The 57,671-nt window shown below is 44.5% G+C and carries 39 protein-coding genes (2 of these 39 cut by a window edge); 5 read left to right on the top strand and 34 right to left on the bottom strand.

The features are described from left to right. From J4N23_RS10275 to rhaT, 18 genes are all read right to left on the bottom strand, one after another. Positions 1–16 carry the 5' portion of a RagB/SusD family nutrient uptake outer membrane protein gene (locus J4N23_RS10275; protein WP_207427011.1) on the bottom strand. It extends 1,685 nt beyond the left edge of the window, so the window shows 16 of its 1,701 coding nt (coding positions 1–16); its start codon is at positions 14–16; its stop codon lies beyond the left edge, outside the window. A 22-nt stretch (positions 17–38) separates the two neighbouring features. Continuing rightward, positions 39–3,269 (bottom strand): SusC/RagA family TonB-linked outer membrane protein, encoded by a 3,231-nt coding sequence (locus tag J4N23_RS10270; protein WP_207427007.1) that lies wholly within the window; start codon positions 3,267–3,269, stop codon positions 39–41. 25 nt (positions 3,270–3,294) lie between these two features. Next, a complete protein-coding gene (locus J4N23_RS10265) occupies positions 3,295–4,767 on the bottom strand; it encodes a fasciclin domain-containing protein (RefSeq protein WP_207427000.1) in 1,473 nt (490 codons plus the stop codon). Between the two features lie 68 nt (positions 4,768–4,835). Continuing rightward, positions 4,836–6,566, bottom strand: coding sequence for a fasciclin domain-containing protein (locus J4N23_RS10260; RefSeq protein ID WP_207426999.1), 1,731 nt, complete (start codon positions 6,564–6,566; stop codon positions 4,836–4,838). Positions 6,567–6,577: 11 nt separating this feature from the next. Beyond that, complete coding sequence (locus J4N23_RS10255; protein WP_207426995.1) at positions 6,578–8,071, bottom strand: RagB/SusD family nutrient uptake outer membrane protein; 1,494 nt, start codon at positions 8,069–8,071, stop codon at positions 6,578–6,580. A gap of 12 nt (positions 8,072–8,083) precedes the next feature. Beyond that, complete coding sequence (locus J4N23_RS10250; RefSeq protein WP_242689173.1) at positions 8,084–11,332, bottom strand: SusC/RagA family TonB-linked outer membrane protein; 3,249 nt, start codon at positions 11,330–11,332, stop codon at positions 8,084–8,086. A gap of 64 nt (positions 11,333–11,396) precedes the next feature. Further along, positions 11,397–13,601: a fasciclin domain-containing protein gene (locus J4N23_RS10245; RefSeq protein WP_207426991.1), complete on the bottom strand. Its 2,205-nt coding sequence runs from the start codon at positions 13,599–13,601 to the stop codon at positions 11,397–11,399. 476 nt (positions 13,602–14,077) lie between these two features. Further along, on the bottom strand, positions 14,078–16,246 hold the full coding sequence (locus J4N23_RS10240) for a RagB/SusD family nutrient uptake outer membrane protein (protein ID WP_207426988.1): 2,169 nt from the start codon (positions 16,244–16,246) through the stop codon (positions 14,078–14,080). A 24-nt stretch (positions 16,247–16,270) separates the two neighbouring features. Further along, a complete protein-coding gene (locus J4N23_RS10235) occupies positions 16,271–19,849 on the bottom strand; it encodes a TonB-dependent receptor (protein WP_207426985.1) in 3,579 nt (1,192 codons plus the stop codon). A gap of 183 nt (positions 19,850–20,032) precedes the next feature. Next, positions 20,033–21,031 (bottom strand): FecR family protein, encoded by a 999-nt coding sequence (locus tag J4N23_RS10230; RefSeq protein ID WP_207426984.1) that lies wholly within the window; start codon positions 21,029–21,031, stop codon positions 20,033–20,035. 91 nt (positions 21,032–21,122) lie between these two features. Beyond that, positions 21,123–21,710 carry an RNA polymerase sigma-70 factor gene (locus tag J4N23_RS10225; protein WP_207426983.1) on the bottom strand — a complete coding sequence of 196 codons (588 nt, stop codon included), beginning with the start codon at positions 21,708–21,710 and terminating at the stop codon, positions 21,123–21,125. Between the two features lie 128 nt (positions 21,711–21,838). After that, positions 21,839–22,417, bottom strand: coding sequence for an LUD domain-containing protein (locus J4N23_RS10220; protein ID WP_207426979.1), 579 nt, complete (start codon positions 22,415–22,417; stop codon positions 21,839–21,841). Positions 22,418–22,493: 76 nt separating this feature from the next. Beyond that, complete coding sequence (locus J4N23_RS10215) at positions 22,494–23,882, bottom strand: lactate utilization protein B (RefSeq protein ID WP_207426977.1); 1,389 nt, start codon at positions 23,880–23,882, stop codon at positions 22,494–22,496. 18 nt (positions 23,883–23,900) lie between these two features. Next, positions 23,901–24,641: a (Fe-S)-binding protein gene (locus J4N23_RS10210; protein WP_207426976.1), complete on the bottom strand. Its 741-nt coding sequence runs from the start codon at positions 24,639–24,641 to the stop codon at positions 23,901–23,903. After that, a complete protein-coding gene (locus J4N23_RS10205) occupies positions 24,638–26,026 on the bottom strand; it encodes an FGGY-family carbohydrate kinase (RefSeq protein WP_207426975.1) in 1,389 nt (462 codons plus the stop codon). Before J4N23_RS10205 ends, J4N23_RS10210 begins: the two co-directional genes overlap by 4 nt. 83 nt (positions 26,027–26,109) lie before the next feature. Continuing rightward, the gene (locus J4N23_RS10200) at positions 26,110–27,384 is read right to left on the bottom strand and encodes a TIM barrel protein (protein ID WP_207426974.1); all 1,275 of its coding nucleotides are present in this window, start codon (positions 27,382–27,384) and stop codon (positions 26,110–26,112) included. Positions 27,385–27,468: 84 nt separating this feature from the next. Then, on the bottom strand, positions 27,469–29,583 hold the full coding sequence (locus J4N23_RS10195; RefSeq protein ID WP_207426972.1) for a bifunctional aldolase/short-chain dehydrogenase: 2,115 nt from the start codon (positions 29,581–29,583) through the stop codon (positions 27,469–27,471). Between the two features lie 71 nt (positions 29,584–29,654). Then, positions 29,655–30,737, bottom strand: a complete 1,083-nt coding sequence (gene rhaT / locus J4N23_RS10190) for an L-rhamnose/proton symporter RhaT (RefSeq protein ID WP_207426970.1) — start codon at positions 30,735–30,737, stop codon at positions 29,655–29,657. A 443-nt stretch (positions 30,738–31,180) separates the two neighbouring features. Between rhaT and J4N23_RS10185 the strand changes: the two genes are divergently transcribed. Both J4N23_RS10185 and J4N23_RS10180 read left to right on the top strand, forming a co-directional pair. Continuing rightward, the gene (locus J4N23_RS10185; protein WP_207426969.1) at positions 31,181–31,960 is read left to right on the top strand and encodes a hypothetical protein; all 780 of its coding nucleotides are present in this window, start codon (positions 31,181–31,183) and stop codon (positions 31,958–31,960) included. A 1-nt stretch (position 31,961) separates the two neighbouring features. Continuing rightward, positions 31,962–33,662 (top strand): IPT/TIG domain-containing protein, encoded by a 1,701-nt coding sequence (locus tag J4N23_RS10180; protein WP_207426967.1) that lies wholly within the window; start codon positions 31,962–31,964, stop codon positions 33,660–33,662. A 56-nt stretch (positions 33,663–33,718) separates the two neighbouring features. Here J4N23_RS10180 and J4N23_RS10175 read toward each other — a convergent pair whose 3' ends face one another. The 7 genes from J4N23_RS10175 to J4N23_RS10145 all read right to left on the bottom strand — a co-directional run bounded on the left by J4N23_RS10175 (position 33,719) and on the right by J4N23_RS10145 (position 41,831). Beyond that, positions 33,719–34,264, bottom strand: coding sequence for a DUF3347 domain-containing protein (locus J4N23_RS10175; protein WP_207426965.1), 546 nt, complete (start codon positions 34,262–34,264; stop codon positions 33,719–33,721). Positions 34,265–34,285: 21 nt separating this feature from the next. Next, positions 34,286–35,494 carry an efflux RND transporter periplasmic adaptor subunit gene (locus tag J4N23_RS10170; protein ID WP_207426963.1) on the bottom strand — a complete coding sequence of 403 codons (1,209 nt, stop codon included), beginning with the start codon at positions 35,492–35,494 and terminating at the stop codon, positions 34,286–34,288. Beyond that, complete coding sequence (locus J4N23_RS10165; RefSeq protein WP_207426961.1) at positions 35,491–36,834, bottom strand: efflux RND transporter periplasmic adaptor subunit; 1,344 nt, start codon at positions 36,832–36,834, stop codon at positions 35,491–35,493. Before J4N23_RS10165 ends, J4N23_RS10170 begins: the two co-directional genes overlap by 4 nt. Next, on the bottom strand, positions 36,812–38,089 hold the full coding sequence (locus J4N23_RS10160; protein WP_242689172.1) for a TolC family protein: 1,278 nt from the start codon (positions 38,087–38,089) through the stop codon (positions 36,812–36,814). Before J4N23_RS10160 ends, J4N23_RS10165 begins: the two co-directional genes overlap by 23 nt. After that, on the bottom strand, positions 38,073–40,022 hold the full coding sequence (locus J4N23_RS21095) for an efflux RND transporter permease subunit (RefSeq protein ID WP_207426957.1): 1,950 nt from the start codon (positions 40,020–40,022) through the stop codon (positions 38,073–38,075). Before J4N23_RS21095 ends, J4N23_RS10160 begins: the two co-directional genes overlap by 17 nt. After that, positions 40,012–41,316 carry an efflux RND transporter permease subunit gene (locus J4N23_RS21090; protein ID WP_207426955.1) on the bottom strand — a complete coding sequence of 435 codons (1,305 nt, stop codon included), beginning with the start codon at positions 41,314–41,316 and terminating at the stop codon, positions 40,012–40,014. Before J4N23_RS21090 ends, J4N23_RS21095 begins: the two co-directional genes overlap by 11 nt. An 86-nt stretch (positions 41,317–41,402) precedes the next feature. After that, the gene (locus J4N23_RS10145) at positions 41,403–41,831 is read right to left on the bottom strand and encodes a hypothetical protein (protein ID WP_207426954.1); all 429 of its coding nucleotides are present in this window, start codon (positions 41,829–41,831) and stop codon (positions 41,403–41,405) included. 115 nt (positions 41,832–41,946) lie between these two features. Between J4N23_RS10145 and J4N23_RS10140 the strand changes: the two genes are divergently transcribed. Further along, positions 41,947–42,765, top strand: coding sequence for a TlpA disulfide reductase family protein (locus J4N23_RS10140; protein ID WP_207426952.1), 819 nt, complete (start codon positions 41,947–41,949; stop codon positions 42,763–42,765). A 41-nt stretch (positions 42,766–42,806) separates the two neighbouring features. Here J4N23_RS10140 and J4N23_RS10135 read toward each other — a convergent pair whose 3' ends face one another. Continuing rightward, positions 42,807–43,439 carry a hypothetical protein gene (locus J4N23_RS10135; protein ID WP_207426950.1) on the bottom strand — a complete coding sequence of 211 codons (633 nt, stop codon included), beginning with the start codon at positions 43,437–43,439 and terminating at the stop codon, positions 42,807–42,809. 91 nt (positions 43,440–43,530) lie between these two features. Here J4N23_RS10135 and J4N23_RS10130 point away from each other — a divergent pair, with 91 nt between their 5' ends. After that, a complete protein-coding gene (locus J4N23_RS10130) occupies positions 43,531–44,652 on the top strand; it encodes a lipase family protein (protein WP_207426948.1) in 1,122 nt (373 codons plus the stop codon). A 5-nt stretch (positions 44,653–44,657) separates the two neighbouring features. On the opposite strand, the gene J4N23_RS10125 is transcribed toward J4N23_RS10130, so the two are convergent. The 4 genes from J4N23_RS10125 to J4N23_RS10110 all read right to left on the bottom strand — a co-directional run bounded on the left by J4N23_RS10125 (position 44,658) and on the right by J4N23_RS10110 (position 47,876). Further along, positions 44,658–45,371, bottom strand: coding sequence for a carboxypeptidase-like regulatory domain-containing protein (locus J4N23_RS10125; RefSeq protein WP_207426946.1), 714 nt, complete (start codon positions 45,369–45,371; stop codon positions 44,658–44,660). A 75-nt stretch (positions 45,372–45,446) separates the two neighbouring features. Continuing rightward, on the bottom strand, positions 45,447–46,130 hold the full coding sequence (locus tag J4N23_RS10120; RefSeq protein ID WP_242689171.1) for a fibrobacter succinogenes major paralogous domain-containing protein: 684 nt from the start codon (positions 46,128–46,130) through the stop codon (positions 45,447–45,449). Positions 46,131–46,153: 23 nt separating this feature from the next. Further along, a complete protein-coding gene (locus J4N23_RS10115; protein ID WP_207426942.1) occupies positions 46,154–46,723 on the bottom strand; it encodes a hypothetical protein in 570 nt (189 codons plus the stop codon). Between the two features lie 103 nt (positions 46,724–46,826). Next, on the bottom strand, positions 46,827–47,876 hold the full coding sequence (locus tag J4N23_RS10110; protein WP_207426940.1) for a right-handed parallel beta-helix repeat-containing protein: 1,050 nt from the start codon (positions 47,874–47,876) through the stop codon (positions 46,827–46,829). 591 nt (positions 47,877–48,467) lie between these two features. On the opposite strand from J4N23_RS10110, the gene J4N23_RS10105 reads away from it, so the two are divergent. Further along, the gene (locus tag J4N23_RS10105) at positions 48,468–48,866 is read left to right on the top strand and encodes a DoxX family protein (protein ID WP_207426938.1); all 399 of its coding nucleotides are present in this window, start codon (positions 48,468–48,470) and stop codon (positions 48,864–48,866) included. Positions 48,867–48,868: 2 nt separating this feature from the next. Here the strand turns inward: J4N23_RS10105 and J4N23_RS10100 are convergent, their stop codons facing one another. The 4 genes from J4N23_RS10100 to J4N23_RS10085 form a co-directional block, all read right to left on the bottom strand. Next, entirely contained in the window at positions 48,869–49,081 is a 213-nt protein-coding gene (locus J4N23_RS10100) for a hypothetical protein (protein ID WP_207426936.1), read from the bottom strand. 46 nt (positions 49,082–49,127) lie between these two features. Then, positions 49,128–54,608, bottom strand: a complete 5,481-nt coding sequence (locus J4N23_RS10095; RefSeq protein ID WP_207426934.1) for a T9SS type A sorting domain-containing protein — start codon at positions 54,606–54,608, stop codon at positions 49,128–49,130. Positions 54,609–55,099: 491 nt separating this feature from the next. Continuing rightward, on the bottom strand, positions 55,100–56,752 hold the full coding sequence (glgP, locus tag J4N23_RS10090) for an alpha-glucan family phosphorylase (protein WP_207426933.1): 1,653 nt from the start codon (positions 56,750–56,752) through the stop codon (positions 55,100–55,102). A 157-nt stretch (positions 56,753–56,909) separates the two neighbouring features. Next, positions 56,910–57,671: the 3' portion of an isopenicillin N synthase family oxygenase gene (locus J4N23_RS10085; protein ID WP_207426932.1), read on the bottom strand. Its footprint extends 201 nt past the window's final position; 762 of the gene's 963 nt are visible here — the last part of the coding sequence; its start codon lies beyond the right edge, outside the window — the gene reads right to left on this strand; its stop codon occupies positions 56,910–56,912.

Raw genomic sequence — 57,671 nt, 5'->3', positions numbered from 1 at the left:
AGTATTTTCTTTTCATCTGTGAAACTTTTCCTGGCTAATTATAATCCAATTTTAACTCCAAGTTGGGTAGTTCTAAACTGAGGCTCTAGTCCCACATCCACGCCCTGGCCGATAATACTGCTAGTTGCGCTAAATTCCGGATCATACCCTAGATATTTAGTTAAAGTAAATAGGTTGTTAGCCGTCAGGTACACCGTTGCGTACTTAAACACTTTCTGATTTGAGGGCAAATTATAGGAAACCGAGGCGGTCCTTAAGCGTAGGTAACTACCCTTTTCTATCCATCGATCAGAGAAACGAGAATTTGCGGAAGGATCACCCCAGGCTGCCCGGGGCATATCTGTCTCTTGCCCGTCTACCCTCCACCGATTAACCACGCTTGCTATCTGGTTCTGAGGCCCAGCCATTGATTCTAGTCGTGCCCTCATTCCGTTATAAATATCGTTTCCAAGACTAAACGAAAAAGCCGCATCAAAAGACCATCTCTTGTACGAAACGCGATTGCTGAACATTCCCGTTACGTCCGGGTTGGGATTTCCGATAACTTGCATATCGTTCTCATCTATCACCTGGATTCCAGCCAGCTTATCCGCCTCTGTGTCCACTGCATTCACAAATCGTACATCTCCACCTTTGAAAGGTACAAGTGTTCCATCAGGCAAACGATTTAGTAAACCGGAACTCGCCGCTTCGGACTCTGATCTAAAAATCCCATTGGATTGATAGCCATAGAACAGGTTGGCCGCCCTTCCTACTTCGGACAGGATGGTTGCTCCCCCAAAGGAAGATATCATTCTGCCATCAGGGATAGAGGTGATTTTGTTTTTATAGGTCAGCAAATTCAATCCCAAATCCCATTTCACCTTCTTGTTAAGAAGTCTGCTATTTATCTCAAATTCAAGCCCATTCGTTCGCATGCCTCCGTTATTGGTAAGGGCAAAGTTGAACCCACTTACTGTTGTTACTGGCTCGTAGATAAGCATGTCTCTGGTATTGTTGCTAAATACGTCTGCACTAATGCTTAGTCTTTCGTTAAAGAATGCTAAGTCTACGCCCCCATTTAGCTTCTCAACAGTCTCCCATTTAATTGATGAGTTTCCGATATTTCCACGAACAAGCCCCTGCAGTCCTAGTAAACTTTGAGTAACATAATATTGGCGGGAGGTATAATTGCCAATGTCGTCATTACCCACCAAGCCATAACTTGCACGGAGTTTGAATACGTCAACGGATTTAGCCCCGGCCATAAAATCTTCTGAAGAAACGAGCCAACTTGCTCCAAGAGAAGGAAGAACAGCAAAGGGATTTCCAGCGATCTTCAGAGCATCCGCTTCTTTTCCAAAACGAGAAGAGCCGTCGACCGCCAAATTGAAGGATAGGAAATACTTATTGCGCAACTTGTAGTCCGCATTCAAATACATATTCAACCACTTTGACCTACCCAGGTCTCCGACCAAGCGGCGTAGGCTTGCGGTTCCCTCGCCTACACTGACAAACTCATCAGTAGCAGAATTGAATCCAAATCCTGCATCCGACTCGGTATTAGTAGATATAAAACGGGCACCCACATTCGTATTTAACTCATTTACGCTGTTAAACACCTTATTGTAGGAGAGACGCGTATCATTATAAATCGAGAATAATCGCTGGACATTCGCACCAGAACTGTTACGAAGTACAGCAGTTTGACCGACTACCGGCGCAACGCCTCTCTCCGGGATAAAGAAATTTTCTCTTACTTTATCATATGTAATCCCGAATAGAGTAGAAACGTTGATACTTTTAGAAGCGAGGTAAGTAAATCCCGACGATCCGAAAAATCTATAATTCCGATTTACTGCCATCATCTCGTCGGTTATACTGGCCGGATTACTGATATTAAAAATATCGTAGTTCGCGAGGTTTGGAGATTCAGCTCCTAAGTCTGAAACATCCTGACGAGGTAAAATAGGGGCTTTTATAAGACCTAGATAAAGAGGATTTGTCCTGAAAGAAAGTCCCTGATCCCTCAAATTTTGCTCATTGGAAGTAAAGGAAAGGTTCGCTGTTCCTTTCAATTTACTTGATAAATTAAGATTTGCGTTGAAGCGCGTATGATATCTATCAAGGCTCGTATTCGTGATTAACCCTTTATTATTCAGATACCCTACCGACAATCCATAAGTAGCGATATTATCCCCGCCGGTGACTTTCAAATAGTAGTTTTGATTGTACCCATCATTCATCACCTGATCTTGCCAGTTCGTATTGTAATGATACCGGTAGTAGTTAGGATTTATCGCTGGATCTGCGTTATCGTTCATGAACGGAAGAGCACTTATTTGGTTATCTGTTAAACCAGTTGTCTTTAATACGTCGGATAGATAAATTCGGTATTGCCCTGAGTTCATTACAGGTAACTGGTTTACTCTCGAGTTAAGTCCGCCGTATGCTGCAAAATCGATATTTGTCGCCTCTACCTTGGCTCTGCCTGTTGTAATAAGAATTACCCCATTCGCGCCTTTTGTACCATACATCGAAGCACCATCCTTAACAACCGTTATATTATCGACATCTTTCAACTCCAAATGTGCAAGAGGATTGACATTATGGTTTCCAATGATGGAAGAACCATAGTCGCTGATGTCATAGATCATCCCATCAACGACAATAAGAGGCTGATTAGTGGCATTTATGGAATTAAATCCACGAAGAAATAAATTTGCTCCTATTCCTGGGGTCCCAGACCTCCTGATAGCGTTCAGACCGCCCACCCGTCCTTGCAGATACGAGTCTGTGCTTTCCGAAATCCGTCTCCAGTTGTCCTCGTTATTAATGGTTGCGATAGAAAAAGCAGTTTGATTCTTGGTTTTGTTAGCGTAGGGAAGCGATGCTGCGTCATATAAGGATACAAAAGTATCTTCGTGCAAGGCTGCGTTAATTTCCTTACGCCCCTTTATAGGCAGGTGCTTTGTCTGGTAACCCTGCGCCTTCACAACAATAACCGCATCTTTAGATGGAATAGAAATGGTGAAGCGTCCATCATCACTCGTAAAGCCTGCAGAGTACCCTTCAACGCTTACCGCAATTCCGGACAAAGGTTTACCTGTCGACGCATCTCGAATTGTACCGGAAACAGTCGGCCCTTTCCTTACGGGAGTTGTGACAGCTGAGATAGTATCGACTGAAGTTGAGGACGTATCAGTCTCCTGCGCTTGCAATGAAAGAGCCAAGGACGAACAGATGCCCAAAACTACTGTCGTTTTAATTGCTTTAGTAAATAATTGCATATGTGGAATATGTAAAGTCGAAATATTAGTTAAAAACCGGTACAAGCTTGATGTAATCTAAAGTCAGGGGATTCGTTCCGCTGCTGGTTAAAAACACATCTAAAGGAAACCCTCGCGTTCCAACAGCATGAGAACCGCTGAAGTAGTAATACCGGTCGGCTTGATATTCTCCCAGAACCACCTCGTTGTAATTATTCAGTTCAACCAACTTCGTAAAGGTAATCGGTGTTGGCGTTTTGAATGCAAGCTGCATATTGAAGGTGCCGGTTTGAAAATCGTTCACCGCAACCCACACTACCTTGTACTTGATATTCTTATTGATCGTAATCGGATACTTGATCCAGAAATTATTGACTCCATGCCCATTCACAAAGAGATGTCTATAGACTTTCTTCGTCAGTTGGTTGGTCCTTGTCCGAATCTCCAGGTTTTTCGGAGTCTGCATATTCATCTGAATGGTTGATGTGCTTCCGTTTAACTCTCCTTCTATTTTGATTGGCTTAAATTTATGATCCAGTCTGTAATCAATTTTGTTCATTACATATACGACTCCGTTACTCACTTTATGGGTAGAAACAATTGCTGATTTTTCCAGATGAATTTTGACACTGTCTGCTGAATAAATTGAGTCAGGGAAATTGCCGTTTAAGTACTTTCCTCTAAACACCAGATCTTTTGCGACATGCCAGCTGGTTATGCTGTCTGTGCTGTCGGCCGTGCTAACCTCGAAATACTTGCTCAGTTTAGCTTTTTCTGCATTAAAAGCATCATCGGTCAAAACGACGTAGGTAAACTCTTCATCCTCATTGCCAATATTAGCGACCCTCGAGAAAAACTGATTTACGCTAACAATACCGGTTCCTGGCTTATAGATAGGATCGCCGTTAGGAGCATAGCCTTCCACAACAGCCAGACTAGAATTGAAAATCTTAAAAGCTAAGCGCTTAAAAAATGCTTTTTGCACTGTTGATACCGATGCGTTGTTAATAAACTCCCAGGCGTTCTCTCTTACTTGCAGTGGTTGGCCAATTACATGGAGGACCCCATTCCCTACCAGCTGGTTTGCTTTTGCTATTCCTATATCATCAACAGTAGACGCGGTAAAAACAAAATTCTTGCCGTTAAGATTCTTAACATTAACAGAAGGGCTGGAGGCAGTAGTGAAATATGCTTGATTGGCTATATGGCTTCTCACAAAAGCTTTCAACTTTACATCATCGTTTACAATCCCCGCATCTAAATCTTTCAATGCATCATTGCTCGGCGCCCAAACTGTAAAACTTTTTGACGCTGCCAACGTATCGTCCAGCCCCGCCTTTACAACCAGCTCAGCGAAGGTTGTCAAATCTGGATTAGCATTAATCTGCTTCATCAAATCCTCCGCTAGCACGGGATTGCTCAAGGCTACGTGTTCTTCCCACTTGTCCTTACATGAAAACAGACTGAAGACGGTAAGGGCCAGGAATAGAAATGGTATTTTCTTTTGTAATAAAATCATTTTAAATCGAATAGTTCTTCATCAAAATTTATTGATGCTCCCCGCTCTGCTGGGGGAGCATATTATCTTTACTGCATCGGCTCCCCATTTGGCCCTAGTTTACGGCCATCCATATGGAACTTCGGATACAACTGATTTTCAGAAACAGGAATAAATTGAATCATATCTAAATGGTTCGTGTTCTGTGTTCCATTAATGGTGGTAAACTTAACCCAGTGTCTGTCAGTAGTTTTGATTTCGATAGTACCAACTAACCTACCCGAGTGATTGCTACTTGCTACCGCCGTATAGGCCTTCCAGCCTTGCCCTTCTAACTCAGCTTCTGTCCCAGAGGGCCGGCCCTGAACAAAGTTCATTAAACGAGGCAGTGGTACGCCATCAATGGAGACTTCGTTAAGATTTTGGGAGTTGTTAGCTGACTGAGCACGAGAACGGTAGTTGATCCAAACCTTATAGGTACCTTTAATGATCATTGGGCTTCGTAGCTCAATCCACGGGTTCCTGTTCGGTCCTCCGAGAGGGATTGTCAAAAAGTCTCCCCACCACGCGGCACCATATAATGAACCGCTCGTTCCATATTCATAGCCAATACCGGTCACTCCAGGACTACGCAAATCGTTTAGTTCAGTAAATCCGCGGGGCGCGAAGCTATCATTGTAAGCTGGAGCACCTGTACCTAAACTTCTCTGTCTCAATACTCCCGGTATTTTCGCCAGGTCACTACATTCTGCAGCAACGTCCCAGTCTACTCGCTGTGGTTTTCTGACTTTAATTACAAAATGCCCCTGTGAATCATGCAAAACCCCATTCCTCGCAGATAGATCGCTCGACTGACGGTTAATTTCCACTCCGGGTTCATGCACCCCGTTAAACACCGCATCATTTAATAAAACCCGCTGACCGAGTAAGCTAGATGTTACTATTTCCAAAGGTGCCAGGGTCGCATGAGAAGATACCGATACGATATCGGCAAGATATTTAGCCTCTTTAAGGATATGATATTTCACGAACAAGTTTAAACTATCAGCTGGATTTGCTGGATTTCCGGTGTGCGAATAGCGGGCTTTCAAAGCATCAAAGCTGTTGAATCCCTTGCTTGCCAACGTTTGATTCGATTCTGCTACTACTGTAAGCCATTGGGTCTCCACATCGGTGTTTGTTGCAGGAATTTTATTTAATGACTCGAAAAGCCCTGTTGCTTTTAGCGCCTGAGTGAAAATGCTGTAGTTAGGGTTACTTTCAAGCATTTGTGCCAACGTTTGTGAGGCAGGCTGAAGCACATTATCTATAACGTGAATTACCCCGTTCCCAACCAGCACATTAGGCTTAACAACATTAGCTTGTCTGTTTACTGTTATCCTCGTAACGTTATTCGAGTTCTGAGCACCGGTAGTAAGATATTGCCCGTACATTGTCAGGCGCGGCAATTTACCATCGGTGAACTTCGGTGTAGAAATAGTATCCTCCAGTAAGTGGAACTTCACGATGTTTTTGAGCTCCTCAACATCAAGCTCCTCCACGGAATTTTTGCCCTTCGCTTTCAGAAATGCCTCGACCCCTGCGTTATTAGGCGCAAAAATTGTATATGAGCCATAAGCCTGAAGGAAGCCGGAAGTCCCGGTAATGTCAAGGATTTTCTTGAACTCAGAAAACTCTTCAGGATACTTCTCAAAATATCCTGTGATATTTACGTCTTCAGTAGTGTTATAAACTATTGGTTCCTCTTTGCATCCTCCTAAAAGGACCAGCAGCAATACCACCAAAAAGAGTGACGAGTTTGTGAAATTAATTTTTTTCATACCTATCGATTTTATTTTATGTAGAAAGGATTCTGAACTAAATTCTTATCAGTGTTCAACTCATAGTCATTAATCGGCAGATAGTGACTATTGAAATCCCGGAACTTGTTGAGGATAGTTTGTTGCCTGTCAGCAGGGGCAGACTCAACAACCATATCAAGTAAAATGCTTAAGTTCTTATAGTTCTCCCGCTTAGCATGTCTAAGAATATCGAACCAGCGTTTACCTTCAAATGCAAATTCTCTTGCCCGTTCTGCAAGGATATAATTTGATACGTCGAGAGCAGATGTTGGATCAGGATCCTGAGAAGACGTTACCAGCGCATGTGCTCTGGTTCTGATCGTGTTAACGATATCCAGCGCCTCCTGGCCCCTATTTGTCCATGCAAGTGCTTCAGCCTTCATCAATAAAATATCTGCGTATCGGTACACAATCCAGTGGGCGTAGGACTGATTGAGCGTTCTTGCATCATCGCCAGTCCAGCCGACATACTTCCAAATAGCACCGTCTGATGCTCTTACAGAACCCATGTCTCCCCGAATGTCTTTGTTGTTTGCATCACCAAAATCAATCGTATACATATCATTCAACACTTTATCTGCTGCAATAAATCTTCTGTTGGCATCAATAAAGAGTGGGAAGAAGCTATTAAGCTTCTGATTATCAAATTGCAATTCAAAAATCCCTTCCTCGGAATTTCCCTCCAAATAAAGGTCTCCAAACCAACTAGCCTGAGTAGTACCAGGAACTAAACGGTATTTACCTGATGCAATAATTTTGTTGCACGCTGTCAAACAGTCCTCATACTTCTCATTCCAGAGGTAAACGTCGGCTTGAATCGCATTTACAGTATATTTTGTAATGCGCCCCTTGTCCTGCTTCGAGAAAGGATTGTTAGGCTCGTAAGTAGACACTGCATTCGCTTCCGCGAAAGTAAGATCGGCTATAATTTGATTATAGACTTCTTCTTTTGTGTTTTTGGGAAGTTGCTCGAGAGTGGCATCACTAGAAGTAGGTGTGAGCTTCAGAGGTACTTCCCCCCAAATCCGAAGCAGGTAAAAATACATCAGACCCCGAACTGCATGCGCTTCTGCCAGGTAGGCATTGCGCTGCTCAGTAGTTAATGTTGGGTCCTCTACCTGAGGTGCAAATTCAATTACTGTGTTACAGTAGTTAATCGTCTTATAAATAGGTCTCCAGCTTGTTAATGGGTTACTTGATAAAATCTCGTTAGTCATCAAGTTAGACTCGTTGAACTGTATGATGAAGCCGGGTGCAACCATATCAGCACGAAGCTCACCCCAAATAAATAGATTATTAACAAGAGGATCTGTTAGCATGGAAGAGTAGATTCCGACAACCGCAGATTGAATATCCTCTTTCGTTTTCCAGAACTCCTGTCTGATGATACCGTCCTGAGGTGCCAACTCCAACCACTTGTTACACGAGGTACCTAAAAGAAGAGTACTTGTCAGCAGAATTGTATGTATAAATTTCTTAAGCATATTTAAGTTCTATTAAAATCCAACAGTAACACCCATCAAAATAGTTCTCCCCGGAGGGGTTAAGGAATTGTCTTCCGGATATTTAAAAGGATCGTTGTTTCCTCTAATTGATACGTCAGGATCCTGCCCTGTATAATTTGTCCAGGTATAGAGGTTTTCTGCCGTCACGTAGAAGCTGGAGCTCTTCACTTTTAGCTTACTGAGAAGCTGCTTGGTGAAATTATACCTCAGAGTCACAGATCTAAGGCGGACGAAAGACGCATCTTCCACATATCTGTCAGATCCCAACCAGTTGAAACCAGACCGATATAATGCCCTTGGGATGATTGTTTCATCTCCTGGATTTCTCCACCTGCTTAGAACCTCCGTGCTTTGATTATTGAAGTCCCACATATTAGTAGTCTTCATCCTCGTTGCGTTCACGAGGTCATAATCATATCGGTAACTAAAGAACATGTTCAACTTCCAATTACCCTTGTAAGTAAAGGTCGGACCAAATCCGCCTGTAAACTTCGGAATACCGTTACCCAGGTATACCATATCCATGTAGTTGATATTTCCATCGTTGTTAATATCCTCATACATCGCATCTCCCGGCTGGAACGTATAATCCGTCAAGGGGTAGTTAAATCGCATATACACAATCTGATTGTTTGGACCGATGATTTGGTTTCCGTTTTTGTCACGGGCGATAGTAGCATCCTGGTCCTTGTACACGCCTTTAAATTTGAAGCCATAATAGGACCCAAACGGATTACCTATCTGTAGGTAAGTTTTGTATTTCCCATTTTCATTGATACGGGCGGCGTTTTCTTTGGGATAGAACTCGGAAACAGAACGAACTACGTTGATGTTTCTGGCAATATTCAGATCGAATCCGACTGTGAGGTTACGAGTCTTAACAGGGATGGTATTCAATGATACCTCCCACCCTTGGTTGTCAATCGTACCAACGTTCATTGTCACCTTGTCAAACCCGGTGAAAGAGGATATTTGCAGATCATCATACAGCAAGTCCCTGGTGCTATTTTTATAAACCTCCGCATCCAGTTTAACGCGGTTCTTAAACATCCACAAGTTCAAACCCAGGTTTTTTCCAACGAGTGTCTCCCAACGCAGATTTGTAAGTTCCATGTTAGAAGGGAAAACGCCGGACATACCCAGATAATTGAAGTCGTAGTTCTGATACAAATTATAGAACAAGTAATCTTTCCCGGGAGCCTTTCCTGCATGTCCATAACTTGCTCGCAAACTTAAATCATCGAGGAAGTTTTCGAACCGCCTCATGAAGGGCTCGCCTGAAATCCTCCAACGGGTAGATATTGAAGGGAAAAGTCCGTATCTGTTAGCAGGTCCGAATCTCGAGTTTCCGTCTAACCGCAGACCCGCATTTATGAGATAGCGATCCAAGTATCCGTATTGTCCGTTCACAAGCACCCCAATTTCCCGTCTCTGGAATACAGTTGAAGTAAGCCGTGACTCAGGATTAGTTAGACGAGAGGGGATTGAAGGGTCTTGTAAGAAGGACGAAGCGGTGTTAGAAGACCGTGCAAACTGACCGTAATTCTTGTTATCGTTTGTCTGAATAGAGAGCAACGAAGACAACGTGTGTTTTTCAGATAGTCTGGGAGTGAAAACAAAATTTAATTTGCTACTAACCGTAAAGGCGTCTCCATCGCTGTCGGTTGCCCTGTTAACAAACGGCTCGGTAGTTAATCTTCCGGTAGCTACCTGGGGTAGAAAAGTTTTCGACTTAGTATTGTTGATATCGAATTGAAGATCAAAAGTGGATGTAATCCAGCTAGGTAAAATATCATACTGTAAGAAGAAATGCGGTACAATCCGTTCACCAATTAGCCTACTGCTTCCTTCCCTGGCCATTGCCAACGGGTTAAATGTACCCGTTACTTTGTCTTTGTCATCAAAGCCGAATCTCCCTTGAATGTTCTGTAGGGGGGAGAAATAGTTTGGGGTCTGATTTCCATACTCATCATACTCGTATACTGCCATATTTGGCATCTTATTATACGCGACTTCCCGAATTTTGTCTGTGTAGTTCAGCGTGTTGTTAACGTGGGTATAAGAGATATCCGTTCTGAAGCGAATTCGACTTGATACGTTATAGTCAAGGTTAATTTTGGAGGAAATACGACTCAGATCGGTTCCAATCGTAGTTCCTAGTTGGTTTACATAACCGACAGAAGCATAATATCTGGCTTTTTCACCCCCCCCAGTCATTGACACGTTGTGATCCTGCATGTGTCCGATCCTGGTGATTTGATCAATCCAGTCAGTGTTATTGCTATAGTTATGATACCAGTACGGATCGTTTGGATCGTATTGAAACTCCTTATTCTGTTGGATGTTCAATGGAAGTCCGTCTCTATTAGCATACATCTCTGGAACTAGCATGGAAAACTGGTTGCCCGAAAGCATCGGGATGGCATTTGGTTGGCGAGACAAGGATCCTTTGAAATTATAGGTCACCTGAGGTTTGCCTATCGCCCCACGCTTTGTATTGATAATTAAAACACCATTTGCTGCTCTGGCTCCCCAAACTGCAGTTGATGCAGCGTCCTTCAACACGGTGATGTCTCTGATATCTGTTGGGGCGATGTTCAATAACTGGGCATACCCCTGCTCGTCAGCAGTTCCAAAGTTGAAGTCTTCCGGTATTTGAGTTTCGTAAGGCATTCCATCGAGGACGATCAAGGGATCTGACGAGCCGTTGATGGAAGCAGTACCACGAATACGGATAGACATACCTGCTCCAGGATCTCCGGAAGAAGTTCCAAAGTCTACACCGGGCAGACGGCCCTGTAGAGCCTGGTCAATTGACTGAGCGCCTAACTCCTCCAAATCCTTCGCCTGTACAGTTGCTGTGGCTACTGTAGAATTTCTTGCATCAATATTAAGCCCGGTTCCATTGTTAACCGGCCGCCTCGCAGTAATTGCTACCTCCGTAAGTTCATTTGCACTCGGAGCCAATTGAATGTTGAGGGTTGTTCTTCCCCCTATTGCCTGTCTAAAAGTTTTGTAACCTATAAAAGAAACAGCAATACTGTTATTAGGGTTAGAAACACGTAGAGCAAAGTTTCCGTCAATATCAGTTGATACCCCCGCTACTGTCCGTCCATCTTTATCCAATTCTACAACAGATGCGCCAATAATGGGCTGCTTATCACCGCGATCTGTTACCTTTCCTCTAACTGTAATTCGTTCTGCTGTCGTCTGCGCCCATCCTGTCGTAAACAGTATCATAAGGCCTACTAAGCATGATAGGATTTTTGAACCTATTATTTTCATATTTCGCTATTGTGAATGACTAAAATTTTAGAACCTTATCAATCGAATGAATAACAGTCTTATTTGATAACACATTACTCTTATTGATATCAGCATTTAGATTGGCCCGGTTAGTTGCTGGATCAACTGCTCCAACTAACTCCATGCTATTTATTCCATTATTGACGGTTATGAAAACGGGATCCCCGCTTCCATTTTTAAGCAGCGTTTCGAAGGCACCAAACTTCTTACCGTCCGGAACCACAGTATTTTTGTTGATAATGTGATACTGAATGAACCGCTCTATTTTTTCCGAGTCAGCAGAAGCGTTGGCTGGTGTAAAATTTGGTTGTCCCGTAGACGTATTGCCCGGAAGTATACCTGCCTTCACTGCGTTAACAATGGCAGCATTCGTAGGAACAAAGATTGTATGAAAAGCCCCAGTGTTAGCACCTAGGATGGATCCACCTGTGGCTGGCGCTACTGCTGGTATCCACATTGTACGGTGGTTTTTTAAGTAGCTAAAGAAGTGCCCATAAGTATTTGGATCTATCCTGGCAAGAGAATCCAGGTGGTGCCCTATTGTCTTCTCGCTGAAAGTCAATATACCGTCGGTGTAGTACACCTTTCCATTGTGTGCAGTTTCCTGAGAAGTAACATTTACGGCCTTATTAATTTCCTCATTTCCGCTAGCCCACAGCTTATTGTCTTTAAATTTCACATACTCACCATTCCAGGCCTCCACCATACCGAAGCCGCCAAGATTGTTCATTTCTCCGTTCGGCGTTAGGAACACGGAATTTTGCAACAATCGCATAAACCTATTCCTCGAGCTTTCGTCAATGGTTGCCGTTCCGCCCGGGCGGGTAAAAGACCATTGATTTCTGTCCGTGTTGAAGTCATACCCCTCTTTATTTAGATTTTGGTTTGACATCATAACTAGCGTGTAATTTGAGGTTGGGTTCAGAATAGAGAAACGAAGTTCAGCGTCCAAGCCCCGGGTCATGAGCGTATAGTTAGGATTAAGAAAAGCCTTTCCATAAACGGATCTGAAGACGTTAGCATCCTGAACCTTATCTATTCCATAAAAAATACCATTACTAACCACCTTTTTATCAACAATATTAGTCGCTGAGAAAGTGGGTGGCTCTTGTTGAACGTTTAATGCATTGTTAAGACGACCTTTCCAGATGGTGGATCCCCACATGTGTGCGTTCAAAAAACTGGAAATAACAGAAGGAGGAGCGGCTTCAAAAGTACCGTAGTGCTTTAGTATCTCCGCGACGTAAGCATCAACGACATTATTAGTAGGTATGGCTATGGTAAATCCTTCTATCTGAGAATCAGTGTTTCCAACTGCATAGTTTTCATTATTGATTGCAAAAGCAACACCCGAATACATTTTATAGAACACTGAGTCAGCAGAGCCTGTTAACACCTGATTTCTCCTCGTAATGTCAGCGCTGTATACGTACCGTACCATGTGCTTCTCAAACAACTCCCTAAACTTGCTGTATTCGGGCTTTGATGCCAGATAACTTTCTAAGCTGGGAAGAGGCAATAGCACTTTATCAACCGTGTGAATTATTCCGTTTTCCGCAACGATATCCTGCTCCAACACTTTGGCATCAATGACATTAAAGCCTGTGAAAGTAGTGTTAGGGAAAAAGTAGTTATACTCTGTTGCGCCATTTAGGTTTTTAGCAGTAAAATATTCGTCAGTAAAGTAAGGAATATGCTTGTTGTTGTTATCGTTGGCTACTGGCGTAATTCCGTTACGGTTAGCCGCTATATACTTTCTTTTCCCGTTCGACTTTACCCAATCATAGTAAGCGGTTTCGCGCTTATAGGCCATATTAGGCAAGACTCCTGCGGGCGACTGATAGTTCGGCAACTGGGCTCTGCGATTTGCATTATAAACTAAAGAATACTTCACAATCTTCGCGGCCGTAGAATCAGGGATATCGGCTACTCCGGATATGTTGCTCTCCTGAAAAAACTTCGTAAAAGCATCGTCCGTTGGGGCAAACATAGTCCAGTATCCACCAGTACTCAAAATTTCCTTGTACCCTGCCTTATCAACCAGTGCGAGAAAATTAGTAAAGTTACCCCGACTTTGAAGCTGTTGATATATCGGATCAGCTAATCCTGGCGGTCTATCAAAAATTTCGTCCTTTTTACTGCAAGCAGAAAGCAAAAGAACAGCGGATAAAAAGTACAATAAACTTTGTATCGATCTCTTCATATATAAATTATTGTTATTAAATACGAACCTGTTGGAAGGGCGGCTAGCTATCTACGTTTGGTTTGGAAAGATGGAACAGATGCTATTGCTAAATAGTGTGGACGTTCCAGAAGTAGTAAATGTAAAGCTTTCCTCATATAGTCTAGTTAATCGGTTAAAATGTCCTACCGCCTTCCTCAAGCGCTAGGTTAATTGGTTATCGAATACTAAACTACTTCGAAGTAAATTGCAATGCAACCTGTGGTATCCTGCCTTTTGCGGGATTAAAAGGGATAGTGTGCTAACAACACTAAAGAAAAAGAAAAGGAAAAGGAGCTTTTTATTAAAAGTTAGATGAGAAAAGAAAAAGTAAGTGCGATTTTTTTTAAGGACCGGTCCTTTTTGTTACCAGTATAGCAACCATGGAGATTTAGATTTTTATTGCACTTTTTTACAAAAAGTTAGGGCTGATTTTTTCAGCCCTAACCTAAAGCTTTTTAATAACCCGGATTCTGGTACGCGTCCCTGGCGGCCACGTCCAAGGGCTTTCCAGTCTCATCGGTTAATTGAACGAGATAAGCGTTCGGCCAAGGACGGAAGGTGTGGTATTTTTGATACTGTCCTTTCCCGTTTCCATTTTGTCCGTTCCCATTAACTGTGTTAAAGGCGACAGGCCAAAGACCAGTCTTATCCGAGGCCATTTGATTTAAATATACTACGCGCTCGTATAATATTCCTGCATTATGCAAATCTTCCCATTGCAAACCTTCGGACAAGAATTCTCTAGCCTTTTCGTTATAAATGAAGTGAATAAACATGTCTTGTTTGCTGGTGACGGTTGGAATATAGCCCTCGCCGTTCGCCTCAGGAGTTCCAGGAGTAAAATGATTTTCACTTACCTGAATCTTGCTGTAGGAGCTTGCTGTGGCGGCAAATGGAGCGGTTCGTTCTTGTGGTGCTAAAGTTGAAGCCTGCGGCTCCCACTGAACCAGCACATTCGGCCGATTTTCCCCAGGCTTATACGCGGCTCTTTGCCGAAGGACATTGATGTCTGCAATGGCTTGAGAATATTGTCCCTTCCGTCCGTATGCTTCCGCTCGAACCAGATAAGTTTCGGCCAGACGCATTAGAATTACGTCGCGAGTGCCACTCTCACTGTTGAAATTTGCCTCATCTGAACTACCGCCACGAAGTGGATCTATATATTTCTTTGATGACAAGTAAGGGGCTACCCGGCTAGTTGCTAGGCCCATTGGAGATTGGTCAATGAACAGGCGGTAGTAGTAGCGGCCAGTAGTGGCAGATCGAATCCAGCGAACCATGAACTGGAAAGGCATGCTCATTACCATAGCAGAATCCAGCGCCTCTTCCTTTTGATTTTCCAGATAAATGAGCGCTCTGGTACCATTGAGAATTCTCTTACTTCCAGCAGTAACAGCTGGCTCTCCTGCTGGTTTATTTGCATTCCACCATGCCGCAGCAGCAGCGCTCCAGGTATACGAAGTGCTCGTGCTGTTTGGCATATTACTTACATACTCATACTGGAAAGTTTTGTAGTATCTTGAATCATTAACCTTATCTCTGAAATTATCGTACCCCCAATCTGTAGGCTTATAAGTGCCAAATGGTCGGCCATAGGCCATTGCCCGGGTAACACCGGTCTGGTTGGTATAATCGCCGGTATGATAGTTAACTGATCTGTTCTGGAAGCGTCCATTAAGAGCTGTATTTACGTCAAACTGCGCCGACCACAAAACCTCTTTGTGAGGATTCGTTTCTGATACTTTTGGATCAAATAATGTCCAGTAATCAGGCGCCAAGCCAGAAGGGCCGCCCATTCCATTAATTACCTCAGTGCTAATAGTAATTACCGAGTCTAAGTCTGTTGATACATTTCCTTTAAAAAGCATCTTCAGATGAGTTTCAGCACTGTTTTGAAAAGTAGCAGCTTGGGCACGATTTAAATACACTTTAGCAAGAAAATGGCCAGCAGCATATTTATTCGCACGCCCACCTCGATCTGCGGCTGCGGGTACAGGAAGGTTCTCGTAAGCGTACCTCAAATCCGTAATTATTTGTCTATAAATAGCCGAAAGGGGCGCTTTTGGATAGTGATAAACTCCATTATCCTCTCTTGTTGGAGTTAATAATAAAGGAACGTCGCCAAGCTGATTAGAGATAAGGTAGTAGGCCCAGGATCTTAGAAACAAGACTTCCGCACGCCGACTCTTGCGATAGGTCTCATCTGTACCAAAACGACCAGGTCGAATATTATCAATGATATCTAAGGCGATATTACAGTTATTGATATGAGGATAGGCACCCATTGGAGCGTTTGATGCATTTGCTGCTCCTATATAATTGTTGACGTTTGCGGCTATTCCTGTCAACTCCGACCCATATTCCGCTGCTCCAATTCGTGCAAAATTGGTATTGGTGTGCATATAGGAATCCGTTTCTGGCTCAATCAGTTTTGACCCGTTGCCATCCCATTCATGCTTAACCCTAGCGTAAACATACAATCCGTTTATCAAAGAGTTCAACCCGTTTTCGTCATTATAGTATGCCTGTGTCAAATTAGATATCTGCTTTTCCTCCAAAAAGTCTTTACAAGAAGCAAAGCTGCCTACAATAATGAGAGCTATAATTTTTATATAATTCTTCATGTCATTCATTTTTTATCAGTTAACCTATAATCCAGCACGTAATCCAAACACAATACTTTGTGGGAGAATAGTGTTGTTGTTGGTTCCCCCTAACGGACTTCCGTTACTTGATATCCGATCCCAGTTAGTTTCGTCGTCTGGATTTATTCCATAACTAACTACTTCCCCTCCAAATAAGAAAGGATTCAGGACCTGAACATTTAGCTGAACATTTTTGAAAGAGTATCTACTCAGCAATTTACCAGGCAAGTCATAGGTCAGCGAAATATTTCTTACAGCAACAAAAGACCCGTCATTATACTGCATTGCACGAGCATCAGACGAATTAAGCGGACCAACCAGTGGCATAGGCCACCTTCCGTTTGGATTAGACCACGACCACATGTCATTTTCCACCCGGCCATTAGGAAACGTTCCGCCGTAAGAGTTTGGATATCCTCCAAAATAAGTCTGTCCAACCCGGGCGTAGATGAAAGAACTTAAACCGAAGTTTTTATACCTAAAGGAGTTTGTCAAACCGCCAGTCCACTTGGGAACCGTCGAGCCCAACACTACTTGATCAGCGCCATCAAACTTATAGTCACCATTTTGATCAACCAGCTTTATGGTGCCGGGATAGTAATTCAGATTACCTGTTGTTTTGAACTTTGCCATTTCAGCCAAATCTTCGGGGGTATTCTGCCAAAGCCTATCGTATTTATAGTAGTAAAAAGAGCCCTGAGGATGACCGATGAAGAGGTTTGAAGCGATCATATCTTCTTTTCCATTCAACAACTCTACGACCTCCTCTTTATTTCTGGTAAAATTAAAGTCAGTACTCCAGCTGAAGTCTTTCTTATCAATATTTACGGAAGAAAGAGTTACCTCGATCCCCCGGTTTCGGGTTCTACCCACGTTCTCGAACTTTGCAACATAACCAGAAACGGGGTTAAGAGGACGCTCCATCAATAAGTCGTACGTTCTAGCATCATAGAGCTCTACCGACCCAGACAAGCGAGACCTTAGTACCGAAAAGTCAAGTCCTAAATTCCAAGCAGCCGTCTTCTCCCAGCCCAGTAAAGGATTCGATACCATTTGCGGCAAGTAACCGATAGCAGGAGTGTTTCCGATGACATATGGGTTCCTACTTAAAGGCCCGGAAGTAGTATAAGGAGGAACAGAAGAGTTACCTGTTACCCCGTATCCAAGCCGCGGCTTAAGTTCGTTGATCCAGGTAATTCCTTGTAAAAACTCTTCCTCTTTCAGTTTCCATGCAAGGGCAAAGGAAGGGAAAAAGTCCCATTTGTGTCCCGGTGCAAGAACAGAGGATCCATCAAAACGACCTGAGGCTGTAAGCAGATACTTGTTCATCAAAGTATAATTCAAACGGCCCATATAAGAGAACAGGGTATTCTCTGTATAGCTGCTTCCGTAACCATCTGGTCGACCCACGGTGTTGGATGATAAATCATACCACAAGCTAAGAGGAATGGTTGTTCCTGAAACGTTTGTTCCTATCCCTTCTCTGCTTGATTTTTGTGCAGATTGCAGCAAGGTTACTCCAATTGTATGATCTTTACCAAATGTCTTATCGACATACAACAAGTTCTCCGCCACCCAGGAGAAATTTTCATCCCGGTTCTGACCGGCTGTATTAGGCCTGTTAGTTAGATGGTTTGTTGCATCTGGACCGGTCCATGCGCCGGTTCTAAAGCTTCGATACTGCGCTCCAAAATTTAATCGATATTTCAACCAAGGTGTGAATTTCACCTCAGAGAACATATTCGCCATAACGGAAGCTGATCGTCTGTCATTCCTGGACTGATCAATGTCAATCAAGGGGTTCCACAAGTTCAGATTCCCCCCAGCATTTCTGATCCATGCGCCATTTGCATCCCTCGGCAAAGCATAAGGGAATTGCTCTAGAGCTCTTGAATACAGGTCTTTCGATCCGGTGTTGCTCGTATTTGGCCCAAAAATACCATAAGCCTGATCTGAATACGAACCAATAATCGAAGTACCTAGTGTAAGCCACTTATTGGCAGTTATATCTCCATTGATACTTAGATTGTATCTTTTAAAATCTTGATCCCTTTGAACTCCTTTTTGATTATTATACCCGAAGGACAAATACATCCGGGAAATGTCAGTTCCGGAAGACAGTGATAGCTGGTGATTTTGAGTTAAGCCTTGCCTAACAGCATCATTAGCCCAATCGTAAGAGCGAATATTACTAGAATTATAGATTGGAACTTGTGCTGGCCAGCCCATAGCTTGCTCTTCTGCTGTTGTTGGTCTCATTTTCGGCGTGACTCCGTACTGTTCCCACTCATATCCACTCCAAACAGACTGTTGAGCAACCAGATCCTGCGCCAGCCCCATTCTTTGATTATCCAGGAACGGATCAGGATACCAGCTTGCAGCAGGCTTTGTCAAATCAGCATTATTGGGAATATTGGTATTATACTGCCGTCCATTTATAAGTCCTTCGCGCCATCTGTCAATATATTGCCCTCCGTCCATCCAGTCGGTTAAAGATTTGTAAGAGTCAAGCGAGACAGTGGTATTGTAATTAACCGAAACCCGGCCTTTCGAACCCTTTTTCGTTGAGATTAGTACCACACCGTTTGCTCCACGAGAACCATAAATAGCTGTGGCAGAGGCATCCTTTAAAATCTCAATAGACGCGATATCGTTAGGATTGATGTCGTTAATTGAAAAAGAAGTAACACCTAACGCAGAGACGATCGGAATGCCGTCTACAACATATAAAGGATCATTAGAGGCTCGTAGCGATCGACTTCCTCTAATCCGAATGGCTGGCGTTTCGCCAGGTTTCATGTTAGTACTAACATTGATACCAGCCGCCTTCCCCTGCATTGCCTGAAGTACGTTGGTTACCGGTCGTTCTTGAATCGTCTCAGCAGAAATACTTGTTAAAGAACCTGTTACATCACTTTTTTTCTGCGTTCCATACCCCACCACTACTACTTCCTGAAGAGAACGAACATCCTCAGCAAGACGAACATTGATCGAAGTCCGTCCGTTTATGGCCACTTCCTGAGATACGAATCCCAAGTAGGAAAATACGAGAGTCGCATTGCTTTGCGCATCCAGTAGCCGGATACTATAGTTACCTTCTACATCTGTACTTGTGCCTTGAGAACCTCCTTTAACTTTAACACTTACGCCAGGCAATGGCTCTCCTCTACTGTCCGTGACCCTCCCTGTAACAATCAGATCCGCTCTAGCTATATCCAACCCGCTATTGCTTAGAATAATTTTGTCATTTACCAACTCATAAGAGATACCTCTGCTAAGGAGGAGATTGTCTAGGACATCCGCCAGCTTCGTTTCTACAGCCTTCAATGAAACTGACTGCGTGACATCTACCACATTTTTACTGTAGACAAACTTTACGTCAGCAGCCTTCTCTAATTCCTTCAACACATTTTGCAAGCTTGAACTTGAGTAATCCACGCTTACTTTATTGTTAAGCACTCCCTGTGCTTTACCTGGTGCAGCATACGAAATCCCTGTTAATACAAGGAGAACTATCAGCTGACTTAAAGTAATTCTCATAATATAACGCCAGTCAATTGAGAGTTGTAAATAAAAATCCATACTTTTATTTGTTTTATTTGCTAAAAATGAGACAATAAAAACCTCCGCTAAGCAGTCAGGCTTTAGTTAGTGGTTTTGAGTTAAGGAGTGCCCCCACACTTCTTAGCTCTTTTTCTGAGATCGTTTTTGCTTCTTACTTTATATCATATTCCATTTTTAGGTTAAAAAATATATTGGTATCGTTTACTTTTCATTTCTTGATAAAAGTATTTTATCCCCTTTCACTTCATAGGTCAATCCTAGTGACTTTCCAAGGATATCTAAGATCGACGGGAGGTTCACGTCTGTAAAATCTGCCCTAAGGCTATAGCTTCGAATAGTTGGATCCACAACCTCCAGGCTGATATTAAAACGTTCGCTTATTGTATTCAATACCCTTGAAACAGGCACATTGTCGAAGGTCAAACTGCTTTTCTTCCACATATCCAAGCTCCTGTCCTCCAACTTCTCCTTTTTAATTACTTTCGCCTCTGCAGTATAAACAGCTTTTTCTGCTGGCACCAGAACCACACTTTCGCGTCTTTGAGATACCTCGTCAAACCTGGCTACTGCTACCTTTCCTGTTAGCACCGAAACTTCCGAAGACGCGCTGCCTTCTCGGGATTTAACGTTAAAACTCGTCCCTAGCACCTTCACCTCAATATCCTCTGTATGAACTACAAAAGGCCTTTCAGGATTCCTTGTGACGTCAAAGAAAGCATCTCCTTTCATGCTTATCTCCCTAAGTCTTCCTCTAAATTGCTTATTATAGGATATCGACGACGCCGGTTGAAGCCAGATCGTAGTTCCATCTGGTAGCACATGCTTTTTGATTTTTACGGAATGATTTGATACTATACGTAAAAGAGATTGACTTGCTTGCTTTGCAGGAAGTTTGACGGGCATGCCCGCGTATTTCACCATCGTCAATACCAAGAGTAAAATAGCAGCAATACTTGCGGCATACGCCATAAGTTTCTTAATTATAACCGACTCAAAATCAGAGCCGTTAACTACCCTTTCCTTTATAGCTATTAACATTCGTTCCTTCAGTAGGTTTTGCGCTTCTTCCGAAAGTTGTGCCATCGGATCCGGCTCATCTTCGAACGAATTATACCACGATTGCAATTTCTGCTCTTCTTCCGGAGAACATTTTCCCTGCAGATACTTTTCAATCAATTCTTTAGGTATAATTTGTTCCATTTTAGGCTGATACGGTAATCGGTATTAGTATAGTATGGCGAGAATGCTCTCACCCCTATTAGTATTAAAAAAATTTAAAGCGGTATAATGATCAGAAAAGATCGATTGAGGAAACCAGGAGAACTGACATTATATCCTTCACGCTCAGCCTCAAAGTCCTTAATGCCTTGGTCATGTGATTTTCAACAGTTTTTTCAGAGATACCGAGCAGGTGACTAATCTCTTTGTTGTTTTTATTTTGCTTTCTACTAAGTTCGTAGACGGCCCGGCATTTCTCCGGCAAAACCTCAACGCCCTGCCGCAAAAGTCGGTTTAATTCGTTGAACGCGACAGTTTCTTCCGTAGAATTGTCATGTTTAGTAGTTGCCACCTGTAGAGTATCTTGGTAGGATTTGCGAATTCCCTCTTTATGGAAATGGCTGAAGATGAGGTAGCGGACTGCTGTGTAGACATAGTTGCTAAAACCCGTATGAACCACTAACGTGCTCCTTTTTAGCCATAAGCTCGTAAAAAAATCCTGAACAATCTCTTCGCAAACTTCCTTCTCTTTCAAACGCTTATAAGCACTTGCATACAACTTAGACCAATACCTATTATAGAGCTCTTCGAAGGCAGAAACGTGCCCTTCCTTAAGCATTTCCAAAAGATTCTCGTCAGAAAGTTTCTTCAGGTCATTCATAATAATTGGTGTGTTACACTCGTCAAGATTTCAAACTCTCACGTCGAGAGCATCCGACTTCTGTAACAAATTGGTTAAGGTAAACTTAGCGGTTTAGATTGCCCGGCGCAACCCGTGCTGTCCTGCTTCTATACAATAAACACAGACAAGCTGCGCGGGCCATGGGCGCCCAACACAAGGGACTGCTCAATATCGGCCGTTTTGGAGGGACCGGCAATGAAAGCTGCATAGCCGTAATCGCGCTCGCCGATGTATTCGTATGCCTGGTGCATGGTGGGTAGGATTTTTTCCCGCTCAACAAGGATGGCCAGATGCTGACAAATAAAGGGAACTACGCGCTGCCCCAGGTGCTGTTCTGCTACCCAAAGGGCACTATTCTCTGCTACGCCCAATTCTGCTTTTAGTATCGCTAGCTCTACGTCTTCTAAAGCATGTGGATCCAGCTGTAAAATATCTGTTTCTGCGAAATCCGCAAAGTCGGCCAGTGTAGTAACCTTCCGTTTTGACATATCAAAATGATCAGCCAGAATTGATTTGATCTGACTAACGCTTTCCACCTCGTATACCTTTGCCCCGATTCCGGACGCAACTTCCGTATATTTTTGAATAAGATCGGCGTGTGACACCGGAATAACCACTTCTGGTAATGGTCTTAAATCCGGTTGATTTGCCTTAACAGCTGCTAGAATTTTATCGCGACTTGTCATCTACACTAAAAGGAGTTAAATACCCCCGTCTTTAGAATTATTAATCAAATGAATTACGTGCGTTTTCTCAGGAACGCTATTTCCGATTCTTACTATACCACTCTCTAAACGATTCTTGAGGGGGAGCAGGCATTTCTCTCTCCTTGAACCATGGATTGAGCTTGTTGTTCACTGCAAAAGGGAACAAACGCATAAGCGACCTACCCGCTTTACCGGCAAAGGCAAAGAACCTGGGCATACTGAACGTAAAAGCCATTGCTTTCATTCCCACCGCCTTAACGGGGCTAACATGCCCCTCTTTCACCAACACCTGACGCCACTTATACAACTGATCATGAATATCGATCTTGACAGGACAAACATTCGAACAGGAACCGCATAACGTTGAAGCAAACGGAAGATCCGCGTATTTCTTCATGTCGAGATTGGGAGCGAGGATAGAGCCGATAGGGCCTGCAATTGCATTATGATAGCTATGCCCTCCGCTTCTTCTGTAAACGGGACATGTGTTCATGCAGGCGCCGCAGCGAATACATTTCAATGAATTCCGAAAATCTTCGCGTCCCAACTGGGTAGTACGGCCGTTATCAACTAAGACAATGTGCATCTCCTGTCCCGGACGAGGCTTTTTGAAGTGGCTGGAGTAAGTCGTAATAGGCTGCCCCGTTGCACTTCTAGCCAGTAAGCGCAAAAAGAAACTCAGGTGTTTTCTTTCAGGAATGATCTTCTCTATTCCCATACAAGCGATATGAACATCTGCTAAATGTGATCCCATATCTGCATTGCCTTCGTTGGTGCACACTACAAATTCCCCGGTTTCTGCTACTGCGAAATTCACTCCTGTTAAAGATACTTTCCGGGTTAGGAAGGTATCACGCAGATGTTGCCGCGCTGCTTCCGTTAGTACCTGGGGATTTGATTCGCCTGCTTCAGTCCCAAGGTGAACATGAAACAGATCTCCAATCTCTTCCTTTTTCTTATGAATACACGGAAGCACGATATGACTTGGCGGCTCCTCTGCAAGCTGAACAATACGCTCCCCAAGGTCTGAATCAATTACCCCTACTCCGTTTTGCTGTAAATACTCATTCAAATGGCACTCCTCAGTCAGCATCGACTTACTCTTAACCATCTGCGTAATCTTATGCTTTTTTAGGATAGAGAGCACAATTTCATTGTGTTCTTTCGCGTCGGCAGCCCAATGAACCTGAACTCCGTTGGCGATGGCTTTCTCCTCAAATTGCTGCAGGTAATTGTGCAGATTAGAGAGTACATTGTGTTTAATCCCTGAGGCGGTCTCTCTAAGAAGCTCCCATTCAGGCAGCGAGTGAGCTGCCCTATCGCGCTTGGTTCTGACAAACCACAAGGTTTCATCGTGCCAGTTTACACGTGGCTCATCGCGGTTGAAAATATCTGATAAGTCCGCATGGTCTAATGTTCCAGCGGTCTTTGCATTTGATCCCATAGTCTTGTACTCCCTGTTTTATCCCTCGAAAGAGTTTAAAATTTCGGCTATATGAAGCACTTTAACCTTACTTTTTTGCCTGTTTAGGATTCCCTCCATGTGCATTAAGCACGAGAGATCTGCTCCCGTAATATATTCTGCACCATTCTGCACATGATCAGACACCCGATCCTTTCCCATCTTGGCCGATACCGCCTCCTCTGCAACACAAAAGGTTCCTCCAAAGCCGCAACATTCGTCTTTCCGTGTTAATTCCACCAATTCAATGCCTTCTACATAACTAAGCAACTGCTCCGGTTTTGAAAATTTAGGGGCTACCAACTCACTCATTTGCGATAGCTTCAGTCCGCGAAGACCGTGACAGCTCTGGTGAACTCCAACTTTATGAGGGAAGCGGGCTCTGAGGCTGCTAACCTTCAGTACATCTGTCAAAAACTCAACAAGTTCATAGGTCCTGGCCCGCAACCTCTCAGCTGCTGCCGGATTTTTGGTAGAATGAAGATGCTCTTTCAGATGCAGTGCACAGCTCCCGGACGGCACTACAACGTAGTCGTACTTTTCGAAGCTTTTCACGAAAAGCTCGTCGATATCATGTGTTAAATGAGAGAAACCTGAATTAGCCATTGGCTGACCACAGCAGGTTTGCTTTGGCGGAAATTCTACTTGAACACCCAATTTTTCAAGAAGCTCCAAAGTCGCGATTCCCGCTTTTGGATAAAATTGATCTACATAACAGGGTATAAACAACCCGACTTTCATACTGTTAACTCCTGTGACGCTGAATAAAATTTTAGTTCGATAATATTTGTGGGAAGCGCATTCCGGTTCCACGATTTATGAATAGACAATGCAGCCCCCAATGAAGTTGCCTGAGCAACTGAAGCTGCGAAAACTTCTTTTCCAGGAAACGCTGCAGCCAGCAATTGCATGTAGATAACGTTATTACTAAAACCACCATCCACGAAAATTCTTTTAACAGAATCATTCAAAACAAGTTTTGTTGATTCCGTCTGAAGAGCCACCAAATCGATCACCAATTGATGATAAGCTTCCTCAATGGTCGCAAACTGACTAAGATCACGGCCGGCAAACGCGGAAGTAGCGAGACTCTCAGAATCAAGCGAACGCTTTACTACCTCATTCCTTGCCTGCAGACCTGCTGTCATCACCGGGTTGTACTTTACTTTTTTGTAAAAGTCCAGCGGCTTTTTAAAATGCTCAGCAATGCGCTTCGACTGTTGTTCATGTTCATTGCCCGCGAAGAGTCTGGAGGCTTTTACAGGGCGCCCTTTATAACTGATATAACACAGGCAGTCGCTTTTCAGTTCCGACTCAGTTAGTGGCTCGGCGTTGAACGGATTTAAGGTAACACACCAGGTACCTGTAGAAAGCAACGTAAAAGGCTCCTGAAAACTGGTGAGGAAAGGGATTAAAGCTGCCGAACTATCGTGCAAACCAATCCCAACAAAACGCCTGGCTCCTTCTACCTCCGTTTCAATCGCCGCATCCGACGGATGAACGGGCGCCAGCTTTTCGGCGATACCCTCCTGCTTCACCCAGTCATGGTAGTCATTTTTGGTAAAATCCCAAAGGTTAGTGTGACAACCGATGCTGGTGATATCTGAATAAGCTTTCCCGGTAATCAGAAAGCTCAAATATTGAGGGAGATGAAGAGCGTACTTGATTTTCCTGAAAACCTCCGGCTTCTCGTATTTCAAACGATACAGCTGCATCCCCGAATTCAAGTTCCCGAGAACAGGAGAAGCGGTCTGTGTAGAAACTTCCAGCTCTCCTCCGTAATCACTGTAAAACTTCTCTTTCAGCGATTCTGAAAAAGGCTTCAAGTAGTTGTACAAAGGCGTAAGCGGCTTGCCCTCCTCATCCAGGTGCACGAAACTGGCTCCATAGGCTGAGAAGTTGATCCCCTTTATATCGAACTTCTCCAGCTTTGTGATCTCCTGCAAGCTATCCTGCACCCAGGCAGAAAGAAGCTCCAGATTTTCACAAGGATCTCCGTCTTCATCTGTTGTCTCTTCAAACCTTGCTGTTCTTTCAACAACTATCTTGTAATTCTCGTCGAAAAAGAATAGCTTTTTATTGGTTTTCCCAATATCAAATACTGCAATTACCGGTATCTTCCCCATTTTAGTATTGTTGATGTCCGAGTAGAATTCAGAGGGACGGCCATAGAAACCTTTCCTCTGAATTGCACTGCGAACGTCGATTCTTATAATCCAGTTGCTACTGTCTTTAATCCTCTTTCACCAATCAGCTGCTCGCGAACTTTCAGGTCGCGGAACAATTGTACAGGATTGATGGCCGCGCCAGAGCGTCGTCTTGCTTCTGCCACCAATGCTCTTACATCTGTGCGGAAGGCGTTTTGTATAATTTCCTGCGCCTTTACTACATCATTGTTGTCGCGAGCTTCTTCTAATGCCACGCGATCCACAGATAATGCCTGAGCGTAAGCAATCATAATCGCTTCTACCGACTGCAATAGGTCTTCGAGAGGATCTTTGACGTTGTGAGAAGCATCGATCATCCAACCCAAACCAGTAGCGTGGTCAATTCCTTTTGCATCCAAACCATCAACCAACTCGTTAAAGATCAGGAACAACTGATAAGGCTTCACGCTACCTACGGTTAAATCGTCGTCTGAGTATTTAGAATCATTGAAGTGGAAACCGCCTAATTTTCCTTCGTTGATTAACAAGGCAACAATTTGCTCAATATTAGCATTTGGAAGGTGGTGACCTAAGTCAACCAGGGTAGTAGCTTTAGGGCCTAATTTGTTCGCCAAAAGAAGTGATTGTCCCCAGTCGCCAATGGTAGTAGAGTAGAAGTTTGGCTCAAACGGCTTATATTCTACAAGCACTTTCCAGTTTTCAGGTAATGCTGCGTAAATCTCCTGTAAGCTTTCTAAAGTATTATTAAACGCTTTGCGGAAATTTAGCTGACCCGGAAAGCTGGAACCATCCGCTAACCAAACTGTCAGCGCATCTGATCCTAATTCCACACCATGTCTGATCACCTCAATATTGTGCTCGATTGCTTGCTTTCTTACAGCTTTATCTACATGATGTAAGGACCCGAACTTATAGCTAAGCTGCTGATTAGGCTGATCCTGGAATGTATTTGAATTAACTGCATCAAAACGAATTCCGTTTTGCGCTGCTAAGGCTTTAATCGCCGAAGGGTTGGAGGGGATATCCCAGGGAATATGCAGCGATATGGCTCCGCTCGATTGGTTCAACTGATGTAGTAAAGCGATATCCTCAATCTTCTCCTCTAATCCACGCGGCTCACCTCCACCTGAAAATCTTCCAAAACGCGTTCCGCCTGTACCCAGGGCCCAGCTCGGGATAGCGATTTGAAACTTTATCAGTTTCTCTATGATTTGCTCTGTTTCTGAAATCTCCTGAGCAGTGTATTCTAATTTTCTTTCATGTTTCTGAACCAAACTGCTGTTGTGTTCATCAATCTGATACCTCTCGATCTTCATGTGTTTACTGGTTATATTTTTTGAGGAGAAGTCTGAAGTGCAAGGGCAGATTTCTTCCACTCTTACACCTCAGACATCAAATTATTATCTTACAAAAGCCATCGCAACTCCACCATCAACGTTTAATACGTTTCCGGTTGATTTATGCAGAAGACCTCCTACAAAGGCGAAACAAGCGTTAGCAATATCATCAGGTAAGATGATTTCACCTAACAAAGTACGCTTAGCGTAGTACGCTGGTAATTCTGCAACCGTAATTCCATAAGCTTTGGCACGACCTTCGGCCCAACCACCAGCCCAGATATTACTGTCGCTGATTACTGCATCTGGGTTTACCACGTTTACACGAATTCTGTCCGCACCCAGCTCAGCAGCATTCAATCTGCTTAAGTGTAGTTGAGCGGCCTTCGCACTTCCGTAACCAGCGTTGTTTGGTCCTGAAACCAATGCGTTTTTGCTTACGATATTGATAACGTCGCCACCAATTGCCTGCTTACGCATGATTTCAACTGCAGCCTGCGTTACGAAGAACTGACCTTTTACTAATACATCATATAGAAGATCCCAGTCTTTCTCCGTGTGATCCTGAATAGTTTTAGAAATAGAAAGACCAGCGTTGTTGATGACGATGTCTACACCACCAAATGCCAATGCCGCCACTTCTAATGCTTCCTGAATTTGATCCGCTTTCGTTACATCTAAAACGGCAGTAGCATATGAATCTTTTCCGAATTTACCTTTAAACTCTTCGCCGGCACCTTGTAAACGCTCTACGTTCATGTCGTTAAGGATCACTACTGCTCCTTCTTCCACAAATTTCTTCGCGATTGCTTTACCTATACCGCCTGCACTTCCGGTGATCAAAGCGATCTTACCAGATAGTGCTTTCGGCTTCGGCATACGTTGAAGCTTCGCCTCTTCCAACAACCAGTACTCAATATTGAAAGCTTCCTGACGAGGTAATGAAGTATATTCAGAAATAGCTTCAGCACCTTTCATTACGTTGATAGCGTTCGTATAGAATTCTGCTGCTACCCGTGCAGTCTGTTTGTCTTTCGAGAAAGAGAACATACCTACACCAGGATACAAAATGATCACAGGGTTGGCATCGCGGATAGCAGGGCTGTTAGGATGCTTACAAGTCTCGTAGTACTCGGTGTACATGGCACGGTAAGCTTCGAAAGCAGGAGCCAGCTTTTCTTTTAATCCGGCAACATCTGAAAGATCTGCATCTGGCGCAAGATCTAAAACAAGCGGGCTGATTTTAGTGCGCAGGAAGTGATCCGGACAGCTTGTTCCAAGAGGAGCTAACCTGTCAAGGTCATTAGAGTTGATAAACTCAAGCACACGAGGATCATCAGTAAAGTGACCAATCATGTGTCTTTCGCTTGAGCAGAAACCACGAAGGATGGGAGCGATTGCAGCCGCTTGTTTCCTGCGGCCTTCCGGTGCTAAACTCTGAATTTTCTGACCTCCGAACACAGGTCCTTTTTTACCATAGTTTTGCTCCAGGTATTCGGCACACTTCTCAATCACCTCCAAGGTATTTACATAGCTTTCGTAGGCTGTATTTCCCCAGGTGAACAAGCCGTGAGAACCCAGCATGATACCACGGATACCAGGATTTTGATCCAAGCACTCGCGAAGTTGCAAGCCCAGGTCAAAACCAGGTTTTTGCCACTCAACCCAACCGATAGTACCACCAAAGAGTTCCTGAGTGATTTTTTTACCGTCTTTTGCAGCAGCAATAGCGATAGCTGCATCAGGGTGTAAATGGTCGATATGCTTGAATGGTAAGAAACCATGCAATGGAGTATCGATAGATGGTGCTTTAGAATTTAAATCGTAGATACAGTGATTGAATAATTCAACCATCTCATCTTCGTGCTCGATACCGCGGTAGATATTCTTTAAACTACGTAAGCGATCGACGTAAAGAGCGGCTAATCCGCTACGCTTCAAGGTACCGATATCACCACCAGAACCCTTAATCCACATTACTTCCGTTTCTTCGCCAGTTAATGGATCTTTAGCAATAGCTTTGCAAGAAGTATTACCTCCGCCATAGTTCGTTAGCCTTAAATCCGCGCCTAATAGGTTAGAACGATAGATTAATAAAGCTACTTCATCACCTGCAAGTTCCGCTGCTTTAGCCTCATCCCAGAGATAGCTAACGTGTTTAAAAGTTTGGACAGACATATTAATTTTTATTATTTACAATTTATTTGTTCTTCAAAAAACGCCCTAAAAGGCGAAGGCAAAATCCAACTTTAACTCTTCAAGGAGTTTCCGTATCCCACGATTAAAACCGAAAGAATAATGACCAGAATACCTGCAACTACAGTTGCATAAGTTTTCTTACTTACAGCTTTCCATTCTTTCAGTACAAGTCCCCAAACATTTGCAATCAAAATAATGAAGGCCATATGCAGGATCCAGGAGCTAGGCCCGTTCCCTAAGCGACTTTCACCCATACCGTAGAAGAAAAACTGCAGGAACCAGGTAGTTCCAGCCAGAGCCGAGAAAATGTAGTTCGCCACAAGGGGCGTTTTAGCATTCGTATAATCGCCGAAGGTTTTGTTACGCGCATTCAGAAACATACACCATATAAAATTGGTGGTTAATCCTCCCCAAAGTATCACAATATACACTACATTGTTTTGGAACAGGAAGCTCTCGGTAGCATCTGGATTAACTGCTTTCCAAGCTTCGTTGGCCATGTCAGCCATCGGCTTTCCAGCTTCAATACCAAAGTTAAAACAAGCACTAAGAACGCCAGAAACAATGGAAACAAACAAGCCGAGACCTAGTTTGAACTCTTTATTATTTTCTGCTTTTTCTGTTGGCGTTAGCTCGCTTTCTTTCATTGCGCCCGCCTTGCCACAAATGATAATGCCGATAACGCAAACCAAAATCCCCAGAAGCACTACTTGTCCCCAAGTATTGGAGATCAGGTCGGTAAAAGAGTCTTTCCCGGGAGTCGGGTTAATATCGTAATAAACAGAAGGAATCAACGCGCCGAAAATAGAGCAAAGTCCAAGGATAATCGAACTTCCTAAAGAAACGCCAAGATAGCGAACACCTAAACCGTAGGTCAACCCACCGATACCCCAGAGAAGTCCGAAAAGATAGGTGTAACCCAGGATATCAGAACTGGTACTTCCTATAATGCTCCAGAAGTCGGGAATAGTAAGGTAAGCTGCTAAAGGAGGGACAATAAGCCATGAAAAAAGACCGCCCACGATCCAGTAGCTCTCCCACGCCCATCCCTTAACCTTTTTGTAGGGGATGTAAAAACTCCCGGAAGCAAAACCTCCGATCAAGTGATAAATTACGCCAAATAGTGCTTGCATTCTTTAATGAGGTTATAATAGTTTGTTTAATTGCCGCTAAAATTATAAAAGTGCAATTGTTATTCTGTCATGCACTGTCATGATGATAGAAAAGTGGCCGACCTGAAGAAAAAGTCTCCGGCATCGGCCTCCTGCCTGATTACCTAATATTGGAGTAAATTAGGCTTTCTGCATGCCCTTCGCCCCTCCACCTTTTATACCTTGTGAAGTCCCCCATTATTCCCAAACCTGGGTTTGGTCCGCAACAGCTCCGTAATTGCTCCCCGAAAAGCAGGTTTTAGCGGATACTCTGCGGTAGCGGTACCTTAGAGCTGCGTCGCTGCCCATAACTCTATCAGGATTTGAATCAGGTTGGCTAAACCCGGCTCTCTGAAGTAGTATTTTTTGAAAAATCACGATTGGAACTTTGGTTTTTTTCTAACTTCGGCCATTCAATTTTTAATATGAAACCCTTAGTCACAATTTTGGCACTCAGCTTTGCTGCACTGGCAAGCTATGCCCAGTCATCCGAGAGCGATGAATCTTCGTTAAAACCTTTTAAGAAAAACCTGGCAACAGAACTTAACATTAATCCCTTCAAGGGAGAGTTGAGCCTGAACAACTCTTTGAACCAGATCAAACTAAGAATCTTTAGTTCTCCCCGGTTTGCCTGGAGAATCGGTTTTTCGGCCCGCAAGCTGGATTCATTAGTCGAGAACAGCAATCCCTACGGCTCCAATCCAAGCATTTACAAGAACGAAAGGAATAGCACCTCACTGGCTTTAAACCTTGGATTCGAGCAGCATCTGAAAGGTACAAGAAGATTATCGCCATATTATGGCCTTGATTTAACCCTTGCGAATAAATCAGCAAAACAAGAAATCACATCAGGCCAATCTGTTACAACTATTAAGGGGGCCTGGCAAACGTCAACACCGCAAGTGATTTGGGTACCAAACTACAATGGCGGCGGTCAGTACCAAACAGTTTATACTGTTGGTAGCGGAGAAAGAGGGTACACCAGATATGGCCTGAACCTGGTAACAGGCTTTGATTTTTACATGGCTAAGAACTTCTTCTTTGGCTACGAATTCAACTTTGGTTTTTATCAAACCAATTATCAGGCGATAGAGGTAACTCAGACTGGATCCAGCAGTGCTACAACTCCAGCGGACGTAAAAGACTCTAACTTCTCGTTCGGCCCAACTTTATATAACGGTATCAGATTAGGTTATGTGTTATAGTATGAAAGCCGCACATTATTATCGCCTCCTGTCTGCATCGTTAATCGCAACGTTATTATTGCTGTTCGGGTGTAAGAAAGAAGAGACTGAGCACCCTGTGGTTCAAACACAAACTCCCACTGCTATATCGGCCTCAAAAGCACTGTTGAAGGGTACCATCATTAACAAGGGCAGCTACGAAGTTGCAGATTATGGCTTTGTATATGGCACTAGCAGCAATCTTACGGAATTTGAAGGCATTAAAGTGTCTCTTGGCGCTGATGCTGCAGCCGGCGAATTTTCTAAGGAAGTACAGCTCGTGAATTTGGCCAGCTACAACAGGAGCTTGTACGCAAGAGCTTATCTAAAAAACAGCAAAGGAGTAGTTTTTGGAGATGTACGCATGGTGCAGCTTCCGAGCCTGAATGTTTCTTCGCTAAGTCCGACTGCAGGTAAAGCCGGAGACAGGATTACTATCAACGGCCAGTTTTTTACAAGTGAAAAGACCGAGGTGGAAGTAAGTTTTGGAGGAGTAAAAGCTACTGTTGTAGAAGTTAGCCCCACCAAAATTATAGCAGAAGTGCCAATAGGAATCAGCACCAGTTATAGCAGCAGTAATCAGGTGTCGGTAAATGTTATAGTAGCTGGACAGACGATGAACATCGGCTATAGCTTCAGAGTACTTCCTACTTTTCAGGACTTTTTTCCAAAATCCGGCTATGTCGGTTCTACGGTCACTATATCAGGGCAAAACCTTCAATCCTATTATTATAATAGCAGCATTAAAGTGTTTTTTGGCACTATAGAAGCTTCTGTAAACTCGTACAGCACCAGCAATAACACACTCTCTGTGGTCATTCCTGCAACGGTAAACACTGAAAAGTTAAGCATCTCGGTGATGGCCGACGGAGTTTCGACTACACTGCCAGGAGAATATACAGTTAATGCTCATTCGGTGTCTTCCATATCTCCAGCGAGCGCTCTGGCAGGAGGAAGCTTTTCGATCTTCGGAAATAACTTCCCGACCAACGGATATAGCTATACCAACATGGCGGGCTTCAAGGTTATGATAGGAAATATTCCTGTGTCCTACACGGTTTCCTCTGCGGGACAAATTACTGCAACCGTACCGGGTGATTTTCCTGTAGGAGAATACACCGTTACGGTAGTGGCGGGCCCGCACAGCATTAATGCTCCTCAGAAGCTCAAGGTGCTGCCGCTCGCGATCACTGGCTTTTCGCCAAGTTCAGGCGCCGTTGGTAAAGAGATAACGCTAACGGGAAACTTTAATCCGAACTTCAACTATCAGGTCTATTTTGGCTCAGGGTCTACCAATTCATCAAACGCTACGAATACTACACTTAGAGTTCTGGTCCCCGCCAATGTGGACCCGGGCAATGTAAAGATCTCTGTAAGACAAGGAAACAACAGTGCAACAGCGAGCGACGACTTTACTGTTCTTGCTCCTGCAATCAGTTCCTTCTCACCAAGCTCAGGCGTTGCAGGAACTGTGGTAACAATATCGGGTAGCGGTTTTTCGCCCTACACCTATAACAACACAGTAAAGTTTGGGACGGTGAACACAACAATATTAAGTGCGACAGAATCAACATTACGGGTAGCGGTGCCTTCTAATGTTCAAGCTGGCGCAATGAAAATAACCGTAACCAACGGATTGGGCAGTACGATGGTTAGTTCAACTAATTTTACGGTAACTAACTAAAAAGAAAGAGGTGCTGACAGAAATCAGCGCCTCTTCTTCTTTTTCAACCCCACAGATTATTTAATTTCTTCCTTCACTTCCCCGCATTCCAACATCTCATCGCCGTAGTAAGGATTCCTGATCTCCGTCTCGCTAGCCAACCAATAAGCGCCCTCGCCCTCCTTCGCCATGGGACAATATTGTTTAAATATCTTTCCGCCGCTTAGTCCTGCTGATTTAACCAAATTTTCCACTACATCGGTCAGCTCATCAAACTGATCTCTTTGCTGCTTGATGTCTGAGGCGCTGGCAATTTTACCCGCGATATCGGCACCTTCCGTATTGCCCGCATTCGTCATCGCTGTCTGTAAAGCGGCTGCGCCTGCCTGAGCTTCTTTCGCGTCCGTATTTACCAGCGCTGTTTTCAAGTGCACATAGTGCTGATACACTTCTTTTGTCTTCTCATCTTTAAACTGAGGATTACCGGCTTCGTTGGCCGCCTCCTCGTGCGCATGCCCTTCGTGACCCGAGCCTGCCTGTTTGTTTTCCCCTGATGAGCATGCTGTAAACGCTGTAAGAAGGCCTGCCACTAATCCCAGACCTATTTTTCTGTTGATTTCCATATTCTTAAAATTTATGTACTGTTAATGATGTACTGCTGATAAGGGATTTGCTCCCTTCTTTAAAATAAATTCACTTGATAGCAGATAGGCCCCGCTCGTTACTACTTCTTCGCCATCTGCAATCCCTGAAGTGATCACTATCTGTCGATCATCTTCTGCGCCCGTTACCACTTTCCTCGGTACAAAGATATTGCCTTCTTTTTTAATCCAGACCAGGGCGCCATCTTCATCCCGGATTACTGCATCCAGGGGGAGACTCACGGCATCGGTAACTCTTCCGGTTGTTAAAAATACGTTCGCCTGCATACCCGGCTGGAGAAGCCCGGACTCATTGCTGATCGTCGCCCTCACTGTTAAAAGCTGAGTTTGTGGATCTAGTTGAGGACTCACAAAGTCGACCTTAACATTCATCTCCCTATCCGGGAATCCGTTGACCACTACACGTATCGGGCTTCCTACCTTCACCTGGCCAAGCTCAGAAGGATAGACTTCCGCTTCCAGCCAGAGGCGGTTGTATGCCTGCAGCCGTACCACCGCAGTCCCCTCCGCAACATATTGTCCCTCAGAAACGCTGACTTCATTAACCACTCCCGAGGCATCGGCAAAGACCGTTACGTAAGGAGATATCTTATTGCTTCTCCTCAGCTGAGCAATTTGAGCAGCGGAATACCCAAACAATTCCAGTTTGTTTTTGGCTGCATCCCGAAGCGTTTTATAAATTTTCTCTTCAGGGAAAGCTGCCACCTGTTTCAACTGCAGTAAGTACTCCTGCTGCAATACCTGCAACTGCTCGCTATAGACCTGCATCAGCGGTTGTCCTGGCTTTACCGCGACACCCGTTTCTTTCACATACAGCCGTTCCACCCGCCCTTCAAATCGACTGGAGATCACTTCTGTTTGCTTTGCATTAGCCACCAGCCGCCCATTCAGTATCTTGGAGGAACTGAAGTTACCCGTGCCCACCCTGATGGTTCGAATATTGGCCAGCTGCACTTGGCTGGCGTTCAAAGCTAATTCGCCTTTCGCACCTCCGCCGTTTACCGCCACCAGGTCCATCTTGCAAATGGGGCAAGTACCCGGTGCGTCCTGAACTACCTGGGGATGCATAGGACATGTATATTTTCCCTCTGCAGCGCTGTGCTCATGCTGCCCCGAATTGCAGGACTCGATCCCAAGGATGGAGAGCCCTGTAATAATCACTATCAAAATTCTAAAAAGGATACTTTTCATTGTGATAAACTATCTACGTCCACCAAACTTTCGCTGTCCACCAGGAACCAGGCATTGACCGCCAGCTCTGTATCTTTTGAGAGTCCTGATCCGACATCAACCCAGTTGCCCCGCCGTTCAACAAGCTCTACGTATCTCGGCACAAAGGCTGCTCCCTGCTTTACAAACACTACGTTCCTGGTCCCTAAACTTAACACGGATGTTCTGGGGATCCAGGTGCCAAACTTCCTGTCCAGTTCGGTTTTCACCGAAATTAATTGCCCCACTTTCCATTGCCGGGCAGTATTACCCACTTTAGCCCGCAGCAGTGAGAAGGAATTACCTTCAGAATAATAAGGCTGCAGGAGTGTTACGCGGGCAGCCGTCTTCAGCCGGGGATCGTCGACTGAAGTAAGCTGAACCAGGCTCCCTTTTTTCAAAAAGCGAAGTTGCTCCGGTCCGGCAAAAAATTCAGCCCATACATCTGCGGCGTTAATCAGCTGAAAAAGCGTTTCCCCCGCCGAGACATATTGTCCTTCCCGCAGCTGCAAAGGTGCATTGCTAGTTACCTTGGGAACGGAAGGCGTCGACGACGACGCTCCCCCACCCATTGAACTCATTCCTCCTCCCATTTCAGCACCCTCTGCGGCGATTGCTGTGCTGCCGGGAGCATAGACGGTAGGGCTGGCTGCTCCTGCCGAAGGTTCTGTCAGGTAGCCTGAATAAGGACTGTAAATGGTCACACTGTAATCGACCTTGCCCGTTTTGAGCACCTGATTGATCTGCTGAGCAGTAGCTCCCAGCAGGAGTAATTTCCGTTTTGCTGCGTCCAGCAATTTGCGATCCCCCGCTCTGCTGACATACAGGAGCTCCTGTTGCGCGTTCGCGAGGTCGGGACTGTAGATTTCCATTAACTTTTGACCTTTAGTCACGGGCTGGTAGCTGTACTCCACGTAAAGCTTTTCAATCCTTCCGCCTACCCTGCTCGAAACTGCCCTCCAGTTATTCGTATTGTAATTGATGACTCCCTGCAAGCTCAGCTCTGCAAACCTTACCCCCTCCTGCGGCTTTACCGTCCTGACATCGGCCAACACGAGCTGGTTAGTTGGCTTGATGAGCCGGTTCAGATCTGCCTGAACCCTGTCCTCTCCTTCGTGGCGGTGGGTAGGCACGAGGTCCATGTGACAAATCGGACAAGTACCTGGCTCCTTTGTAACAACCTGCGGATGCATTGGGCAGGTGTATGATGTTGCGTGTGCTGTTTCCTTATCTGAATTTCCACCTCTGTTGCATGCTGCAAAGAGCAGCATCAGCAAGCTAAAAAATCCAATCAGGATCTTACCTTTCAATTGTCTGCTCATACTCTGTAATCATTTTATAGTATCGTTGTAACTGATCCAGGTAATTCATCTGCGCCATGTTCAAGGCTTCCCAGTTGTCGATGACGCTGTTCAACTCCAGCTTATTTTCCTGGTAAGACAACATCGAGACATCCAGTGCCTTCTTTAAGGCGGGAAGGATCCCCTTCTCATAATTATTCAACTGCTGCTGCATGGACGCCAGCTCTGTCTCCATCGATCGCGCCATCGCCAGCATTTCTACCAACATGGCCTCTTTTTGCTGCTGCATCGCGGCAATCTCAAAGTTCATCGACTTGATCTCGGACTTGTACATCTTTGATGACCAGGGAGCAATGGGAATGGAGAGCATTCCCATCACCGTAAACTGCTTTGGCATCATTGCTGAGTAAGAAGACATATGATCAAAACGGATCCGGAAGTCCGGTTTCGCCTCCTGCCGCATCTGGTTGATATTGGCCTCCATGGAATGGATATTATGCTGCATGTGGCGGATATCACTCCGAATCTCTGCGAGATAAGTCGTGTCCAAGTCGGCTACAGGCTTGAAGCTGACTACATAGCTCGTATCTATTTGCAAGGCTGATGAGGCAGGCCGGTTCATCAATGCGTTCAAAGCGATCTTGTTTGACCGTATCTGCCCTTCCGTCATCAGGATCATGTTTTCCGATTCCGCAGCTCGTCCTTTCGCTGCGTAGATCTGGTTCAATCCCGATTGATTGTAGGGATACCTGATCTCCGCCAGCTTCTGCATAGTCTGCATGATCTTCTGGTTGTCGCGCTGATAATTCAGCTTCCGGTTAGCGATCAACAGGTCAAAGTAAAGCTGTCGTGCTCTGGTCCGCAGCTGATTCAAGCGCTCGGTGCGACCGAGTGTATAGGTTTCTGCCAGGGTCGCCAAATATTCCCTCCTTGCCTTCACTTTCGCGGGATTGGGAATATCCTGCTCTGCGGAAATCATAAATGCACCACGATCGCCGTCAGACATCACCTCCTGACCGGGATAAGGGCTCATAAACGTTCCCGCTCCAACCATCGGTGCCATCCAGGCTCCTGCGCCTTCTACCCGGGCTTCCTGGCTCTTCGCCTGATTTTCAAAAGCTTTTAATTCGGGATTATTCTGCTCGATCTGCCGGATGATCTCATTTAAGCCGAGCTTCTCCTGAGCAACTGCGGACTCTGGGCCAGCAAGCAACAGCAGGACCCAGACGAAGCTGCTGGCAATTAAATTTTTTCGGGCTTTAATGACTAACATCATGCACCTCCATTTTTCCAAATTTTTTCAACTCATACTCCTTTGTCATCAGGAATATCAAAGGGGTAACCAATAAGATATGGGTGGAAGAGGTAAGTACGCCACCGATCATGGGGAGCACGATCGGCTGCATCACATCACTACCCACTCCTGTCGACCACAACACCGGGATCAAGCCGAACAAGGCTACACAGACGGTCATGATCTTCGGCCGCAGACGTTTTGCCGCTCCGGCTATCACAAACTCCCGCAACTCTTCTCTTGAAATCGTCTCACTGGAATTTCCGCGCAAAGCGACCAGCTGTTTCATGGCGTCGTTCAGGTAGATCACCATCACCACTCCCGTTTCTACGGCTATCCCAAACAAGGCTATAAAACCTACTGCCACTGCTACCGAGAGGTTGACACCCCAGAAATACACCAGGTAAGCCCCGCCGATGAGGGCGAATGGAATAGTGATCAGGCTTAAAAAGGCCTCCCGAACTGATTTAAAGGCCAGGTACAGCGAGAGAAAGATGATCACCAAAACAATTGGCAGGATGTATAACAAGGTCTTTTGCCCCCGGATCAGGTTTTCATACTGCCCGCTCCATTCGATGAAATAGCCATTAGGTAGCTTCAAATCCTGGTTTAGCTTCTCAATCGCTTCCTGCACCGTATTACCCAGATCGCGATCGCGGACGTTGAACATCACTGCTCCCCGCAGGATTGCATTGTCGGAAGTGATCATTGGAGGACCGTCTTCGAAGCGGATTTCTGCCACAGCGGATAGTGGTACTGTACCTGCTTCGGGACTGTTCAGCGGGATGCGCTTTAGACGTTCCAAACTATTGCGAAACTCCTGGCCCAGCCGCAAGTGCACGTTAAAGCGGCGTCTCCCTTCGATGGTAGTGGCAAAAGGAGTTCCGCCAAGGGCAGTTTCAATGGTGCTGTTCACATCGTCCACCGTTAGGCCATACCGCTCCAGTTGATCCCGCCGGATATCTACCTCCAGGTACTTCCCGCCTGTAACCGGCTCTACATACAGATCTTTTACTCCCTCTACATTTTGAAGGAGCGACTGCACCCGTTTAGATACATCATCAATGACCTTCAGATCCTGGCCGTATACCTTTACGCCCACATCTGTACGAATACCGGTGGAGAGCATATTTATCCGGTTGATGATCGGTTGTGTCCAACCGTTCACCACACCCGGGATCTGCAATTTCATGTCCAGCTCATTGATAATGTCCTTTTTAGTGATACCCGGGCGCCACTGGCTCTTCGGTTTCAGCGCAATGATTGTTTCGATCATGCTGATAGGAGAGTTATCTGTTGCTGTGTTGGCCCTTCCGGCCTTTCCCAGCACTTTATCCACCTCCGGAACCGAACGGATAATCTTATCCTGCACCTGCAGAATCCTTTTAGCCTCGGCATTAGAGACGTCAGGAAGTGTAACCGGCATAAACAAGATCGACTGTTCATCCAGCGGCGGCATAAATTCCCTGCCCATACTCATCAGCAAAGGAATGCTCACCAGCAAAGCCAGTATGTTAATCCCAATAGTTGTTTTGCGATGTTTCATGCAAGCCCGGATCACCGGTTCGTATATTTTCTCCAGCCTCCGGTTAATCGGATTCTCGTGTTCGCTCCGGAATCGCCCTTTCATGAAGAAGGAAATAATGACGGGCGCCAGGGTTACTACCAGGATCGCATCAATGATCAGAATAAAGGTTTTTGTATAGGCCAGGGGATGGAAAAGCTTCCCCTCCTGTCCCGTTAATAAAAAGACAGGAAGAAATGAGGTTATGATGATCACAGTGGAATAAAAAACGCCTCGCGACACCTGCTTGCAGGCCTTTTCAATAATACTCAGGCGCTCCTCATTGGAAAGCCGCACATAGTCCTCCTCCTTCTTTTTCCGGCCTAAATAGCGATTGAATTTATTCCACATGATCTTCTCCTCCTTTCCGTAGTTCCGTTAGTTCAGCCTGGCGGACGGCAAGATTTTTATAAGCATTTTCTGCCATGATAATTCCGTTATCTACGATCACACCAATGGCAAGTGCAATTCCTGTTAATGACATAATATTAGACGATATATCGAAGGCATTCAGAATGATAAAGCTGGCAGCGATGGTGATAGGGATTTGGATAATGATGCTTACCGCGCTCCTCCAGTGAAACAGGAAGATGATTACGATCAGTGAGACTACGATCATCTCTTCAATCAGCGTTGTTTTGATGGAAGAAATAGACTCCTCGATCAGTTCTCCGCGGTCGTACACAATGTTGAACTTCATTCCCTCGGGCAGGCCCTTACTTACTTCCGCCATCTTCATCTTTACCCGTTTAATAACCTCGTCGGCATTCTCGCCGTAGCGAAGCACCACGATACCGCCAACTACCTCGCCTTCACCGTTGTAATCAAAAATACCAAGGCGGCTTTCTCCAGCCATCTGGACGGTAGCCACATCTCTTACCCTTACGGGGATGGAGTTCTGGGTGCGAATAGCGAGGTTTTCGATTTGTTCGATGGATTGCAGATAGCCGGTAGTCTTGATGATGTAGCCGATGCCGCTCATCTCAAACTTACGACCACCCGCTTCATTATTATTAGATTGTACAGCTCGCATTACGTCCTGAATGCCGAGGTTATAGTAAGTTAACTTGTTGGGATCAATAGAGATTTGGTATTGCTTTTGGAAGCCTCCAAAGGAAGCGATCTCACTGACACCCGGAACATTCTGCAGCGCAAACTTCACATACCAGTCCTGCACCGCCCGCTGTTCGCCCAGGTCCATGCCAGGAGCTTCAAGTGTATACCAGAGCACATGGCCCACGCCAGTTCCATCAGGACCCATCGTAGGGGTAACACCTTCGGGCAAAGCATTGCCGATAGAATTTAACCGTTCGAGCACTCTGGAGCGGGCCCAGTATACGTCGACATCGTCTTCAAAAATGACATAGACGAAACTCATCCCGAACATGGAAGTTGCCCGTACGTAGTTCACCTTCGGAATACCCTGGAGATTGGTAACGAGGGGGTAGGTCACCTGATCTTCTATTATTTGTGGACTGCGGCCCATCCACTCGGTAAATACAATCACCTGATTCTCGGAAAGGTCCGGAATTGCATCGATCTTGCTGGTTCTGACTGCATAAATCCCCCAGACGAAAATGCCTGTGGCAAATAGCAGGACCAGAAACCTATTGCGTAATGAAAAAGCAATTAGTTTCTCAACCATGAGAAAAAAGATTAGATAAAAAAGCCTGAATAATTGAAAAAGGAATACCCTGGAAATGTTTTAAAGGCAACAATCCCTAAAGAGGATCAAAGGCGGAATTGGCGAAAGAGAATGGTAAGTGATTCAGGAAAATACAAGACTGGAGAACGGTCGTCCTCATCTTCTGCCTCCTGCTGGTTGTATCCAAACCAACCTCTTACAAAGTTGAGAATAAGAAGAACGTCAAAAGCAGGTTTAGTCTGGGCATCGCTCTTACTGTAAGCAGCATGAGAAGTTTTCTTCACTGTTACCTCTTGATCCTGACAGCAGTTTTTGCCTTTATGTTTTGCCACCCCATATTTGTCGGGCTCGCAAGAAGGCTTCGCTGACTCCATGTTACACTCATCTGCCTCTCCAAACAAGGTAAAGTCCTTGATACTGCCGCAACATTTATGAAGGGATATACTTATTCCGGATGCCGATATGGTGATCAGCATGGCTAGGGTTAGCACGATATATCTCCGGAACAGTTTCATTGGGTGCAAATGTAAGAACTTTCAACTGGTTCTTTAATTATAAAATTTTGAAAAATGTTTATAAAATTTTGGACATCCGCTTGCTCCGCTTCAGCTTCAACATAAAAGCAGGAAAATGACTCGTATTTTTGAAAAACACGCTACTTTCCTATCTTGCGTCTCGAACATGCCTAAATCGATGAAAATTGTTCTGTTTGTCATCCTAACCTTGTTTACCAAGCTCAGCTTTTCCCAGGTGGAGGTCTACACCTTCAATTCAGACTCCTTATTATCAGTCACAGCCGTACGGGGCTATTTTGATTCTTTTGCAGCACACCTGCCGGCCGGATTTATTTCAAAGCCGCTTATCTACCACCGGGTAGAAAAGCAAGATACTCTGATTAATTTTATGAGTTTTGAAATTGTCCGAAAGACCAGCGACAACGAAGCCTCTGTTTTTCATCCGGTCTTTAAGCAGGATTCCACCTTTCTACTGCTGGGTAAGAAACTGCCTGAATTTGAATTGAAGGATTTGAACGGCAACACGGTTTCCTCCGCTCAGCTCTCAGGAAAACCAAGCATCATCAATTTCTGGGGAATCTATTGCCGGCCTTGCGTCGCCGAAATTCCACAGTTGAATGAACTGAAGCAACGATACGGAAGCAAAATTAATACCGTCGCCATTACTAAAGAAGACGGAGAGCGTACTGTCCTTCTGGCATTTTTGAAAAAACGTCCCTTTCAGTTCTACATTCTTGGCAAAGGCGAGGGCTACATGGAGCAGCTCCATATCAAAGCACTGCCAAAAACAATATTCCTTGACAGGGACGGCGTTGTAAGGGCTATAAAAGGAAATTATCCAGCAGAACAAGACCTAAAAACAGGGAAGGAATACTATCTTGAGAACAATTCCTTTACCAGAACACTCGACAAACTACTGCTAACCAGCCCCTAAAGGAACCTTTGAAAAACTCTCGGCATAAAAAGTCGCTGCAATCACTTCTGCCCAGCCAAAATCGATTCTTCCGGGTTCTTATTGTAGGCATAATCCTGAAGGGCCAACTTCCCCTCACCAGCCGTGTGACTGATCCGCATCCAGCCGTAGTGGTATTTGTCGTTGATCTTGAACTTTAGGCCGAGGTACTTATCTTTCTTACCAATCCACTCACCGCCCCATAAAACACGCTGGCCATTGTCCCTCGTGCTGAGCAGGCAGGTCTTGGTTAAGTTTTCACTCCATTCTGTCCCATCAGGTGCTAAATCCTTAATCTCAAAATCCCTTTCAAAAGGCACTCCCCAAAGGCCATTAAGTACCAACTCCGGACCTTTACGGACAAGTACTTTGTTCATATTGGGCGACTTCCTGTTAATCAGAAGATACATATACGGCTCATCGTTCTCTTCCAACAGGACAGAAGTCATATAGTAATCTACCACACCATCTTTATTCAAGTCGAGCAACAAGGGATTATTGTACTGTAGCGAGTCTACGGACTTGTTCAAGATTCTATAGGAGAATTTAGCAGATGACTCCTCCTGTTCTTCTTCGATGACCGCCTTCTCTGCGCCATTTTCGCAAGCGCTAAGGATGGTGAGTGCCAGCAGAAAGGCTAAACTTCTTTTAATCATTTTAATATCGCTTTTCAGTAAGACGTATAGTTGCCTGAAAATGCTACACAGGATTCCGAATAGCTGGCATTGCTCTTGCTTTTCCCTGGTCATGAAAAAAATGCTGCTTGCTTTCTTCCTGTTCTGTGTGCAGAGTTCTCCAGCGCAATCGCTACTTCAACCGGGCTTCAACAAAGGGGAGTACCAGGAGTTACTACAGATCTTTTCTCAGCAGTATAATTACCCTGATACTCCTGCTAAGAACAAGGCAAATCCGCGGCGATCGGGCATTGTTCCGAAACCACAACGCTACTCCCTTGTCTACAGATCGCCGGAGGTAGGCCTAAGAAACCGATGGGACTTGTGGCGACGTCAGGACGCCAAAGTTGCGGTAATAAGCATCCACGGCACCATCCGGGTAACGGAAAGCTGGCTGGAAAACTTTTATTCCGCAATGGTACCGGCACAGGGGAAACTACAACTAAACGATTCGACCACTTTCAGTTACACGCTTGCCGCGGATAAAAAGGCTACCATTCACGTGGGATGGTTGCTTGGCCTGGGACATCTTGCTCCTTCCATCATGCAGCAAATAAAAGCAAGCCATGCAAATGGAATAAAACACTTCATCATTTTCGGTCATAGTCAGGGAGCCGCAATAACCTACCTGCTAAGGAACTACCTGCACTACGAGTCACAGCGGGGAACGATACCAGCCGATATTACTTTCAAGACCGTATGCAGCGCGGCACCGAAACCCGGGAACACCTACTTCGTTTATGATTTTGACTACGTTACCCGAAATGGCTGGGGGATCACTGTCATTAATCCTCTGGATTGGGTTCCGGAAACTCCCTTTTCAGTACAGCGCCTCAGCGATTTCGTCGGGGTGAACCCTTTTCAGGATGTAAGCTCTACCTTGAAGGACCAGCCCTTTTACGTGCGATGGTTTGTACAGGGAAAGTTCAGAAAGATGAGGAAGCGTACAGAAAATGCACAGGAGGTTTTCGAAAAAAACCTGGGCGAACTGATGTATAAACAAGTGCGTAAATATCTGCCGCAATTGAAGGAGCCAGCGTACGCCCCCACTAACAATTACCAACGTGCTGGTCTTCCGATTATCCTAATGCCGGACGAGAAATACAGGAAACAGTTCCCCGACACGACAAACAATGTATTTCAGCACCACATGCAGGATCGCTACTATATTTTATCTCAATCCTACACCCCCTAGAATTGCTATTTAAATATCAAAGGGGGAAGCTTCTGCTTTTCCGGGGGAAGCTGGGTGAATTTGCGATACGCGTCGTTGAGATACAAGACTAAGCTGAACCCAGGCGTTTTGAACACTTGTCTGGAGGGTCGGTAGAGCGCAACGAAGTTACGAAGTGCTTCATCCCTTAAAGGCACATATTTGCCTACCTCTGCCATATTAAAAACCCGGTCTATTTCCGCCTCTATCTTTGCTTCAGTCAGCTTCCTGTTATTCTTACGCTCTCTCTTACTGTCCTTATTATGGTAAACGCTTATAGCAATGCCGCCTTTGTAAAATCCATTTTCGTCTCGCTGATACTTTACGCGTTGTCCACGAAAATCCGGATGATGCCAGTTAATGCTGGTATCTATTCTCGCCTGAATGACCACTACTTCGTTTAGCTGTCTTGAGGCTGGTTTTAAAAAGACTTCCCTGAAATTAAGGTCGTGAACATATAAGGTATCAGCGATATAGCCCAGGCTTTGCACGGCAAGTAAATCTCCAATTCGGGAGGCAATTTGAAACCTGCCGGCAGAATCTGTTACTACTTTAATTTTTGTACGAATATTTTCGATGCGTGCGCCACTAACGGCCAACCTGGTATTAGATTCGAAAACCTGTCCGTAGAACAGGTTTTGAGATTGTGCAGAATTAGCCACAAGGATGAGGAGTAAGATCAGGCTGCCCGCGAAACGCATAAATAAAAGTAGAAGAATGCTCCTAAAGCTGTTAAATGATTAACAGTATTTAACATTTCTCCTTGGGAGCGCGTCCTACTCTTTATCTTTAATACATCTCAAAGAAAAACCGTAGTTCATGAAAGCTTCAATCCTATCTACATCTGCAAAGCCCTGAAATATCCGTTTGCTCCAGGAAAACATCTCAAAGCTAAGTATATTTGTCCACCAGTAGCCATTGCTACCCAGGGTGTGAAAACTACCAGTCTTGAAACGGTACCCGCCAGGACGAGCACTGAAGCCGATCTCGTTACTGGCTCCGATATTTGATATCCAATGCTTTTGACCCGTCTCTTTCAACTTCCCTGCTGCAACCGTATCTCCCTTTAAGTAGTTGATTAGCGTATTTAGCTCTTCCGGCGTTGGTACATGCCATCCCTCAGGAGCGATATTTCTGCTATCGTTAATTGCATACCAATTGTATAGCAGGCCGTATGGCCTCGCGTTTATACTATCATTTCCATAGTAACAAAATGCGCCGGTAGTGGTAGTACTCCACTCGTTGTTCGACATGATATTTAAGATGGGATCTCCGTTTCGATATCTTGTTACCCTAAGGTTCTCTGCCATCCAAATCTGATCGCCAATTACGACCGTCTTATACCTATTCCCATCGACGTCTGTGACACTGTTGTCGTCATGCTTACAAGCTACAACGAATAAGACTGCTATCGAAAGCAGTACAAATTTCCTTCTCACCTTTTCGGATTGTAATCTCATATCTAAGCACTCTATGAACTTATTCATTGACCCAAAAGCACTTTAAACCGTCCATCTTCCCAGTAATAAAGCTTAGTTCGCATTTCAAATTCTTTTAAGGCAATTCCATTTGATTTCAAAACCACCGACTTCATCTCCGGCCGCAGCACATCCACTTGGCCGGGAGGGACGACACTGATACCGTGTTCGATTCCGCTTTTTTTCAGATCGATTTTAAAATCAGGAGCTAGCCAGTGACGAAAGGTATTTCCGGTGCCGGTTAAAATTACCAAGCCCACAGAATCTGCTTTTTTTATAACATAAGCGTAGTCTGCTAGCTTGTCGTCATTGAAATCTGCAGAAACGGCAAAAGGAATTTCATCTCTATCGTAGAAAGACCACCAAAGATGAGCATAGTCGGCATCAGTAGCTATCTCCCAACCTGTAACATGTTTTTGAACATATGAATTAGCGGCTTCAGGAAGGATGACCTGTCGCTTATTGGCTGGTTCTTCTGTTACTCCGGTTTGCACCGTCAATCCTGAGCTAGCATTACTCTGACAAGCTGCAATCCCAGAAAGCAAGGAAATAAATAATAAACAAGTCGACTTCATAATTTGGAGACAACGAACTAAAAAACGTACCGCCCGTCTTTAGGGCAGTACGTCACTAATTTTTAGCAATATCGAACCAATTATTTTTCTGAATTTTTGTTGATTACCAGGTTCCGTTAGCGGCTGTATAACTCTGGCCATTCACGTTAGTCACACAGGATGTTGTTCTAACGTGTTGCACATTTGGTCGGCAGCCTGAAACCGTTCCGCCATTAACACGCGTGTTAGAAGCATCTTCAAGGAAGATCCCGTGGCTGGTATTGTTAGCGATGTCTACGGTAGTTACAGTAGTACCATTACTTCCGGACACGCTGAAGAAACCACGGCCGCTGCTGCGGGAATAAACCTTCGCGCAAGTTACGCTGGGTCCATTGTTATTAGCCACCCTAAAGGTTGCATAACCGCCTCCATTACAATTCCGGTTGCCGGTTACAGTGCCCACGCTACCATTCCTTGACTGGTTCAGAAGTACACCGCAACCATAGTTGTTGCTTGTGGTAACATTACCGATGTTGAATCCAGAAACACCATAGGTTTCTATGTGCATATCACCACCAGTAAAAGACTGAGTACCGTTGATTGTCAGGTTACTTGTCGCAGCGGTGCTGTTATCCACCCGGATACCCAAACCATATTGACCGGATCCGTTGGTAAGGTTCATGGTGATATTGCTGATGATCATGTTCGTACACCCTTTAAACCAGATTCCGTACCGCGGATTCCCTGAAACTCTTAGGTTTTTAACCTCGATCTGTGTCTTTCTGTCGGCCTGGACAGGGACAATCAACAAGTCGTTACTGTTGCAGGTGAAAGTGGTGTTGGAAAAGTCAAGACCGGTGTAACTCTGCATATTAACTGCTTTAACAGATCCGCCAGAATTTCCCGAGCTCCCAGAGTTTTTAATGGTTACCCACTCTTTTGTCGTGCGTCCGGCAGTTAAGCCTCCGATAGCGGCATTAATGGCGGCAATGTAATCAGATCCGAGGTAGCGCTGCACTCCATTTACAGTAGCGCGCCACTGACCGTTTACATTGACAACCTCACCACTGGCAAGGGCCTTAGCGCTACTCTTTCCGGCTGAGGTTACGTCTTCTGAAGGAGTACTTTCGCTTTCTCCTTTTTGACAGCTTAATGTGGCTGTAATTGCAAGCAACGCCAAGCTTTTGCATAGGAAATTCCTAGAAAAAAAATTTTTTTTCATTGAGCATAGAATAATTTGGTTAGTGCCTACTCTTGAGATTTTCGGCTTCGTCTATTAATAATTGGTTATCCCAAAACTAAGGGTGAATGAAAACGGCAGCAACCTGTTCCATCCTGATTTTAAAGATTTTAGGATATAGCGCTAGCTTGATAACCGTCAATATGACACTAAAAAGGCGGTTTTACTCGATGATTTTTTTTTTGAAAAAACTTCCTTTAGAACTGACTTAGAAAATATTTAAACTTTTAGGAAACACGTTTCAGTAAAGAAGGGCTGCGAAAAATAAGAAGTGCCACCGAAGATGACACTTCCGTTTCACACTCAATTAATCTAACCAATTATTAATAGTCGTGTAAATATTCTATTTCGGTCCTATGCATTAGCTATTGAGAACCAATTTAGACTTGTAAAAATACGAGATGTATAGCAAGGTGCTACGACTTTCGTTCTTTTTATCAAAATCGTAACGCAGCAGTCAATTTTTCAGCACATCAAACACAAGCTTATAGGAGAAGGTTAAATAGGTCTAATAAAAATATGCTAATGAAAAGTACGTTTAGACATGCACCACTCTCACTAGATGCCGGACTTTTAATTTTACGGGTATTTGCAGGAGGATTAATGCTGACTCATGGACTGCCCAAACTGATGAAGGTGATGGAAGGTAACACGCAATTTGGAGATCCGCTAGGACTGGGAACCGAACTATCGCTCTATCTCGCCATTCTGGCAGAGGTGCTTTGTGCACTCTTAGTCATCCTTGGCTTATTCACCAGGATAGCTACCATTCCCTTAATCATCACTATGTTCGTCGCTTTTTTTGTTGTTCATGCGAGCGACCCCTTAACTGTTAAAGAACTGGCATTAATTTATCTGTCCATCTTCCTAACCATCTTTTTTACTGGTCCGGGAAATTATTCGATAGATAGAAAAATCAGGTAACCCTAATCCAGCTGGGAAGCCGCCCTGGTCGCTTTGATCTTTTTAGAGAACAGGACGAAGGCGGCACTTGCCAGTACCAGCAGGCTTGCACCATCATCCAGCGGAGCGTTGTCCAAATCATCACATTCCCAAGGGTTCGGAGCGTCCTGATTCACCATCTGTTCATAGCTGTCGCAGGTCTGTCCCGTCGCAGTATAGTTCAGGAAGCAGGCCAACAGTAGATTAAAAATTAAGAATTTCCCCTTTTTCAAAATACAAGCATTAATCTTTAACGAATTTTAATTTACTCACTGTTTTCCCGCTCATGGTGTCGTTCAACTGAAGCACATACACATTCGGGTTTAGGCTCTTAACATCCACTTGTATTTGCTCATCCGGCTGAAATGACTGTTCTTTCACAAGCGATCCGAAAAGGTTATACACTCTCACGGTGACCGGTTTCGCCCGATCAACAAATTTGATATTTAGGATTTCGGACGCAGGATTGGGGTAAGCTTGAATTTCAGGAATAGCATCAGTGTAGTTCACTTCTTTAACGGTAGAATAGTACGACTTTCCGTCTACATTAACCTGTTTAATACGGTAGTAGTTTAATCCCTGTAAAGGCTCCACGTCAGTGAAAAAATAGTTAAGTGATTCTGCATTTGCCTTCACCTCTCCTGCCGGCTCAAACTCACTTTTATCTGAGGATCGCTCTACGACGTATTTGAAGGCTCGACCGGTGTGCTTTAGCTCCCAATCGAGCACCACGGCAGTATACGCTTTTCGCGCCTGCAGCTTCAAGACTTCTCCCGGCAGTACAGATCGTGGGGTAAATAACAAGTTAAACCTGCTTGCACCAAAAGTTTTAGTGTTTTTTCTATCGATGGAAAACTCGTAAGAACGATTCTCTTTTATGTCGATTATCTTATTGAGGAAGTTATCCTTTAAAAAGATCTCATTGTCACTAAGGCTAGCAATATCAGTGAAGTTTAATCTGACGCTGCCCGAACCGCCGTCCACATGCAAGCGCACTTTTTCCACCTCAGCTATATCCGGCATAAAGTTAATTGCCAGTCGTACACTATCGTCTGATAAGGTACTGGCAGCGGCTGTACTTCCAGTAAAAAACACAGCGTCGTCAAGATCGGCTTGCGCAGACTTACCTGAAGAAAATACGATCAAGGCTTCCTCCGTATTTTTTGCGTCCTGCAAATTGAATCGTAATACTTTAGCCGAAACAGGTGGCAAAGCAGCCGTTTTAGCACTTGATATACCTGTTTTTACTGATGAGCCCTCTTGTAAAGCAAGCAAGCGGCCCGGGGCAGTAGAAAAATCTTTCGCACTCTCTGTAAAGGTTATAGACGCTCCTGGTCCGGTGGCTTTAACAAAGAATCCCTGCCCCGGCTGGATGTATCGAAAGTTCTGGTCGCCGGCATTTAAACTGAACCCGCCACTATAGGTAATGCAACCGCCAGTTGGTTTAATAATCCTGATTTCGTTGCTGGTGTTCGTTCTAATCACCGCTTCCCAGTCGATGATGGCAGGATAAGGATTTCCGACTAAGTTGAAGCCATTGAAGGGTTCGTTCGGGTAATAGTTGTAGGTAAGATTTCTGGTGATGTTACCCTGATTAACTGCACCCTTGTAGGTGACTGTCACACTTTCAGGATTAGCATAAGGGGCATTTACTTTATTGGCATAATTGGATCTGCTACCACGGTAAAATAAGTAAAAGCCTTCTCCGGGTTCTACCGTTTCGGATATATGACTCACATTTTTATACTGGCTTTTAGATTGGTCTACTGTCTCATCGTACCGGAGCAGCGAGGCGCCATTGGGATTAACGGTTCCTCCCTTATCAAAGCCATTGTTTTCTCCACCCGGCCCAGTTATGATTATCGACTGCTGCAAATTCTTGAACGTAGTATTAGCGCCGCTCTGAGCATCATTGATGGGACTGGAAACGATGCGTGTTCCCCGATAGGAAAGGTCGCCCCCTGTGAAGAAAGATTGCACATTCACATCACCCTGGACAGCAGCTCCGTTTTGCAAGGCGCCGATATTTGCGTTGGAAGTTGCTGTTGCAAGTAGCGTCAGGTTTCCGTTTGAGTTTAAAACGGTAGCGTCCTTTACAGTCACTAAGTCAGAAACATTAACCGCAGCAGTTAAAAGCTTGGTTCCTCCTCCTTCAAAAGCGATTTTACTGAAGCTATTCGAACTTTGTCCGCCTATTTCCTGTGCTCCGCTTCCATTAAAGGAGACCAGATTGTTGCCGGTATTTAAAACACCATCATTTACCAGATTTCCCGCAATGGAGATACCCGCCTCATTTAAGGTGAGGGTGGCGCCAGCCTGAATCGTAAGGTTCCGACACTGGCCATTTGCAGCAATCGCCGGCATGTATGGTGTGCCCGAACTAATGACGACGTCGACATTGGAAGATGGAATTCCGCCGCACCAGTTGTTGGCATTATTCCAATCGCTACTCACTGTACCCAGCCATTTCCCGGAACTAATTGTAGGGGCGATGGTATTTGAAGTGACCGTTCCGCTTATTAAAGGATAGCTCGAAGTCAATGTACAGGTAACCACATTGGAGCTGACAAGTGAATTGCTTGAAAAAGTAGTGCTATTAGTCCCTACATTATTGCCGTCTACTTTCCATTGGTAGGTGGGCGCCGGTCCTCCGTTTTCGGAAGTTGCAGTGAAGGTAATGTCTGTTCCATAACAAATCTCGCCACTCAGGTTAGCGGTAATGCTTACAGCTGCAATAAGGGGCTCTGCTATTTGATACGCTCCGGTAGTGGAAAGAGAATTCATCTGTACCATAGAGGCGCTTCGGCTATTCACGGTTTTTGCCGTCCAGGTAGCGCCTGCATATAGTCCTGTTTTTAATTTAGTGTAATCGACACCAGGATCAGCACTAGCTGAATTAAAGTGAAGGGTCAAATTATAAAGCAACGGCGATACTCCCCAGTTAGATAAAGCCCAGTAGGAGTTGACCGACTTTGATATATCAAGCCCTGACGACGAGAGTTGAGGATGATCGCCGTCTATAGCGCTAACGATAATTGTGCCCGGACTCGAAACCGTAGGAAAGGTCAATACAGCCGGGGTATATTCTGAAAGATTACCTACTTCAAAAGTTTGAGTAATATTAGTTCCCGCAGCAATATATTTTTCCAGATTCCCATAAACGAAAGAATTTGCAGCTAGCTTCTCCACCGTTGCTCCGGATGAGATTGAAAGTTTATTGCTACCGGTTTGAATAATTCCCCCATTGAATGTCAGTTTGTTGGTGACGGTCACATTATCCGCAAAGGTTTTATAGTTAGAGCCGCTTAGCGACAGATTAGTAAAGGTTTCGCCGCCAGAACAAGAAATAACTTGAGCTCCTGCTCCGTTTAGAGTTACTATGCCCGTTGATTCTACAAACCTGTCTTTGCTACTGCTCTGCCAGTTGCCCTTTAAAGAGATATTCTTCCCATCAGAGTAAAGAGTACCATTTGAGAAACTCAAATTACCCATCAGGCTGATATTAGTTTTAAGATAAACGGGACCGGCATAACAAACGAGATTGTTAAAATTCATCCCGGCAGTACTGAGTTCCTTGCTATTCGCGCTGTTCGCGAACACAACCGTAGAATTGGAGGGATCGACTAATCCGGCGACATGCTTCCAATTATGACGAACAGAAATAGTATTGCTTAGGGTGAGTGTCCCGGAGGCTTTGTTAATAACAATCGAGGACAAATTGCCCGTGGCCGCAACAGCATTCCCGGTAAAATTCTGGTTCCCGCTTCCGCTGATCTCGATAATTGCTGTACCACTTCCATCAAAAGAAGTATTAGATACCGTAATATCGCCCTTGGCGAAAATGCTTGCGGTACTGCTACCGGAGTATAAATTGAGCCCGGTTGTTCCTTCAAACTTTAAATGGCCATTCACCCCCACCTGACTGGTTCCAAAATTCACCTCCTCGTTAGTTTCCGATAAAAAGGTCACGTTATTTAGCTCGTGGTACTTTCCCAGAAAACTTTGTCGACCGTTAAAAATGACGGTGGAGCTATTAGTAGTAACGTCGAGCAGTCCTGATTGATAATCCCAGTTGCCATAAACGGTCATCAAGGACGGAAAAACGAGTTTGCCAGACGGCTTTTCAATTTTCACAGAGGGAAGCCTCGATTGTTTGCTTGATACGTTACCAGTAATGTACTGATCCCCACTTCCGACAAAAGTCAACAGCGTAGTTCCCCCTCCACTTAATGCCGTATTATTTACATTTAAATTCCCCCCAATTCTAATTTCACCGCCATTTATTCCCAGATTCCCAACTCCTTCAAGAGATAGTGACCCCGCCAGGGAGAGAACAGTTCCGGATGAGAGTGAATAGGAATAATTGCTGGAATAACGCCCCGAGAAAATTACATGATTAAGGGTATGCGTTCCGGTGATTGTGTTATTTCCGCAAAAAGCAACAGTAGAATTATTACTGGAAACATCCAGTTGTCCCTGCATATGGGTCCAGTTTCCAGTAACATTTAGAAGGCCCGGGAGCGTAAGAATGCCCGAAGGTTTGTTGATTGTGACACCCGGCAGTTTCCCTTTGTTTAAAGGGCTATTCGCAACAATGGTCTGGTTGCCTGTACCGGCTAGCACAAAAGTGGCCGAGCCCCAGTCATTATCTCCGTTATTATTGATATAGATATTGCCCTTTGCTGTGAGAGTCCCTGTGTGAAAAGTAGCATTGTACTGTCCGCCGATTACAAGATCATTAAGAATTGTAATATTTGTGGAAGATGACATACTAAAATTCCCGTTCCAGACAGGTTTGTAAGCGAAGTTGTAAAAGCTGAAGGACCCTTCAAAGGTAATGTCACCCTCAGGAACAGACGAGACCTGCGAAGTACCTGGATCGACATTGCCTGAAAGATGTCTAAAATCTCCCCCTAGCGTCACAGTTCCAATGAGGAAAAGAGTACCGGAAGGCTTGTTTATTTTTAGAGAAGGTAGTCCCGATCGCCCTTCTAATACATTCCCGTAAATGGTCTGATTGGAATTGCCCGTTAGTTCAATCGTTGTAGAACCTCCTCCTCCATTTCCGGTATTTTGTAGCAGGATATCCTTTTTCACCTGAATAATACCAGATCGCAGCCAAACTCTGTAAGTGCCCGCGAACTCTAGATTCCCATTGACCACAAATGGAGTTGCCGAAGAAAGATCGGTATTAATCCAGCTCCCGCCTGTATTATTGAATATTACATTGTAAAAAGAAATCGTACCACCTGTCCCCTGAATAGTACTGTGATTTTTAAGATTGAACCTTACCGTGCCACTGTTCGCGACGAAATCTGAATTAAAAGTAGCATTGCCAGAGAGATCGAGCGTCCCGGAAGTAGAGTTGAACGCCCCTCCGCTTAATAAAAAGTCTCCCTTAATGGTAATACTGTTATCACTGCCTATAAAGACTCCACTTTCCATTTTGAAAGTGCCGGCCACTTCAATATTAGCACTTATCGACACCACAGCAGTATAGCCCGCTCTGATATTGATACTTGCAACGTTAATAGCAGAACCGATCCAGCAATTGTATGAGTTTTGCGGGTTGAAGTAGACATCGTCTGCAGCCCCCGGCAGACTTGCCCCTCCTGGTCCACCAGCCGTCGTAGACCAGTTATTCGTGTTATCCCAATTACTGTCGGAGGCCGTTCCCACCCAATGTCGTTCTGCCGCTGTTAAACCCGAAAAACTGACAAGCAAACAGATTAATAGAAGGAAGGGAGGGAAAAAAGTATTTCGAAAAAAGGAACTGTTTTTTTTAATATCAATTACATTACAGTGCATTGAGCAGTAATTATTGTGATGTTAGATTATTTCTTCAAGAAAAAGCCCCGCCAGCCGGCACACATCTCTCTTTGCAGAGATGTGCTTATCAATAATGTTTAGGTGGTCAAACAAAGGAGATTTCGCTATGAGCGTAATCTTCCGGAAGCAATTGAGAGGCGTTTAGCTTATAAAGGCTGTACCAATTGGTCCGGCAATTTGGTGACTATAACTACTAATAATTATTAAATAGGCTTAATCGTTGGCAGCTTATACGACATGGTTAAATAAAGGTTTTATTATTTTACCATGAATTAATACTATTACAAACAGTGGAAATAAAAGAAGATGGAGGTTAATTCTATTGCCCTAAATAAAAAAAGCTTCTTAAATAAGAAGCTTTTTTACTGGGTCCTGATAAAAAGATCTTAATAATTATACATTTTCTGATAGTATTCCTCGGCCATCCGTCCGGCTTCGAAGGCAGGGCTCACGTCGCGAGCTGCGCGCTTTAACATAGACAACCAGCCGCTTTGATTGACATAATACATCGGCAGCACTTCTTTTTCTAAAATATCCACCAAATTCATTGCTTCTTCCTTGTCTTTTTCCTCCTGATAAAGTTCCTGATTAGCCGTCGGAATTAAGAACAAATTCTCTTTGTCTTTCGCAAATTCGGGGATCCATCCATCAGGGATAGACAGATTAATACTACCGTTCATTGCCGCGGTCATACCACTTGTACCAGAAGCCTCCCTGTAAAGCCGCGGGTTGTTTAACCAAACGTCAGACCCTTTTTTGAGGAGACCTGAAAGCCCGAGTTCGTATCCGGTCAGGACAGCACAGTTTCGAATAGGCTTCACGCGGTTGATAATATGGTTGTAAAGACCAATAGCTCCGTAGTCTTCCGGATAAGGTTTACCGGCCCAGATAACCTGTATTGGATATTTGGCATTGTTGATCAGGGAAAGAAACCGTCCCCAGTTGTACATTAATAAGTCAGCTCTTTTGTAGGCTGCAAATCTCCGCGCCCAAACTACAGTCAGGACGTTTTCATCAAAAAGCTTCCCGGTCTGATTGGCCACTTCTTTAAAAAGCATCCGCTTTAGCTCTCTTTTCCTTTCTAGGATAACAGTATCATCATCCGCTGCAATTGCCCGATCCAAAACAGGATCAGCCCAATACGTTTTATTTTGAGCGTTAGTTATCGAGATGATCTCACAAATTCCGCTATTGCCGTTCCACATATCTCTTGATACGTCTCCATGCATCGCGGATACTGCATTAGCGCGACGGGCAAACTTCAAAGCAGCCAAGGTATAATTGAGGTTCCAGCTATCAATTCCAAGCAAGTGTCTTACTTCATGCTCTTGCAGGTGATAAAAGAAACCCATATCCTTCAAAATTCCGAAAGAATGCTCTTCGTTTCCTGCCGCTTCCGGTGTATGCGTCGTAAATACGACGCGTTTTTTTACTTCTTCCAGACTTCGGAACTTAGAGTAGAGATAAAAATTCAAGGATAACGAATGTCCCTCATTCATATGATACACCTCGGTATCATAGTTCAGGATGTCCAGTAGCATTGCCCCTCCTGTGCCCAGAATAATCGACTGCGCAATGCGTGTTTGTTCATTCGAATCGTAAAGCCGGTGAGTGATGGTGCGGGCCAGACTGTCGTTTTCCGGCAGATCGGTACTTAGCAGGAATAACGGAGCAGAGCCAAAAACTTCTGGTCTGAGTAAAAAGGCTTTAACATGCACAGGTGAATTATGAACAGGAACAGTGAAGACAATTCCGGTATCCTCCAAAAAAGAATAATTTTTTTCGACATAGGAGGATTTCATATTTGCATTGGTGTCGCGCTCCTGATCATAGTAGCCATATTTCCATAGCATTCCAATTCCTATCAGGTTTTGCTTTAACTCGTAGGCGCTGCGCAGATGACTCCCGGCCAAAAAACCCAGGCCGCCACTGTAAATTTTCAGCGCTTGGTCTACAGCAAATTCCATAGAAAAGTAAGCTACTCTCTTAGTATACCGTTCGTCTATTGGGTAGCTGAATACATTTTTAATATCGATCATAAAAACAAATAAATGTTATGGCAGGATATAAGCTTCTATCGCAAAAAAAGAATAATCTTTTCTCGCAGGGCAAAAAGATCTTTCGAAACAAAAAATCCGCTGCCAAGTGACAAACGGATTTTATAGTTTCAATGTTTAAACAAATACTTTTTTAATTCTACTTCTTCAAACCGATCTCCCGCAAACGTTCGTCCAAATACTCTCCTGCAGTCATATCCGAATAAGCCTTCGGATGTTGTTCATCAATACAAATATCAAGACAAGTAAGGTCCATATCTCCCTTAGGGTGCAGGAAGAAAGGTACCGAGTAGCGCGATGTCTTCATCAGTTCCCTTGGAGGATTAACAACCCGGTGTGTTGTTGATTTCAGCTTGTTGTTTGTCAGACGTTGCAGCATGTCGCCCACGTTCACTACGATATCCTCCACCTTTGCCTTAACGGGATACCAGTCGCCGTTTCGTGTAAGCACTTCCAACCCGTCAGCACTGGCGCCTATCAACAAAGTGATTAAGTTGATGTCCTCGTGAGCTCCTGCTCGAACCGCATCAGGAGGCAAGGCATCCGGATTTTCTAGAGGGAAATAATGGATCGCTCTTAAAATGGAATTTCCATTGTGAACTTTTTCCTCAAAATAATCTTCGTTTAAGCCCAGGTAAACTGCTATGGCCTTTAGCAGGTGTCTCCCGGCGTACTCAAGTCGCTCATAAACTTCCCGCGTAACCTCGTTGAATCGAGGCAGCTCTTCGACCTGCACATTATCGGGATAAACTTGTTGAATAGGATCGCCATCCGTAACCGTTTGCCCGCGTTGCCAGAACTCCTTCAAATCGGGTGTTTTGGAATCTTTCGCCTTCTCTTTTCCCTTGCTTGTATAACCACGTTGTCCAGCCAATTCAGGTTTCTCATACTTTGCTTTTGT

The sequence above is a fragment of the Pedobacter sp. SYSU D00535 genome (genome assembly GCF_017355855.1).
Taxonomy (GTDB): domain Bacteria; phylum Bacteroidota; class Bacteroidia; order Sphingobacteriales; family Sphingobacteriaceae; genus Desertivirga.
Note: the sequence above shows the minus strand (reverse complement) of the source record. Positions and strands in the feature narration are given on the sequence as shown.

What these genes read in the sequence shown, in the direction of transcription:
- J4N23_RS10270 (WP_207427007.1), bottom strand. Translation starts at nt 3,269, where the DNA reads ATGCAATTATTTACTAAAGCAATTAAAACGACAGTAGTTTTGGGCATC.
- J4N23_RS10265 (WP_207427000.1), bottom strand. Translation starts at nt 4,767, where the DNA reads ATGATTTTATTACAAAAGAAAATACCATTTCTATTCCTGGCCCTTACC.
- J4N23_RS10260 (WP_207426999.1), bottom strand. Translation starts at nt 6,566, where the DNA reads ATGAAAAAAATTAATTTCACAAACTCGTCACTCTTTTTGGTGGTATTG.
- J4N23_RS10255 (WP_207426995.1), bottom strand. Translation starts at nt 8,071, where the DNA reads ATGCTTAAGAAATTTATACATACAATTCTGCTGACAAGTACTCTTCTT.
- J4N23_RS10250 (WP_242689173.1), bottom strand. Translation starts at nt 11,332, where the DNA reads ATGATACTGTTTACGACAGGATGGGCGCAGACGACAGCAGAACGAATT.
- J4N23_RS10245 (WP_207426991.1), bottom strand. Translation starts at nt 13,601, where the DNA reads ATGAAGAGATCGATACAAAGTTTATTGTACTTTTTATCCGCTGTTCTT.
- J4N23_RS10240 (WP_207426988.1), bottom strand. Translation starts at nt 16,246, where the DNA reads ATGAAGAATTATATAAAAATTATAGCTCTCATTATTGTAGGCAGCTTT.
- J4N23_RS10235 (WP_207426985.1), bottom strand. Translation starts at nt 19,849, where the DNA reads ATGGATTTTTATTTACAACTCTCAATTGACTGGCGTTATATTATGAGA.
- J4N23_RS10230 (WP_207426984.1), bottom strand. Translation starts at nt 21,031, where the DNA reads ATGGAACAAATTATACCTAAAGAATTGATTGAAAAGTATCTGCAGGGA.
- J4N23_RS10225 (WP_207426983.1), bottom strand. Translation starts at nt 21,710, where the DNA reads ATGAATGACCTGAAGAAACTTTCTGACGAGAATCTTTTGGAAATGCTT.
- J4N23_RS10220 (WP_207426979.1), bottom strand. Translation starts at nt 22,417, where the DNA reads ATGACAAGTCGCGATAAAATTCTAGCAGCTGTTAAGGCAAATCAACCG.
- J4N23_RS10215 (WP_207426977.1), bottom strand. Translation starts at nt 23,882, where the DNA reads ATGGGATCAAATGCAAAGACCGCTGGAACATTAGACCATGCGGACTTA.
- J4N23_RS10210 (WP_207426976.1), bottom strand. Translation starts at nt 24,641, where the DNA reads ATGAAAGTCGGGTTGTTTATACCCTGTTATGTAGATCAATTTTATCCA.
- J4N23_RS10205 (WP_207426975.1), bottom strand. Translation starts at nt 26,026, where the DNA reads ATGGGGAAGATACCGGTAATTGCAGTATTTGATATTGGGAAAACCAAT.
- J4N23_RS10200 (WP_207426974.1), bottom strand. Translation starts at nt 27,384, where the DNA reads ATGAAGATCGAGAGGTATCAGATTGATGAACACAACAGCAGTTTGGTT.
- J4N23_RS10195 (WP_207426972.1), bottom strand. Translation starts at nt 29,583, where the DNA reads ATGTCTGTCCAAACTTTTAAACACGTTAGCTATCTCTGGGATGAGGCT.
- rhaT (WP_207426970.1), bottom strand. Translation starts at nt 30,737, where the DNA reads ATGCAAGCACTATTTGGCGTAATTTATCACTTGATCGGAGGTTTTGCT.
- J4N23_RS10185 (WP_207426969.1), top strand. Translation starts at nt 31,181, where the DNA reads ATGAAACCCTTAGTCACAATTTTGGCACTCAGCTTTGCTGCACTGGCA.
- J4N23_RS10180 (WP_207426967.1), top strand. Translation starts at nt 31,962, where the DNA reads ATGAAAGCCGCACATTATTATCGCCTCCTGTCTGCATCGTTAATCGCA.
- J4N23_RS10175 (WP_207426965.1), bottom strand. Translation starts at nt 34,264, where the DNA reads ATGGAAATCAACAGAAAAATAGGTCTGGGATTAGTGGCAGGCCTTCTT.
- J4N23_RS10170 (WP_207426963.1), bottom strand. Translation starts at nt 35,494, where the DNA reads ATGAAAAGTATCCTTTTTAGAATTTTGATAGTGATTATTACAGGGCTC.
- J4N23_RS10165 (WP_207426961.1), bottom strand. Translation starts at nt 36,834, where the DNA reads ATGAGCAGACAATTGAAAGGTAAGATCCTGATTGGATTTTTTAGCTTG.
- J4N23_RS10160 (WP_242689172.1), bottom strand. Translation starts at nt 38,089, where the DNA reads ATGATGTTAGTCATTAAAGCCCGAAAAAATTTAATTGCCAGCAGCTTC.
- J4N23_RS21095 (WP_207426957.1), bottom strand. Translation starts at nt 40,022, where the DNA reads ATGTGGAATAAATTCAATCGCTATTTAGGCCGGAAAAAGAAGGAGGAG.
- J4N23_RS21090 (WP_207426955.1), bottom strand. Translation starts at nt 41,316, where the DNA reads ATGGTTGAGAAACTAATTGCTTTTTCATTACGCAATAGGTTTCTGGTC.
- J4N23_RS10145 (WP_207426954.1), bottom strand. Translation starts at nt 41,831, where the DNA reads ATGAAACTGTTCCGGAGATATATCGTGCTAACCCTAGCCATGCTGATC.
- J4N23_RS10140 (WP_207426952.1), top strand. Translation starts at nt 41,947, where the DNA reads ATGACTCGTATTTTTGAAAAACACGCTACTTTCCTATCTTGCGTCTCG.
- J4N23_RS10135 (WP_207426950.1), bottom strand. Translation starts at nt 43,439, where the DNA reads ATGATTAAAAGAAGTTTAGCCTTTCTGCTGGCACTCACCATCCTTAGC.
- J4N23_RS10130 (WP_207426948.1), top strand. Translation starts at nt 43,531, where the DNA reads ATGAAAAAAATGCTGCTTGCTTTCTTCCTGTTCTGTGTGCAGAGTTCT.
- J4N23_RS10125 (WP_207426946.1), bottom strand. Translation starts at nt 45,371, where the DNA reads ATGCGTTTCGCGGGCAGCCTGATCTTACTCCTCATCCTTGTGGCTAAT.
- J4N23_RS10120 (WP_242689171.1), bottom strand. Translation starts at nt 46,130, where the DNA reads ATGAGATTACAATCCGAAAAGGTGAGAAGGAAATTTGTACTGCTTTCG.
- J4N23_RS10115 (WP_207426942.1), bottom strand. Translation starts at nt 46,723, where the DNA reads ATGAAGTCGACTTGTTTATTATTTATTTCCTTGCTTTCTGGGATTGCA.
- J4N23_RS10105 (WP_207426938.1), top strand. Translation starts at nt 48,468, where the DNA reads ATGAAAAGTACGTTTAGACATGCACCACTCTCACTAGATGCCGGACTT.
- glgP (WP_207426933.1), bottom strand. Translation starts at nt 56,752, where the DNA reads ATGATCGATATTAAAAATGTATTCAGCTACCCAATAGACGAACGGTAT.